The sequence below is a fragment of the uncultured Fibrobacter sp. genome (assembly GCF_900316465.1).
Taxonomy (GTDB): domain Bacteria; phylum Fibrobacterota; class Fibrobacteria; order Fibrobacterales; family Fibrobacteraceae; genus Fibrobacter.
Map to the genome: position 1 here is coordinate 1 of NZ_ONDD01000013.1, position 57,671 is coordinate 57,671.

The 57,671-nt window shown below is 50.8% G+C and carries 44 protein-coding genes and 2 pseudogenes (1 of these 46 running past the window's edge); 35 read left to right on the plus strand and 11 right to left on the minus strand.

The genetic code is table 11. The annotated features are described in order from the left end of the window. A pseudogene (locus tag QZN53_RS06450) lies at positions 1-343 on the minus strand (nodulation efficiency protein D (NfeD) family protein); the annotation flags it as partial. Positions 344-715: 372 nt separating this feature from the next. Between QZN53_RS06450 and QZN53_RS06455 the strand changes: the two are divergent. The 6 genes from QZN53_RS06455 to QZN53_RS06480 all read left to right on the plus strand — a co-directional run bounded on the left by QZN53_RS06455 (position 716) and on the right by QZN53_RS06480 (position 10,139). Next, on the plus strand, positions 716-2,824 hold the full coding sequence (locus QZN53_RS06455; RefSeq protein WP_294652112.1) for a T9SS type A sorting domain-containing protein: 2,109 nt from the start codon (positions 716-718) through the stop codon (positions 2,822-2,824). A 366-nt stretch (positions 2,825-3,190) separates the two neighbouring features. After that, a complete protein-coding gene (gene leuA2, locus QZN53_RS06460) occupies positions 3,191-4,762 on the plus strand; it encodes a 2-isopropylmalate synthase LeuA2 (RefSeq protein ID WP_163438086.1) in 1,572 nt (523 codons plus the stop codon). 66 nt (positions 4,763-4,828) lie between these two features. Beyond that, positions 4,829-6,904 carry a hypothetical protein gene (locus QZN53_RS06465; RefSeq protein ID WP_163438087.1) on the plus strand — a complete coding sequence of 692 codons (2,076 nt, stop codon included), beginning with the start codon at positions 4,829-4,831 and terminating at the stop codon, positions 6,902-6,904. 25 nt (positions 6,905-6,929) lie between these two features. Beyond that, a complete protein-coding gene (locus tag QZN53_RS06470) occupies positions 6,930-7,289 on the plus strand; it encodes a hypothetical protein (protein WP_163438089.1) in 360 nt (119 codons plus the stop codon). Between the two features lie 39 nt (positions 7,290-7,328). Beyond that, on the plus strand, positions 7,329-8,894 hold the full coding sequence (locus QZN53_RS06475) for a fibrobacter succinogenes major paralogous domain-containing protein (RefSeq protein ID WP_163438091.1): 1,566 nt from the start codon (positions 7,329-7,331) through the stop codon (positions 8,892-8,894). 3 nt (positions 8,895-8,897) lie between these two features. Next, positions 8,898-10,139 carry a pyridoxal phosphate-dependent aminotransferase gene (locus QZN53_RS06480; RefSeq protein WP_163438093.1) on the plus strand — a complete coding sequence of 414 codons (1,242 nt, stop codon included), beginning with the start codon at positions 8,898-8,900 and terminating at the stop codon, positions 10,137-10,139. A 12-nt stretch (positions 10,140-10,151) separates the two neighbouring features. On the opposite strand, the gene QZN53_RS06485 is transcribed toward QZN53_RS06480, so the two are convergent. Continuing rightward, a complete protein-coding gene (locus QZN53_RS06485; protein WP_163438095.1) occupies positions 10,152-11,291 on the minus strand; it encodes a DegT/DnrJ/EryC1/StrS aminotransferase family protein in 1,140 nt (379 codons plus the stop codon). A 102-nt stretch (positions 11,292-11,393) separates the two neighbouring features. Between QZN53_RS06485 and rpsT the strand changes: the two genes are divergently transcribed. From rpsT to QZN53_RS06520, 7 genes and pseudogenes are all read left to right on the plus strand, one after another. Beyond that, positions 11,394-11,654, plus strand: a complete 261-nt coding sequence (rpsT, locus tag QZN53_RS06490) for a 30S ribosomal protein S20 (protein WP_072797405.1) — start codon at positions 11,394-11,396, stop codon at positions 11,652-11,654. A gap of 95 nt (positions 11,655-11,749) precedes the next feature. Continuing rightward, positions 11,750-12,583 (plus strand): mechanosensitive ion channel family protein, encoded by an 834-nt coding sequence (locus QZN53_RS06495; protein ID WP_294652120.1) that lies wholly within the window; start codon positions 11,750-11,752, stop codon positions 12,581-12,583. A gap of 95 nt (positions 12,584-12,678) precedes the next feature. Continuing rightward, positions 12,679-13,266: pseudogene (locus tag QZN53_RS12965) on the plus strand (ATP/GTP-binding protein); the annotation flags it as partial. A 395-nt stretch (positions 13,267-13,661) separates the two neighbouring features. Beyond that, positions 13,662-14,081 carry a roadblock/LC7 domain-containing protein gene (locus tag QZN53_RS06505; protein ID WP_163438098.1) on the plus strand — a complete coding sequence of 140 codons (420 nt, stop codon included), beginning with the start codon at positions 13,662-13,664 and terminating at the stop codon, positions 14,079-14,081. 22 nt (positions 14,082-14,103) lie between these two features. Next, positions 14,104-14,565, plus strand: coding sequence for a hypothetical protein (locus QZN53_RS06510; RefSeq protein WP_294652123.1), 462 nt, complete (start codon positions 14,104-14,106; stop codon positions 14,563-14,565). Positions 14,566-14,570: 5 nt separating this feature from the next. Beyond that, positions 14,571-17,459, plus strand: a complete 2,889-nt coding sequence (locus QZN53_RS06515) for a hypothetical protein (RefSeq protein ID WP_163438100.1) — start codon at positions 14,571-14,573, stop codon at positions 17,457-17,459. A gap of 32 nt (positions 17,460-17,491) precedes the next feature. Further along, complete coding sequence (locus QZN53_RS06520; protein WP_163438102.1) at positions 17,492-18,841, plus strand: BamA/TamA family outer membrane protein; 1,350 nt, start codon at positions 17,492-17,494, stop codon at positions 18,839-18,841. Positions 18,842-18,969: 128 nt separating this feature from the next. Here QZN53_RS06520 and QZN53_RS06525 read toward each other — a convergent pair whose 3' ends face one another. Continuing rightward, positions 18,970-19,944 (minus strand): KamA family radical SAM protein, encoded by a 975-nt coding sequence (locus tag QZN53_RS06525; RefSeq protein WP_163438104.1) that lies wholly within the window; start codon positions 19,942-19,944, stop codon positions 18,970-18,972. A 41-nt stretch (positions 19,945-19,985) separates the two neighbouring features. On the opposite strand from QZN53_RS06525, the gene efp reads away from it, so the two are divergent. Further along, entirely contained in the window at positions 19,986-20,570 is a 585-nt protein-coding gene (efp, locus tag QZN53_RS06530) for an elongation factor P (RefSeq protein ID WP_072797414.1), read from the plus strand. Between the two features lie 348 nt (positions 20,571-20,918). After that, the gene (locus QZN53_RS06535; protein WP_163438106.1) at positions 20,919-22,502 is read left to right on the plus strand and encodes a sialate O-acetylesterase; all 1,584 of its coding nucleotides are present in this window, start codon (positions 20,919-20,921) and stop codon (positions 22,500-22,502) included. A gap of 12 nt (positions 22,503-22,514) precedes the next feature. Here the strand turns inward: QZN53_RS06535 and QZN53_RS06540 are convergent, their stop codons facing one another. Both QZN53_RS06540 and QZN53_RS06545 read right to left on the minus strand, forming a co-directional pair. Further along, positions 22,515-23,498, minus strand: coding sequence for a hypothetical protein (locus QZN53_RS06540; protein ID WP_163438108.1), 984 nt, complete (start codon positions 23,496-23,498; stop codon positions 22,515-22,517). Positions 23,499-23,569: 71 nt separating this feature from the next. Beyond that, positions 23,570-23,992, minus strand: a complete 423-nt coding sequence (locus tag QZN53_RS06545; RefSeq protein WP_163438109.1) for a hypothetical protein — start codon at positions 23,990-23,992, stop codon at positions 23,570-23,572. Positions 23,993-24,191: 199 nt separating this feature from the next. Between QZN53_RS06545 and thiL the strand changes: the two genes are divergently transcribed. The 15 genes from thiL (at position 24,192) to QZN53_RS06620 (ending at position 39,307) form a co-directional block, all read left to right on the plus strand. Beyond that, positions 24,192-25,187 (plus strand): thiamine-phosphate kinase, encoded by a 996-nt coding sequence (gene thiL, locus QZN53_RS06550; RefSeq protein ID WP_163438111.1) that lies wholly within the window; start codon positions 24,192-24,194, stop codon positions 25,185-25,187. Next, positions 25,184-27,124: a GspE/PulE family protein gene (locus QZN53_RS06555; RefSeq protein ID WP_294652129.1), complete on the plus strand. Its 1,941-nt coding sequence runs from the start codon at positions 25,184-25,186 to the stop codon at positions 27,122-27,124. Before thiL ends, QZN53_RS06555 begins: the two co-directional genes overlap by 4 nt. Positions 27,125-27,218: 94 nt before the next feature. Then, positions 27,219-29,717, plus strand: coding sequence for an ATP-dependent helicase (locus tag QZN53_RS06560; protein WP_163438113.1), 2,499 nt, complete (start codon positions 27,219-27,221; stop codon positions 29,715-29,717). Between the two features lie 75 nt (positions 29,718-29,792). Next, complete coding sequence (gene gatC, locus QZN53_RS06565) at positions 29,793-30,080, plus strand: Asp-tRNA(Asn)/Glu-tRNA(Gln) amidotransferase subunit GatC (protein ID WP_072797429.1); 288 nt, start codon at positions 29,793-29,795, stop codon at positions 30,078-30,080. Positions 30,081-30,090: 10 nt separating this feature from the next. Next, positions 30,091-30,789: a 3-deoxy-manno-octulosonate cytidylyltransferase gene (locus tag QZN53_RS06570; protein ID WP_163438115.1), complete on the plus strand. Its 699-nt coding sequence runs from the start codon at positions 30,091-30,093 to the stop codon at positions 30,787-30,789. Positions 30,790-30,818: 29 nt separating this feature from the next. Continuing rightward, complete coding sequence (locus tag QZN53_RS06575) at positions 30,819-31,277, plus strand: helix-hairpin-helix domain-containing protein (RefSeq protein WP_163438117.1); 459 nt, start codon at positions 30,819-30,821, stop codon at positions 31,275-31,277. Between the two features lie 37 nt (positions 31,278-31,314). Further along, entirely contained in the window at positions 31,315-32,229 is a 915-nt protein-coding gene (locus QZN53_RS06580; RefSeq protein ID WP_163438118.1) for a hypothetical protein, read from the plus strand. Next, positions 32,226-33,239 (plus strand): hypothetical protein, encoded by a 1,014-nt coding sequence (locus QZN53_RS06585; protein WP_163438120.1) that lies wholly within the window; start codon positions 32,226-32,228, stop codon positions 33,237-33,239. The genes QZN53_RS06580 and QZN53_RS06585 overlap by 4 nt, the downstream gene beginning before the upstream one ends. 6 nt (positions 33,240-33,245) lie before the next feature. Next, entirely contained in the window at positions 33,246-33,794 is a 549-nt protein-coding gene (gene rsmD, locus QZN53_RS06590; RefSeq protein ID WP_088627789.1) for a 16S rRNA (guanine(966)-N(2))-methyltransferase RsmD, read from the plus strand. A 16-nt stretch (positions 33,795-33,810) separates the two neighbouring features. Further along, positions 33,811-34,311: a pantetheine-phosphate adenylyltransferase gene (gene coaD / locus QZN53_RS06595; protein WP_163438122.1), complete on the plus strand. Its 501-nt coding sequence runs from the start codon at positions 33,811-33,813 to the stop codon at positions 34,309-34,311. A 23-nt stretch (positions 34,312-34,334) separates the two neighbouring features. Further along, on the plus strand, positions 34,335-35,225 hold the full coding sequence (locus QZN53_RS06600) for a rhomboid family intramembrane serine protease (RefSeq protein ID WP_163438124.1): 891 nt from the start codon (positions 34,335-34,337) through the stop codon (positions 35,223-35,225). Beyond that, positions 35,225-36,187, plus strand: coding sequence for an adenosine kinase (locus QZN53_RS06605; protein ID WP_163438126.1), 963 nt, complete (start codon positions 35,225-35,227; stop codon positions 36,185-36,187). Before QZN53_RS06600 ends, QZN53_RS06605 begins: the two co-directional genes overlap by 1 nt. Positions 36,188-36,220: 33 nt before the next feature. Then, on the plus strand, positions 36,221-37,243 hold the full coding sequence (locus tag QZN53_RS06610) for a hypothetical protein (protein ID WP_163438084.1): 1,023 nt from the start codon (positions 36,221-36,223) through the stop codon (positions 37,241-37,243). A 71-nt stretch (positions 37,244-37,314) separates the two neighbouring features. Continuing rightward, the gene (locus QZN53_RS06615) at positions 37,315-37,734 is read left to right on the plus strand and encodes a hypothetical protein (protein WP_163438128.1); all 420 of its coding nucleotides are present in this window, start codon (positions 37,315-37,317) and stop codon (positions 37,732-37,734) included. 22 nt (positions 37,735-37,756) lie between these two features. Continuing rightward, entirely contained in the window at positions 37,757-39,307 is a 1,551-nt protein-coding gene (locus QZN53_RS06620) for a choice-of-anchor I family protein (protein WP_163438130.1), read from the plus strand. On the opposite strand, the gene QZN53_RS06625 is transcribed toward QZN53_RS06620, so the two are convergent. Beyond that, positions 39,300-41,837: an ATP-dependent helicase C-terminal domain-containing protein gene (locus QZN53_RS06625; protein WP_163438132.1), complete on the minus strand. Its 2,538-nt coding sequence runs from the start codon at positions 41,835-41,837 to the stop codon at positions 39,300-39,302. The two genes, QZN53_RS06620 and QZN53_RS06625, sit on opposite strands and share 8 nt — an antisense overlap. A gap of 27 nt (positions 41,838-41,864) precedes the next feature. Beyond that, a complete protein-coding gene (locus QZN53_RS06630) occupies positions 41,865-42,329 on the minus strand; it encodes a hypothetical protein (protein ID WP_072978211.1) in 465 nt (154 codons plus the stop codon). 174 nt (positions 42,330-42,503) lie between these two features. Between QZN53_RS06630 and QZN53_RS06635 the strand changes: the two genes are divergently transcribed. Further along, positions 42,504-43,814 (plus strand): POTRA domain-containing protein, encoded by a 1,311-nt coding sequence (locus tag QZN53_RS06635; RefSeq protein ID WP_294652138.1) that lies wholly within the window; start codon positions 42,504-42,506, stop codon positions 43,812-43,814. 118 nt (positions 43,815-43,932) lie between these two features. Then, the gene (locus QZN53_RS06640; RefSeq protein ID WP_088627798.1) at positions 43,933-44,523 is read left to right on the plus strand and encodes an inorganic diphosphatase; all 591 of its coding nucleotides are present in this window, start codon (positions 43,933-43,935) and stop codon (positions 44,521-44,523) included. A 32-nt stretch (positions 44,524-44,555) separates the two neighbouring features. On the opposite strand, the gene QZN53_RS06645 is transcribed toward QZN53_RS06640, so the two are convergent. After that, positions 44,556-45,431 (minus strand): hypothetical protein, encoded by an 876-nt coding sequence (locus QZN53_RS06645; protein WP_163438136.1) that lies wholly within the window; start codon positions 45,429-45,431, stop codon positions 44,556-44,558. 162 nt (positions 45,432-45,593) lie between these two features. On the opposite strand from QZN53_RS06645, the gene QZN53_RS06650 reads away from it, so the two are divergent. Both QZN53_RS06650 and QZN53_RS06655 read left to right on the plus strand, forming a co-directional pair. Then, positions 45,594-46,820 carry a hypothetical protein gene (locus QZN53_RS06650; protein WP_163438138.1) on the plus strand — a complete coding sequence of 409 codons (1,227 nt, stop codon included), beginning with the start codon at positions 45,594-45,596 and terminating at the stop codon, positions 46,818-46,820. A gap of 11 nt (positions 46,821-46,831) precedes the next feature. Next, complete coding sequence (locus QZN53_RS06655; RefSeq protein ID WP_163438140.1) at positions 46,832-47,191, plus strand: hypothetical protein; 360 nt, start codon at positions 46,832-46,834, stop codon at positions 47,189-47,191. Positions 47,192-47,194: 3 nt separating this feature from the next. On the opposite strand, the gene QZN53_RS06660 is transcribed toward QZN53_RS06655, so the two are convergent. Together QZN53_RS06660 and QZN53_RS06665 are read right to left on the minus strand one after the other, a co-directional pair. Beyond that, complete coding sequence (locus tag QZN53_RS06660) at positions 47,195-48,655, minus strand: bifunctional diguanylate cyclase/phosphodiesterase (protein WP_163438142.1); 1,461 nt, start codon at positions 48,653-48,655, stop codon at positions 47,195-47,197. Between the two features lie 140 nt (positions 48,656-48,795). Next, positions 48,796-51,210, minus strand: coding sequence for a putative bifunctional diguanylate cyclase/phosphodiesterase (locus tag QZN53_RS06665; RefSeq protein WP_367269182.1), 2,415 nt, complete (start codon positions 51,208-51,210; stop codon positions 48,796-48,798). A 36-nt stretch (positions 51,211-51,246) separates the two neighbouring features. Here QZN53_RS06665 and smc point away from each other — a divergent pair, with 36 nt between their 5' ends. Then, positions 51,247-54,801, plus strand: coding sequence for a chromosome segregation protein SMC (gene smc, locus QZN53_RS06670; RefSeq protein ID WP_163438146.1), 3,555 nt, complete (start codon positions 51,247-51,249; stop codon positions 54,799-54,801). Between the two features lie 174 nt (positions 54,802-54,975). Here the strand turns inward: smc and QZN53_RS06675 are convergent, their stop codons facing one another. Continuing rightward, positions 54,976-57,671, minus strand: the 3' portion of a protein-coding gene (locus tag QZN53_RS06675) for a hypothetical protein (protein ID WP_294652145.1). Its footprint extends 970 nt past the window's final position; only the last 2,696 of its 3,666 coding nucleotides appear in the window; its start codon lies beyond the right edge, outside the window; the stop codon is at positions 54,976-54,978.

A 57,671-nucleotide genomic window follows, 5' to 3' on the forward strand; every position in this document is an offset into this window, starting at 1 on the left:
TCTTTTTCACGAGCGCGATAGTGGTTGGGCCCTTGACGGCCATAATGGTGTCCACTAGGTCGAAGGCTGCGTCGAGGCGACCGCCGAAGGTGTTGATTTCGAAGACGATGTAGTCCGGATTTTCCTGGAGTGCGTCATCGATGGCGCGGGCGCAGAAATCGTACATGGACGGCTCTACGTCACCTTCCAGCTTAATCCAGACTGCATGCTTTTTAGTTTCTTGTGTAATGACCGAATTGGTTGCCGTTTTTGCGGAATCGACGGGGGCGATCGATGTGGTGTCGGCAAGACAGAACGCCGCAAGCACCAAAAGGGTGGAAAAAATACGCTCAAACAACTTCATACCTTCAATATATGAAGATTTTGGCCTAAAAAGTGCAAAATTTCGCGAAAATAGACGGAAAGAATGGGATTGGGACGTGAAATGTCTTTTGTTGTCACACGGATTCGATTTTTCTAACGAAAAATCTTTTTTTTCTCGGAAATGCCGTTAGGCATTTCGAATCAGTGTGACGGTCAAGTTTTCTTTTTCAGATCGAAAATGTCTGTAGATCGCTTGTATTGTCAAAAATTAAGGATTTTTATATTTTTGAGAACATTTTGAAATGTAAAATCTTTAAAAATATCAAATAAATAATGATTTTTGTATTGCTTTTGTTTAATTTTGAGTTTATATTTTGAGAAGAAATTTGAGAACATTTTCAAAAAGGGATGGATGAATATGGTTTCAACAGGTTCCAAAATGGTTTCTAGGGTGGCGCTTGGTGTTGCGTTGCTCGGATTTGCCGGGGCTTATGCCCAGGTGACGCTCAGCTCTGCCGAAGGCTGGCTCGAATCGGCTTTTGCCGAATGGGCTTCCGATGGTTCGGACAGCTACAATGTTTACTATTCGGGCGCGGGCGCAAGCAACGTCAAAGTAGACGGCCAGCTCGTTCGCAAGTACGGCTCCAAGTACCGTGTTGACGTGGTCGGCCTCAAGGCCGGTAGCTATACGCTTAAGGTGGCCTCCGTCAAGGGCGGCAAAGAAGGCGCTTCGACGACTTCGAAGTCCCTTACCGTCAAGGCGCATGATCGCGCAGGCTTTGCCTTTAGCAACGGCCATGTTCCGGGCGCTTACAAGACCGATGGTACGCTCAAGAGCGGCGCCGTGGTTCTCTACATCACGGAATCGACTAAGAATACGGTCAAGCTCGATGTGGTGACGAGCAGCAAGGGTGCCGTAACAGAATGCGTGGGCCTCCAGAATATCTTGACGGCGTTCAAGAAGGGCTACGATACGCGTCCGCTCGCCATTCGCTTGATTGGCAACGTGACCGACCCCGAAGTGACCGACAAGGGTGACATTCTGATTGACATGGGTAAAAAGGAAGGCGGCGCCATGACGATCGAAGGTATCGGTAACGACGCTACGGCAAACGGCTGGGGCATCCGTGTCAAGAACGCTTTCGATGTTGAAATCCGCAACATCGGTGTTATGAATGTCGATTCCGACGAAGGCGACAACATTGGCCTGCAGCAGGATAACCAGTACATTTGGGTGCACAACTGCGACTTCTTCTACGGCCATGCGGGTAGCGATAAGGACCAGGTCAAGGGCGATGGTGCCTTGGACTGCAAAAAGTCCACCTACGTGACCTTCAGCTACAACCACTTCTGGGATAACGGTAAGTCGAACTTGCTCGGCCTTTCCGAAGGTACGACTGACGGTCTCTACATCACTTATCACCACAACTGGTACGACCATTCCGATAGCCGCCACCCGCGCGTGCGCTTCTACAGCGCCCATGTGTACAATAACTACTACGATGGCGTGGCCAAATACGGCGCTGGTTCTACGAAGGGCTCTTCCGTGTTCATGGAAGCGAACTACTTCCGTAATTGCAAGTACCCGATGATGACGTCTATGCAGGGAAGCGACGTGTATGCTGGCGGCACCACTCGCGATACCAAGAACAATCCGACATTCAGCAGCGAAGATGGCGGTACGATCAAGGCTTATAACAACCACATGGAAGGTTCTTACACGTTCATTCCGTATGGTGCAAGCAAGTATGTGCTCAAGGGCTCTGAAACGGCTGCTGGCTCCATCGATACCAAGGCCGACTTTGACGCCTACGTGGTTTCTAGCCGCAACGACAAGGTTCCGAATACGGTCAAGTCTTATGCCGGTGCGAATACCTACAACAACTTCGATACCGACAATTCCGTGATGTACAGCTACACGGCGGATTCTCCGGCGCAGGCCATGGCGAATGTGCGTGCCTATGCGGGCCGCGTGCAGGGAGGTGATTTCAAGTGGACCTTTGACAACTCGGTGGACGATGCCGCTTACGAAGTGAACCAGAAACTGAAAGATGCCTTGATGGCTTACAAGGGCAGCAACGGCGAAGTCATGGAATATGCAAGTTCTTCTTCAGTGAAGCCGGAATCCAGCTCGTCGGTGCAGTCTTCCAGCTCTGAGGCGAAGTCTTCAAGTTCCGAAGCCAAGTCCTCTAGCTCCGAAGAGGTTTCGTCTAGTTCCGAGGCAAAGTCCTCCAGCTCTCAGGAAGAAGTGGAAAGTTCTTCGAGCGAACAATCCCAGGCGATTGCCGTTAAGATGCAGGTTGCTTCTCCGATGCGCTACATTGCTAGCGAAAGCCGTCTTGAAATCAATGCGGATGTGCGCCGCCTGAACATTTTCGATGTGAATGGCCATGTCGTAAAGATGTCGACCGAGGCGGTATCGCAGTCGAGCGTAGACCTGAGTGGCCTTAAGCCGGGAATTTACCTGGTGCGCCTGGTGGCAGGCGGCAAGGCTTACCAGCAAAAAATTGTGAAACGATAGAGTGTCGCATAGTTCTTGCCGCGTTTTCTGAGGTGTTCGGGACGGCAAGAACTTTGTGTGGAGTAGCTCCCGGGCGTGCACGCTCGGGAGTTTTCTATTACTCTTGCCAAAAATCCCTACTTTTATTACTTTTCTGCACATGAACATGATTCTGGATCTACGACTTATTAACCTACTAGGACATTGCGCTGGAGCGCAAGCCGGTTTTTAAGCATAGGTTCAAGACGATTTTAGAGTTTTAACCCAAGGATTTAAACCATAAGGCCCGCTCCAATAAGGACGCGGGCTTTCGTTTTTGAGTCAAATTTCTATTTTTTAGACGAAAAATGAGCTTGCCGCCTTGTTGGACTGGCAAGGAGATAAAAAATGAGCGAAAATAAGAACACGATTGAAAGACAACCCTTCTTTTACGACGTCACTCTGCGTGACGGTAACCAGGCGCTCCCGAAGCCCTGGAACAATGCCCAGAAAAAGGACGTGTACCTGCAACTCTTGAAACTCGGCGTGCAGGGCGCTGAAGTCGGTTTTCCGGCTTCGTCCGAAATGGATTTCGAATCGTGTAAGGAGCTTGCCCAGCTGACCGCCAAGATGGCTGAGGAAGGCGACGAAGTCGCAAAGCGTATCGTGGTCTCTGGCTTGGCCCGCTGTGTGGAAAGCGATATCCAGCGCTGCTGGGAAGCAGTGCAGTATGCTCCGCATCCGCGTATCCACACCTTCCTTGCCACAAGCCCGCTCTCTATGGAACATGTGCTGCACATGACTCCGGAACAGGTGAAGGAAAAGGCCGTTCATTGCGTGAAGTTTGCAAAGTCGCTCGTGGGTGACAAGGGCGATGTGGAATTCAGCGCCGAACATTTTGGCGACTGCCTCGAAAACATGGATTTCGTGATTGATGTGCTGAAGGCCGTGGTCGAAGCCGGTGCGACGACCATCAACCTGCCGAATACGGTCGAACGTTATCGTCCGTTCCTGTACGTGAATCAAATCAAGCAGGTGTACGAAGCCCTGCCGAAGAATATCACGATTTCAGTCCACTGCCACAACGACTTGGGTATGGCAACGGCTGCGACCGTCGAAAGTTTCTTCGTGGGTGCGACCCAGCTGGAAGTTGCCCTGAATGGTCTCGGTGAACGTTGCGGCAACACGAACTTCTACGAAGTCGCAGTCGCGCTGCATAACTCCGGCGTGAATACGGGCCTGCACATGGAACGCATTTATGAAACGGCTATCTTGATTTCTCAGTGGTCGGGTATCAGCATCTATAGTCGCGCTCCGTTGATTGGTGCCGAAGCGATCGTGCACCGTAGCGGCATCCACCAGGATGGCGCCTCTAAGACGAAGGACATGAAGAAGGGCGCCTACCGCCCGATCGATTACTCGATTATCGGTCGTCACCAGAACGATTCGCTCAGCTTCACCAGCCAGAGTGGCCGTACCGCCGTTTATGAAATCATCACGAAGTTCGGCTACAAGATGTCTCTCGCCGAAGCCGCCGAACTGCAGCCGATTCTGAAGGCTTGCAGCGAAAAGGAAGGCGAACTGTCTGCCGAACGCGTGCTGGATGTGTTCCGCGAACATTTCGTGAATGTGAATGGTCGCCTGATTTTCAACAACATCGAAGTCGTGCCCGACGAAAACCGCTTTATCTTCCACTTCAAGAAGGATGGCGAAGCTTTGGTGAAGTCCGTGACGGCCGAAGGCCCGATCGAAGCTGCCCTCATGCTCATGCGTGAAATCGGCATGCCGGTGGAACTCGTGAAGTATCGCCAGCTCGTTGTGCCTGAAAAGGACAAGATGTGGGCTGGCCGAGGTCTCAGCCGCATTGTGCTGAAGGCGAACAACGTCGAAGTCGAAGGCCGCGGTGTGTCAAGCGATACGCTCAAGGCAAACATGCGCGCTCTCTTCGGTGGCGTGAACCTGCTGTATAAAAAGCAGTAGCAGTCTTTAAAAACTCTAGGGCAATGAAAAGAAGGAGGATTTGTGCTACGAGTAATACTATCTATTATGGCAGTAGCCGTGGGGGTCTTTGCTGCAGAGTGGACTGATTTTGCCGCTCAACCGGCAGAAGTTTCTTTAGGCGGGAAATCTTATTACGAGATTTCTTCGGCTAAGGAACTGGCCTGGTTCTCGAAACAGGTCGCTTCGGGCAAAACTGAAATTAATGTAGTCCTGAAAAACGATATCGTTCTTTGGGATTCGGTGTCGGGCGATACCAATTATTGGAACCCTATCGGTCCGTCTGATTCTCTTGCGTTCGAAGGTATCTTCGATGGCGCGGGCAAGACAATCTCGGGAGCGCGTTCCGAGTATTCGCAAGAAAATGTGGATTCCGTTTTTAACGGGTTCTTCAGGTTTGTCGGCGAAAAGGGTGTAGTCAAGAATTTTACGCTAGAAAAGAGTGTCCTTCAGGTGGAACACCTTGGCTCTGATACGCTTTACTCTTTTGATCAGATCGCGAATATGCCGATTTTTTATCCTGTTGTCGGTAACGTGGTGGGGGAAAACCGGGGCCTTGTTGATAGTGTCCGTGTGATTGATTGTGAGGCTGTTGCCATAGGAACCTTTTCTTCGAGAGTGGTGAACTCCGGTTCTACGGCAGCCTCGATAATGGTGAATGCGTATACGATGTATTTGTATGTGGGGGGAGTTGTTGGACACAATCGTGGCTCGGTGACTCATGCTTACGTGAATGGTCTGATTGTTCCCCCTCATAGTACGATGATTTCGATGTACATGGGGGGCGTCGTGGGTGCAAATGAAGGAACCGTTTCGGAATCTCGCGTTGAAGGTGATTTGAAGGATGATTATCCTTCGGTAATGGCAGGTATTTGTGGATTAAACAGGGGAACGCTTGACCATGTCAAGATGGTCGGTGACATGTCGACCGTTACTGGACTTGTTGCGGGCATCGTCGGTGAAAATCGTGGCCTTGTAGAGTGGGCGGAATATACGGGCTCTTTGGGACGTGCCGGTGATGGTGGCGTGACGATTGGCGGTATTGCAGCCTATAATTTGGAAAAGATTTCTAAATCCTACTATGGCGTTACCGAGGGGACCAAAACGCTTAAGCTGTCTGCAAGTCTTACGGACCCTTCGGATATGGGGATTAGCCCCGCAGCCTATGCAGGTGGCATTGTGGCGAAACAATCTAATGACGGTGTTGTAGAGGATTGTGGTGTTCGAGCTTCATGGATTATTCTTGGAACCAAAGTTTCTAACACTGTTGGCATGTATACGGGCGGCCTTGTCGGAGCCGATTCGGGTAGCGTCTATAATTCTTACGCAGCGTTTTCTAAAATCTCGGAAGTCGGGAATATGGCTCCGCTTTACAATGTAATCCTGGGTGGTGAGCATGTAGGCAATCATTATGATTCCGTTATGCTGGAAAAAGCTTTCCCTGGCGACACGACCGGGCTCGAACAGTCCCTGATGAAATCTCCGCGATTTGCGTGGATGTTGAATACGAAGTACCAGACGGTAGCGAACCGGAAAATTTGGTGCCACAACGGGAACCACCCTGTACTTGCCCTTGATGGCCGCAAATCTACATACGGCATTGTGCGCTATGTGAATGATCTTGTGCTCGATACGGTCTTTACCGATTGTAGTGGCCTTGCGGTTTGGGGCGATAGTATTTCTGACCCCAATACGGGAAAGAAGATTGGTAACTGGCTCCTCAAAAATGGTGACAAGACCCAGAATGTTGGACCGCAGTACGTGTTCTCTCGTGATACGAGCATATACACATCTGTAGAAAATGCCGATTGGCTCTTGAAAGAAAAGAGCTCCAGTTCCTCGCTGGTAGAAAGTTCGTCGAGTTCTGCGGAACTGGGGTCTTCGTCGGGAACGATTTCGATTCAGGTGCCTTTGGTAAGTGCGTCGTTGAAATATTCAGTGGAAAGAGGTCGAATCTATCTTAGTGGTTTGACTTTTGCAGAACCGGTTGCTCTGTTTGATGTGCAGGGTAATTTGGTAAAGCGAGAAATTTCCACGGGAAGCAACTTATCTATTGCGCTTGAACACCGAGGAATGTATATTTTGAAGTATATGGGAACAAGTTACAGGGTCTTTGTTCCTTAAATGAACAAATGCCTAGAGGTGACTGATGCTTGAACAACTGAAACGTCCTTTCAAGAAACGCTACGACAAGGTTCGCGAAAAAGCGAGCCAGTATGTCGGGCCTGTGAAGGAATCGGTGTCCAAGCTGATGGCCATGCTCCCGAAAATGGAAGCCTTTGCGGGTTCCGAGGATTTGGCGGGCGAGAATGCTGAAGGTGCCGTTATCGATGCCGCAGCAAAGCCGACGGGCATTAAAGGCTTTGTCGCGAAGTTCAAGGATTTCAAAAATTCGCTCAAGGATTTGACGGATTTCCAGAAACTGATTCTTTTGACGATTGCCGTGGTGCTCCCGGCGGGTATCTTTATCGCTGTTGTATTGGCTGGGCTCCTTCGCCGGAAAAAGTAGCGTTTTTTAGTGTTGGGGTGTAAAGTGCTGGGAGGAAACATGAATTCTTTTGCATGTTGCTTTAAAGGAATGATGCTTGTTTTGTTGTCGTTTCTTTTTGTTGCTTGTGGCGACAACGGCTCGAGCTCGGGAGCAGAAGATGAAATTCCCTTTTCGAACGAGATCGCTTCGAGCAGTTCGTACCAACTGCTCCTATCTTCTGCAGATGCAGAAGGGGAGTCGTCGTCGAGTGAAATGCAGACTGAACCGTCCAGCAGCAGCTTTGTGAAAACCTGGGATTACTTGAATCCCGAAATTTCTTACGAGGAGATTGTCGATAAGCGCGACAGCCAGGTCTACAAGATTGTGAAAATCGGCAATCAGTGGTGGATGGCAGAAAACTTGAATTACCGCTATCTGGAGCCCAACTATAAAGTCGATTCGAGCAGTTTCTGCTACAACGATTCCATCCAGTATTGCGAAAAGTATGGTCGTCTGTACCTGTGGAGCGCTGCGGTTGATGGTGCGGGGCTGTTTTCCGACAACGCTAAGGGATGTGGCTACGGGGAGCATTGTGAACCGATTTTACCAGTGCGGGGAGCCTGTCCCGAAGGCTGGCATTTGCCCGATTGGGACGATTGGAGTGAATTGTTCGATTTTGTGGGAGGACAGGGCGCTGCTTCTAAGGCTCTAAAATCGAAGATGGGCTGGAAGGATGGTGCTAATGGTCCTGACGCTTATGGCATGGCTCTGTTTCCGGCCGGTGTCCGGAGCATGGTGGATTTTGGCATGTATTCATGTTTGGACTGTTATGTTGAATTTTGGGTATCCTCGTATAAAGACGATTATATGTCACAAAGTTTGAGTTTTGGCAAGGAAGGACTAGGTTTTGGTCAGGGAACACAGGATTATGCCCATTCGGTCCGCTGCATCAAGGATTTTGATGCGACTGATATTGCCTCTTCCTCGTCGGTTTCGAGTAGCTCAAATGATGCACCGGAATCGTCCTCGTCCCATGAAGAATCGTCTTCTTCTCGCAATAATGAGAGGACTTATACGGATTCCCGCGATGGTCAGGTTTACAGGGCGGTGAAGATTGGTGAGATGGAATGGATGGCACAGAACTTGAACTACGAAACGGAAAACAGCTATTGTGCCTATACCTCTCCCGATAGCTGCGCCAAGTACGGTCGCTATTATAAATGGGCAGATGCCGTTGGCAAAACTGAAGAAGAATGCGGTGAAGGCCACGAGTGCGGACTCGTTAACTACGACTATGCTGAGGGAATTTGTCCTACCGGTTGGCATCTTCCGTCGCAAAAGGAATGGTACGCCCTTATGGATGCTATTGACGGTCAAAAACCAACGACGACGAAAATGCTGAAGGCGAAAGATGGTTGGTCTGATGGGGCCGAAGGTACCGACGATTACGGCTTTTCTGCTTACCCCGGTGGATTATGGTATGGTGATGACGACTTTTTCTATGAAAAAAGTGCCTATTTCTGGGTGTCTACGGAGTACTCCGCTGATTTGGCAATTTCTGCGAGAATTGAAGAAGACAACACCATTTGGGTTCCGCCCGAGTATAAGCATTTTGGGATGAATGTCCGCTGCATCAGGAATTAGTCTATGAAGCTTTCATCCCGACTCCCCAAAGATCTGTCTCCATCGCCGTTCTTTGCTGAACTGGAACGCGCGAAGGCGTGTGCGAAAAAGGATGCTGCCGAGGGCGGTCTTTCGTTCATCGACATGACGGTTTCTTCGCCTGTGAAGGCGGGGCTGCCGATTGATTTGGACGCGGTGGTGGAGTCGGCTCGAAATGGCTTCGGTTGCTGGAATCCGGACGCGGCTGGCTGGAAGTCGGCACGCGAAGCGGTGGTGGAATATTACCGTGAGCGCGGTGGTAACTTTACCGCAGGCCAGATTATTCTGACCGCAAGTACCAGCGAAGCTTACTCTGTTTTGTTCAAGACTTTCTGCGATCCGGGCGACGTGATTCTGACGCCGATGCCGGGATATCCGCTCTTGGACACTCTTGCGCAGTTGGAACATTTGGAATGTGCTCCGTATTTTCTGCAACTGAAGCGAGAGAAGTCTTCTTTTAGATTCGTTCTTGATTCCGACAGTTTGCTGGCTGCTCCGGAAAAGGCGAAGATTTTGCTGCTGGTTTCGCCGCATAACCCGACGGGTCATTGCGTTTCTCGCGAAGAATGGAATGTGGCGGTTCGCTTCTGCGAAGAAAACGACATGATTCTCGTGGTCGATGAAGTCTTCGGCGATTACGGCTTTTCGAACAAGGCCCAGCGCAGTTGGAAGTACGTTTTAGGCGAGGAACATCTCTGGGATGCTGGCGGTAACGACTTGATCAACCTTCCTGAAAACGGTCCCAAGTGCCCGATATTCTGGCTGAACGGCTTAAGCAAGGCCGTAGGCTCGCCGCAGCTCAAGCTCGGATGGATGGCCTTCTACGCCCCGCGTGAACGATTCGAAGAAATCCGCGCGGCTCTCGAATTTGTAGAAGACGCTTACTTGAGCGTGTCCGCTCCGGCGCAGGCTCTCGGCATGTCGCTGTTGCCCAAGGCCGCGGTCTACGAAGCTCAAGTCAAGGAACGCCTGCTTGCCAACTGGCAGACGCTCCGCGAAGCGTTCCCGGCCAAGTACTGCCCCGAGGTTTTGGGCGGCTGGTATGCGGTCGTGCGCCTCGGCGAAGACGACGAGGAACTCACGCTTCGCCTGCTCAAAGAAAAGCATGTGCTGGTGCAGCCCGGATTCTTCTTCGATTTCGACGAAGACGGTTGGGTGGTGATTAGCTTGCTGCAAGAACCCGCAACTTTCAAGGAAGCGGTGCAGCGAATGAAAGAACTGCAATAGCTGACTTTAGGGCTACAGGTGGGCCTTTAGCTTTTCGATAATTTCAGTAACATCGGTGAAGGCGCAGACCGGCAAACTGATGACCTTCCTTGAAACCTTAACCGAATTCGGATCAGGGTGGTCTTCTTCGAGCCAAATAATGCCACCTAGTGGTTCCTTGAGATATTGTCTAAAGCAATACTGATACCGCAGGGCGCTGGGGTAGTGGATGCAGTAGGGAATCTCTGCTGCTTTCAGTTTCTGAATAAAACCTTCGCGATTCTCGGCCAAAACCGTATACTGGGCGTAGGTGCACTTGCATCCATTTTCGATTTTTTGTGGAACAATCTTTTCGCCGGCGGCTGCAGTGCGGTTGTATTCGGCGAAAAAGGCGTCGTACTTGGCCGCGTTTTGGCGCCTGACCCCAAGTTCTTCATCCAAGTGCCTGAGCTTGACTCTGAGAACTGCCGCCTGCAGTGCGTCAAGCCTGCTGTTCATGCCGGCAATTTCGTGCTGGTAGCGCCCGGCGCTTCCGTGGTTTGCAATCATGCGGATCTTTTGGGCGTAATCTTCGTTCGCGGTAAAGAGTGCTCCGCCGTCCCCGTAGCAGCCGAGGGGCTTGCTCGGGTAAAAGCTGGTAATGGCGATGTCTCCGAAGGTGCATGCCATCTGGTTTGTCCTGGCCCCGAATGCCTGTGCGCTGTCCTCGATAATCCAGAGCTTGTGTTCCGTTGCGATTTCGCGCAATTCCTTAAAAGGGGCGCACTGGCCGAACAGGTTTACTGCGATGATGCCCTTGGTGCGCGGTCCAATCAGTTCTTTGACGCTTTTAGGGGCAATTTGCAGGGTTTCTCGGTCAATATCGGCAAATTTGGGAATGCCGCCGAGAAGGGCGACGCATTCTGCAGGGGCGATAAAGGTAAAGTCGGGGACAATCACCTCGTCACCAGGGTGTAAGTCCATGGTCATCAGGGCGATAGTGAGGGCGTCTGTGCCGCTTGCGCAGGTAATCGAGTGGGTGTTTCCGCCCAAATACTCCGAAAGTTCCTTTTCGAGAGCTGCTACCTGGGGGCCTCCTATGTAACAACCGCTGTCCAATACCTCTCGTTCGGCTTTTTCCAGTTCAAAACGGTATTTTTCGCGTTGTGCAGTTAAATTTACAAAGGAAATCATGCGCCCAAAGATATAAATTTTTGCCCACCCCTTGAAAAATTTCCAATATTTACTAACTTTGAACCAACATTTTTAAGTAGGTTTTCACCCGGAGATAATAAGGTGCCTCAACACAAATCTTGCAAAAAGCGTCTGCTTCAGGCCGAAAAGGCCAATGCCATGAACCGTTCTACCCGTTCCGCTATCCGCACCGCCCTCAAGGCTGTCCGTAGCGCAACTTCTAAGGAAGAAGCCCTCAAGGCCATGCCGGCTCTGTTCAGCATGCTCGACAAGGCTGCTGCCAAGGGTCGTGCCGGTTTCTGCGCTAACCGCGTCGCTAACTACAAGGCCAAGGCCGCTAAGGTCGTTAACGGTCTCGCCTAATTAATCGCTAAGTCGATTTAGTGCGAATTTGAATAAGCCGATACACTGTGTGTGTCGGCTGTTCGTGTATATTCAATTTTCTATATTTGTCCATAATGGATTCGATTAGGCTTTTTCTTGAAACCCGTTTTGGCGGAATCCTGGATCATTCCGTGATTCAACGCCTGTTTATCGCGATGCTGCTTTTGGTGGCGGCGCGTCTTCTTTTGATTTTCTTGAAGCATGTCATTAGCCATGCCGAAAACCGTGGGCTTGATTCCTCGGCTAAACCGCTGGTTTATTCGCTATTCTCGTACTGCATCTACATCGTTACTTTGTTGTTAGTGCTGCATGTGCTGGGCGTGAATACCGCAGGCATTGTGGCTCTGGTGGGCGCGGCGAGCTTGGCCGTGGGCCTCGCTTTGAAAGATGCCTTGGCGAACATTGCTTCGGGCTTGCTTTTGTTGTTCCTTCGCCCCTTTAAGGCCGGTGACTACATTGAATGCGGCAACATCAAGGGAAACATCATTGGAATTGGGCTTTTCAATACCACGCTCCGCACGCTGGACGGTTTATACGTTTCTTCGCCGAATACCTCGCTGTGGGGCCAACCGATTGTGAACTTTAGCAAGAATCCGCTCCGCAGGCTTGAAATTACGGTTGGGATTGACTACGGCGATTCCCCGGAAAAGGCACTCGACATCATGCGCGACGTGGTGGCGGGCGAGCCCCTGTTCATGCGCAAGCCGGAACCCCAGTTCTTTGTTTCGGGCCTCGAAGATAGCGCCGTGAACGTGACTTTTAGGGCCTGGACCCGTACTCAGGATTATTTTAACTTGCGCTGGAAATATACCGCCGAAATCAAGAAACGCTTTGTTGAAGAAAAAATTACAATTCCTTTCCCGCAGCGTGTTGTCCATTTCGTGGATCGCCCCCAAGGCCCAGTTTAACTGGTATTCTCGGTTAGAATGCTAAAAAAGCATAAATTATGGTCTACGAAATTATTTTTTTATTAGATTTGAGATAGAAATATCAAGGATGTGTAATGTCTTCGATAAATTTTGCTACACGAGAAATTAGTTGTAAAGTCGTTTACTACGGACCAGGCCTTAGTGGAAAGACCACCAATTTGCAGGTGATCCACCAGAAGATGCCTCAGGACAAGCGCACCGACATGGTGTCCCTTGCTACTGAAGGTGACCGTACGCTCTTTTTTGACTTTTTGCCGCTGAACTTGGGGGATATCAAGGGGTTCAAAACTAGATTCCAGCTTTATACGGTTCCCGGTCAGGTCTATTATAACAGTACCCGTAAGCTTGTGCTTCGTGGTGTAGATGGCATTGTCTTTGTGGCGGATTCCCAGAGATCCCGTCAGGCCGAAAACCTGGAAAGTTTGCAGAACCTGCGCCAGAACTTGCAAGACTACGGCATGGATCTGGACGATATGCCTTTTGTGCTCCAGTACAACAAGCGCGATATGGACAACGTGTTCACGCTTGATGAACTGAATGCGGAACTTAACCCGCGCAATGTGCCTTTCTTCCCGGCAACCGCCCATAACGGTAAGGGTGTGGTCACGACCCTTAAGACGATTGCCATGCTCGTGATTGAAAAGTTTAACGTCAAGCAGGGATTCCTCCGCCAGGCGGCAGCCAATGTCGGTAATACCGGCGTTCACGATGTGTCGCTCACCAAGGAAGGTGTCTCTGTCAAGGCTGCTCAGCCTGCAGCTCCGGCTCAGCCTGCTGCTGCTCCTGCTGCACCTGCTCAGCCGGCATCTCCGTTCCGCATGCCTTCGTTTGCGGCAAAACCGCCTTCAGCGGCTCCTGCCCAACCTTCGACTGCCGGCGCCGGTCTGTTCCAAAAGGGAGCGACATCCTCGCCGTTTGGTCGTCCGCGTGCAGCAACCACCGTACCCCGTATGCCGACTTTCGGTCGCGATGTGGCCAAACCCGCAGCCGATGCCGATGACGAAATTGAATTGCGTCCGTACGTACCTAAGAAGAAGTAATTTAACGAAGGTGCATAATGAGCGATTTTACCATTTATTCTGATGATGCCGCCAAGGTCCAGCGTTTAATGACTGCCTACCAGGCGAGTGTCAAGGCCGAATATATTGTTCTTTGCCATCGTGACGGATCGATTATTGCTGAAGTTGGCTCTTTGGGTATCGATGCTACTCCGCTTGCCGTGCTTAGCACCGCTTCGTTCGACTCTGCCCGCCAGGTGGGTATGATGCTCGGTGGCGAAAACTTCCAGGCTGTGTCTTTCTCGGGTGAAAACCGTTCCATCTACATTGCTCCTGTAGACCAGGCGCTCTTGTTGGTGCAGATTTTCCCGGGCTCCAAGCTTCCGAACCGTATCGAAGACTTTAACCGCCTGTTGGTCGAAAAACTGGTCGACGCTGTTCCTGCCTTTACGCAGAACACCAGCCGTCTGGTTCGTTAAACATTTGATCTAGGACTGCCTTGTGACAAAACTTCCTCCGCTTCGCAACTTGCGGAAAACGACGATTGTCGTGATGGTGGTCTTTCTTGGATTTTTGATTCACCGAATCGTGGTTGCCTTGCATGGCGCCGAAACCATTTGGAATTCTGCCGATACAGAACTTTCCATGGCGCAAAGCGTTGTCTGCAGCCATATTGTGAACGGATCCCCGTTCGGTGTGGATAGCGTATTCGAAGAGGGAATGCGCCTTTATTATTACTCCACGGTATCGTCGGCGTTGCAACTTGGTGATGACACCTTGATGCACATTTGGTTTAACGGAGCCGACACGGTACAAAAGCTTGCATGCGATATGACGCAAGATGTGTGCCTTACGACGATTGTGCCGAATCTTTTGAAACCGGGCGAGTGGAGTGTGGACTTGGTGGCTGGGCGCAAATTGCTTTCGACCCGCCAGTTTATCGTAGAACCTAGCGAAAGGTAAGCCCCATGTCCCGGCAGTTCTGGTTGGGACTTCTTTTGCTTTCTGTACTCGCATGGGGTATGGATACGGATTCCTTGCCGGTTTGGGATCCGGCAATGCTTGTGCGTGGTAATTCGTCTGCTCAAATTGCCGATGCATCAACTCGCAAAGATTCTTTGGAAACACACGGCTACAAGACCGTTCAAATTACGGTGGGCGATGGCGGAACCCAGGTAGACCAAGAGCTTCGCCTCTCGATACAGGGGCGGCTTACCGACAGCGTCTATATTGATGCGCTCCTTTCCGATGTGGGGCGCCGTGCGGGCGACCAGACGACAGCGACTTTGCGCGAGGTGGACCAGATTTATTTCCGCGTAGAATCACCGCATTACTTTTTGCACTTGGGCGATTTGACGTGGGTGGATTCGACCATGGGGTTCACTGGAATATCGCGAGCCTCGCTTGGTGCCATGGGTGGCGTTCGTGGTGATTTCGGTGGCGGTTATGCGCAGGTACGTGGCGTCATCGGTACCGACGAGGTGCAACATTTTGCGCGAACGTTTAATGGCGTGAGTGGTCAACAGTTGGGTTATTCGTTGGATGGCTACGGTAGCTTTATTGCCGTGGTGCCGCAGTCCGAAACGGTTTGGCTGAATGGAACAAAGCTTACTCGCGGTAAAGATTACTTGGTGAATTATGCGGGTGGCATGCTCGATTTTAAAGGTTCTGTGTTGCCGAGCTTTGATGACGAAATCCGCGTGGAATACGACGCCTATGAAAACGACAACATATACATGCTCAAGGGCGCTGCGGCAAGCTATAGGCATCCGAACTTGTATTTGGATGTTTCTGGCTTTAGGCTCGAAAACGATGTGGACCGCTTAAAACGCGGCGTGTGGACCGATGACGATTACGCCATGCTTAAGGCGGACCGCGGTGATGATTTTGTGCGCGACGATACGTTGCCTCCCTTGAACAGGCCCGACAGAACGGAGCGTATGAACGCTCGTATTCGTTTGCAACAGAATCGCCAGTTCTATGCAGACTTTGAAATGGCGATGAACCGCACCGATACAAACATTGTGTCAAAACATGTTGGCGGTAACGAGGGCAAGGCATTCCGTTGGTATGTGACGAGCGATTCCACCCGCGACCTGGTGCATTTCCCGATTGCAATGTCGGTGTACGGGAACCGAGTGCAGCAAGGCTTTGATATTCTGAAACATCCGGGTTCTGATCTGGATTGGAATCTTTACGGCCTCCGCGATAGCTGGGACTTGGCGTATAGCGATTCCGCTTTCTTGAACGATGACTTGTTGCACGATGAATTTACGATGCGTGCGCGGTTTGCAAAAGAATGGTTCGGGTCTGCGCAGTGGGGCTACCGCCGTAATGCCGACGAAGACTGGAATTCTTCGCGAGTGCAGCTGGGCGTGCAGCATCGCAATCGAAATGCCTTGGGCGAACTTGCGTTGATTCGCGTGGCAAGCTTGCAAGACCGAGAAATGGAACGCTATCAGGGAACGGCGAATGCCGAATTCTTGCAGGGGATGGTTCGCCCGTTTGGCGCCGGCGACTTGCGCTTTACGAAAATCAATCTGGATGAAGTTGAAGACGAGGTGGTTTACGGTAAGTCTTCGGGCGGATTAGGAATTTATTTTGACCGAGGCGAAATACGTGAAAGCGTAGGCGGGCGAATGGCCAAGCGCCGTGGCGATACCTATGGCGATGAATGGGCCGATTCCTTGTGGGCGGCCACCTGGGTGCAAGAGGCGAGTTATAACAGTCGCTACTTTACGCTGTCGCACTTGCTGCAATACGAACGCATGCGCACGGATTCTTTGGAAAGCGAAAACAGCTGGCTGGCCAATTTGAATTCTCGCTTTGGCGGCGAAGAACTTGGCTGGCAGGGCAATGTATCGTATAAATTGGGCCTTACCGAAGAACAGATTTATACTGCGGTCTACAAGGCGGTGGCGCCGGGTACAGGTGATGTGCGCTACGATAGCTTGACGGCGAGCTATATCGAGGGCGTAGATAACGGCGACTTTGTGTACGAAGGCATGGGCCGTAATGATTCCGTGGGCGCCGTTCTTTCGTCGGATGCGGCGTTCGATATTGAACTTCGCTTTAATCCGGGACTTGTTTTTGGCGTCCGCGACGGATTCTTGCGCGATGTGACCTTTGGCGGTTCCTACGAGGGCGAAGGGAGCGATACCACGGGCAAAAGGATCTACTTCCCGCCGGTTACGACTTCGCAACTGCACCGCATGACATCGGGCCGTATGGCTGTCGAGGGTTTGGTCGATTGGCAACACCCCTCGGGCGTGTCGCTTGCGTATAAGCCGGGCGCCTCGTTCGATAAAAAGCTTTCTTCAATCTCGTATTACGAAACCTCTTACTCGCATGAATTCGAAGCGGGCTACCGCATTAATTTGGACCACTTTGTGGGCGGCACGCTCTTGATTCAAGAAAATGAACTTTCGGCGATGCAGGAATGGAACTGGGATATTTACGACGGAACGCTGCGCTACCGCTTTGACTTTTTGCAGGGATTCTTTGTGCAACCGCTCGGGCGTTACCGCAAAGGCGAAGGATCCGACGGCACGGGCTACGAAAGCGGAGACTTTGAAGCCGACCTTTGGGAAGGCGCTTTGCGCGTCGGTTACAATCGCCAGAAAAAGGTGAATTCCTACGCAAACTTCTCGGTGGTGCAGGTTGAAAGCCATGGCGACATAATCCCGTACCAAGTGATGGATGGCTATAGCGATGGTCGTACGTATCGTTTTGAATTTTCGCTCTTGGTTGATTTGAATGACTTTTTGTCGATGGGTTGCAGTTACATTTTGCGGTTTGGCGACGCCGAAGAGAATATCTTCCAGAAGCTTAGCACCGAAGCGAGGGCGTACTTCTGATGTGTAATGTGCGATGTGTGATTTTAATAATGATGCTCTTTGCAACTTTCGTGATGGCGAAGGGCGAGGGCGCGTGTACTGTTGACAGCATCTCATGGGTTGGAGATCATTCTGAATTTGATGAGTTGCAGATGGATGGCGCGAAGGGCTTGCCTTGCGATGCCTGGAAACTGCAAGCGGATAAGCTTATCCGCTATTATGAAAATCGAGGATTCCTGTCGGCAAAGCTTTCGGGCGAACTGGATTCGGCCGGCGTGCTGACTGTTCAATTGGACCGCGGCATTCCTTGGGTGTGGGCAGACCCCGAGAACATGGATTCTTCGGGAAGCGATATCGAAGTGTTTCGCCGGCAAACGAAAATCGAACCGGGTAAACTTGTGTCACCGCTTGAACTGGAACGCTCTGACATGAAAATGGCGAGCTTGGGCTATTACAACCGTACGGCTCCTGTACAGATGTTCCGCGATCCGGTTCGCAACCGCATTATTCCGGTGTACCACATGCAGGCGGCCTCGGTGTCCGAGGCGTATGCGCTCCTGACTTATTCCAGCGAAACCGACGAGTGGGAAGGCAACGTGAATGTGGCTCTCTATAACATTCGCGGAACCGCCCGCGACTTGACTTTGGAAGGCTATACTGCAGACGATGCCCGCAGGCTAGAGGGCTCGTACAAGGAACCGTGGATTTTCGGTACCGAATGGAATGTGATTGCCCGCGGTTATTTTGACGAAGACTCTTCGGAACGCGATGCCTATGGCGAGCTTGGAATTTCGCGAGATATCGGTTTTGACTTTACCGTGGGCGTGTTCGTTGGCATCGGGAGCAATCGCAAGACATCTTCGCTTGAACTCTCTTACGTGTCGCTTGATCGATTTGTGCTGCCGCGCTCGGGCACGCGCTTCAACGGCTCGATTGTTTGGAATATGGCTCGTCCCGATTCCTTGGACAATTACCTGAAGGCCTCGGCCAAATTCTCGCGGTATATTCCTTTGTTCGGCAATTGGATTACGCGCTTTAGCGGGGCCGCCGGCGGAATCTTCCCGACGGATGCGGACTTGGACCGCTTCGACTATTTTGCGTTGGGCGGCATGGATAGCTTCAAGGGCATGGATGTGCGCTTTATGCGGACTCGCGCTTACGGGTATTCCGAATTCGCGCTCTTGTGGCAAGATGGTTACGACTTGAGCATTGAAGCTTTCTATCAGCCGGGGCTTTACCGCGCCTTCAGCCGCCCTGACCGTGGCTGGAAACGTGAGCATGATTACGGCGTCGCCTTTACGCAGTACCGCGGCAACTGGAGCGTGAACCTGTACTACGCCCTCCGCAACGGCGAGAATTACCTCGACGGCATCATCGGCTTCGGCCTAAAGACCTTGTTCTAAAAAAGGTTGACGATCAAGTTCTTAAAGATTGTCTCACTGATTCGATTTTACTAACGTAAAATCAGATTTGGTACAGGAACGAAGGGACTGTACAATTCGTGTGACACCAATAGAGTTTATTGCCCGAATTAAACGGGAGTTTTACTCTTCTCGCCGGCGATTTCTCGTACAAGTTTCGGCACCAGGTAGCCGGGCAACTTGGTGCGGATTTCTGCAATCAGCTTGCGGGCTTCGTCATCGCTCACTTCAAAGTGGGCAACTCCGTTCGCATGGTCTAGCTGGTGCAAGTAGTAGGGGAGTACGCCCTGTTCAAAAAGCTTGCGGCACAAGGCGTTGAGCTTGGCGGCGTCATCGCTGATTCCCCGCAGCAACACGCTCTGGTTCAAGAGCGTCCAGCCGCTAAAGCGCAACTGTGCAAAAACGGTCGCCGATTCTTCGTCGAGTTCGTCGGCGTGGTCCACATGCGACACCAGCACGCAGCTAAACCTTGCCGGAAGTTCGCGCAACAATTCAAAATGCTGCATCACCAAGTCCGGGCGCATCACGGGGAGGCGCGTATGGATTCTGAGTGTGGTGACCGAGGGGTGCATCGCAATCGCTTCAATCAGTTCGCGGAAGGCGCCGGGACCGAGAGTCAGCGGGTCGCCGCCCGAAAGAATCACTTCCCAAACGTCGGTGTGGGTGTCGAGCCAGTGGCTCACCTGGCGTGCAACATCGGGTGTGTTCTGGAAAGGGTAGTTCTTGCGAAAACAGAAACGGCAACGGGCACCGCAGGTGGCGGTCGAGACAATCAAGGCGCGCTGGTCGTATTTCTGGATGACGCAGTCGGATTTTCCGGCCGGTAAATCGCCCACGGGGTCGTCTACAAATCCATCGACCTTCTTGAGTTCGTCTTTGGTCGGCAAAATTTCGCGCAACAGGGCGGCGGGGTCGCTCGCCTTCTTGATTAGGTCGGCATAATGCCTAGAACAAAGGAACGGAAACTTCGGATTCAGGTCAAGATCGGCAAGTGCGGTGGTTTTGGCGATGATTGTCGCCAAATCGGATCCCAAATAGTCCAAAAAGTCAGGGATTTGCGTGAAAACTTTTGAGGAGTCGTCCATTATATTGCTAAATTTAGAATCAAAATCAACAAGAGGATAATATGGGTACTGTAAGCACCAACGAATTCCGCAAGAAACTTAAAATCATGGTTGATGGTCAGCCGTACGAAATCATTGAAAACCAGTTCGTGAAGCCGGGTAAGGGTCAGGCCTTTAACCGCGTTCGCATCAAGAACTTGGTGACTGGCCGCACCCTCGAACGCACCTGGAAGAGTGGCGATACGGTTGAAGAAGCCGACGTGACCTTCACCGAAATGACTTACCTCTACAACGACGGTTCTACCTGGTACTTCCTGAACAACGAAACTCAGGAAACCGAAGAAATCGCTAAGGAAGCCCTCAATGGCTGCGAAGTTTGGCTCCTCGATGGCGCTACTGTCGAAGTCACTTGGTGGAAGGACCCGAAGACTCAGGCAACGCTTCCGATCGAAGTGATTCCGCCTACCTTCGTTGACCTCATGATCATCGACGCTCCTCCGGCAGTCCAGGGCAACACCAGCGGTAACGTGATGCGTGAATGCACCGTCGAAACCGGCGCCAAGGTGATGATTCCGCTCTTCATCGAAAACAATACCAAGATCCGCGTGGATACCCGCGACGGTTCTTACCTCGAAAGAGCTAAGTAATCGTTTTTAAAAACGACTTTAAAAGCCTCGTCCAAGCGACGGGGCTTTTTTGTATGAGTGTCACACTGATTCGATTTTACTAACGTAAAATCAGATTTGATTTTTTTTCCCGACAAATGCGTAAGCTGAGTGTCGCGACAATACTTGTATTGTCATGACCGAAGCGAGCATTTGGTACAGGAACGAAGTGACTGTACAATTCGTGTGACGATAAACAGAATTTACTTCGTGGGATTAACTTTCTTTGTGTGCATTGACAATCTGTCTATAAAATAAGGGCGCCGGGGGCGCCTTTTGTGCTTTTTTCAGGATAATTTTAAGATGGATGTTTGAAAAAGAAGGGTTGTCATGAGATTTTTAAACAAATTCTCTGGTTTCGTGCCTGCAGTATGCGTTGCTGCTGGCTTGATGTCGTTCGGCGCAATGCAGGCGAATGCCGCTCCGGATCCGAATTTCCACATTTACATTGCGTACGGACAGTCCAATATGGGTGGCACGGCAGATGCGCAAAGTGCCGACAAGGCCGAAAATCCGCGTTTCAAGATTTTTGCGACGCAAAAGTGCTCGGGTAAGGGCCGCAACACGCTGGGCGAAGTTTACCCGGCGGTGCCATCGCTCTTTAACTGCGGTAACACGATTTCTATCGCTGACTGGTTCGGGCGCACGATGGTTGATAGTATGCCCGACGTAACGGTCGGAATTATCCCGGTTGCGGTGGGCGGAGCTAGCATCAAGCTCTTTGACCAAGACCAGTATGCCAGTTACCTTTCAAGTGCCGAAAGCTGGTTGCAGAATTATGCGAAGGAATACGCCAGCGATGGCAATGTGACGAAGACGATTATCGATATCGCGAAGAAGGCTCAGCAGGTGGGCGTCATCAAAGGGTTCATCTTCCATCAGGGTGAAACCGACGGCGGTTATCCGGATTGGCCGAAAATCGTGAAGAAAACCCGCGACGATATCCTCAAGGCGCTCGACATGAGTTCCGACACGGTGCCGTTCGTGGCGGGCGAGCTCCTGCGTTCAGGCTGCTGCTATTCCGACCGCGTGTCGAAACTCCCGAATTCCATGGATAACACTTACTATGCCTCTTCCGAAGGTCTCGGCGGTAATGGCGTGGACCGCTACCACTTCAATCACGATGCCTACGTAGAATTCGGCAAGCGTTATGCGGCGCAGATGCTCAAGGCCGTGAACCGCGCTCCGGTGGTACCTGAACCGCAGAAGCCGTTCAAGGGCAAATCGTTTGAAATTCCCGGCAAGATCGAGGCCGAAGACTTCGACATTCCGGGTGTCGGCTCGGGCAACGACTCCTACAAGGAAAACGATTCCGAAGACCATGGCGGTACCAATTACCGCGAAGGTACAGGCGTCGACATTTACAAGAAGGCGACGGGCTACATCGTGGGCTACAACCAGGAAGGCGAATGGCTCGAATACAGCGTGAACGTGAAGGAAGCGGGCGAATATTCCTTCTACGCGTCGGTCGCATCCGCAAACGAGACCTCGGGCTTCCAGATGTCGCTTGACGGCAAGAACATCACCGACGTGATCTCTGTCCCGAAAAACGAAGGCGAGGACAACTACGACGACTACAACAAGGTGCGGGCGACGGTGAACCTCCCTGCGGGCGAACACATATTGCGCTTTACGGTAACCGGTTCCTGGATGGACGTGGATTACTTCCTGTTCGGAGAGGATGAAGTCGTTTGCGTTGATGAATGCATAGCCTTTGTAAAGCCCGCGCTATCGCACGCGGCCGGAGCCGAAAACTACCGCATCTTCGACATGAACGGCAATTATCTGGGAAAGGTGCGAGCCTCTGGATTGCAGGAACTCCGTGCCAGCGCGAAAACCCTCGTGAAAACCGGCGGTTCGTATTACGTAAAGTCGAAGAACGGCTCCACAACGTTACGCGTGACGAAAAAATAACCTGTCTACTACCTACAGCCTACATCCTACTGCGGAGCGGAAGATTTCCGCGACGCGGTCCGGGTTGTCGCTTTTTAGCCAGCTGAGAGTCTCGGTGCCGCGGTAACTCCAGGCGAAGATGTTGTCGATGCCTGCCTTGCGGCTTTCGTCGACGGCGATTGCCAAATCATTTTCGCGGCCCGCTTCAATCTGATAAGCCTTAATCCACATCTGCACGGCCTTGCCGTACTTGGTGGCGACATCCACAAGCTTCTTGGCGGTTTCGGCGTATTTTTCGCGGACCCATTCTTCGGTCGCGCCCTTTTCCCAATACGGATCGCTTGCGACTTCGTCGACGCTTTCGAGGCTTGCCACGCGGCCCCAGTCATCGAGGCCTGCGGGGAACCAAGGCGGAAGCATGCACACGCAGTTGCGCTTGCCGCGGGCGTGAACGTCGACCGTTATTTCTTTCAGAAAATCAATCAGACTGTCTTCGCGGAATTTCAAAACATCTGCGGTGAGTTCTGCAGGCATGTTGTACCCGAATTGCTTGCGGAACTTGGCCTGGCATTTTTCGCAGCGGCAACTCCAATTGCTAAGACCGCCCTTCTCGAAATAGAAATGCGGCTCGTCCCAGAAAATTGTGCTCACCTTCGTGGCGCAAACAGATTCAATCCACTTGTGCATGTAGGCGCGGAATTCCGGATGGTTCGGGCAGGCGGCAACCTTGGGCTTGCCGTCAAGCGCAACCTGGCATAAGTCATGGTTTCTGGCAGTGAGTTCCGAATACGCCTCGCCGCCGAACACACGGCCCACACCCCACGGGTTCACGTAGACTGTCAGACCGAGCTCTGCAGACTGGTCCACGATATCTTTCATGGTGCCGTAGTAATATTGTTCGTCTTCTTCGCTCCAGGTGTGGAGCACCGCGTTAAAACCTGCCGCCTTGATGTCTTGCATATCGGCAAGAACATGCTTGGGCGAACGCACGCCAAAATAACTTACGCCTTTAATCATGCGTAGAATTTAGTATTTAAAAAAAGAAAAGTGGAATTGCTAATTGCACATTCCACATCACACATTTCACATTAATTGTTTGCCCATTGGGGCGATCCGCTCTTGAGCAACACCTGTTCGAGCGTGCTATACCATTCGTCTTCGCTCACGGGTTTGCGGACCCAGTAATAATTTTCGTCGCACTGGGGGAGCGGCATGTTGTCGGGCACCAGTTCCACAATCCAAGATTCCGGAATGCCGTCGTGCAAGAGCTTGCTGAACTTGAGGTTCTGTTCGTGCGGGCGGTCTGCGTGGTCGAGAATGATAAGTGCGGGGGACTGTCCGATAATCAGGGCCGATTCCAAAAGGTTCGTTGCGTCTTCGATAGAATTGCAAGAGTACATCGTGGAATCTTCAGCCATGTCTCCATGTTCCAAAAGCCAACGGAATGTCCATTGACTGAGGCGGTCTAAGCTGCCGGGGGAGGACGGAGCGATGAAGAAAATGTGTCCCATGGCCTAAAAGATAGGTAATTCTCCCAAATTGTGGATAGATTTTTTGCCCTTTTTCAAAAAATATTTTTTGTCAAATAGAAACGCTCTACTTATCAACAATTTACTACCAAACTGTTAATTTGAAAAAATTTGAATTGTGGACGCGGGCGCGAGGTGTTGATAATAAATGAGCTTTTTTGAAGATTTATAAATTTGGAATATGTTTCCAAACCTAGGCGAATTCAATTTTATTCAGGCCCTTTTGAAGGGCTCCGCCGACTTTAAAAAAGAACCTCCCGCAACAAGAGGCTGGCTCGGCGTGGGTGACGATTGCGCCCAATTCGACGGCTGGCTCGTGACCAAGGATTTGTCGGTCGAAAACACGCATTTCAGGCTGGATTGGTCGACGCCGGAACAGGCGGTCGAAAAGCATATCGTTTCGAACGTGTCTGACATTTCTGCCATGGGCGGTGTCCCGCGCTTTGCGGTTCTCGGGCTTTGCATCAACAAGAATTGGTCTCTGGAAACGCGCACCCGCGTACAAACCGCGATTTCACAGGGCTTTGCCAAGCGTGGCATCGCGCTGATTGGCGGCGATACCGTGGTGGGCGATGTGGGCGTGTTTTCGACAACGCTCCTGGGCGCGCTTGAAAACGAAAACTCGAAACCGCTTTTGCGTTCGGCAGTAAAACCGGGTGATAAGTTGTACGTGAACGGGACGCTTGGTAAATCGGATGCCGGGCTTTGGCTGTTGATGAACCATCCCGAAGCCAAGGACGAATTCCCGACGCTGGTGGAATACCACCTGTCGCCCAAGATTTGCGAACGGGCGGGGGCGGAACTTTTGCGCTTGGGGGCCTTTGGGGCATGCATGGACATTAGCGACGGTCTCTCGTCGGAGTTGAACCATTTGGCGCTTTCTTCGAATGTGAGTCTGCAAATTGACGAGCGAAAACTCCCGATTGACCCCGAAGTTTTGCGAATGTGCGCAAAATATGGCCAAAATCCCCTAAATTTTGCATTAAATGGGGGTGAGGAATATCACTTGCTATTTGCAAATTCGTGCCCAGAAAGTATATTTATTGAAAATACCCAATTGGGCGAGGTGTGTAAAATTGGAAAAGCGGCGGAAAAGTCCGTTGGTGATCCTGTAAGCATGCTTTGCAAAAATGGAGAAATTTTGCCCGTTCAACCGCGGGCATGGTCGCATTTATGATGAATAGCAATAAGATGAACTTGGGACAGTTGCTGCTTCGCCAAGGTGTATTGGACGAAGACCAGTTAGCCCATGCCACGGCCGAACACAAGCGTACCGGTCTTATGCTCAGTAAGATCTTGGTTCGCCTGGGAATGGTGAGTGAAGAAACTTTGACGAACATTCTTGGTTCGCAAATGCAGTCTTCGACCAAGATGCGTATTGGTGAAATGCTCCTTGCTCAGGGCTACATTACCCAAGAGCAGTTGGACAAGGCACTAGAGACGCAAAAGACTTCAGGCAAGCGTCTAGGTCGCACCTTGGTGGACTTGGGTTTCATGCCCGAGGAACGCCTTATTGAAATTCTTTCGAGACAGTTCGAAGTCCCGTACGTAAAGCTTGATAACTTCAATATCGACCCGGAAGCCTATACCTACTTGCCCGAAGATATGTGTAAGCAGTACAAGGTGGTTCCCTTGTTTGTGCAGAAGGGCGAAGACGAACGCCGTCAGGTGCGTTCCGTGATGACCATTGCCATGACCGACCCCACGAACATGCGCACGATCAGCATCGTGAAGTTCAAGGTCCGTATGGATGTGGACGTGGTCATGGCCTCCGAAGCCGACGTGATGAAGGCCATTGAACGTGTCTTTGCGGGTCACGGTGATGGCGCCAACGAAGAATCCTTGGCCGAACTTATCAGTGAATCTAAGGACGGCGAAGAACTAGAAACCGTGGAACGCGGTCAGGGCGGTAACGACGAACCGGAACTTTCTGACGAAGAAGGCCGCGCGGTTGTTAAGATCGTGACCACGCTGATTCACGAAGCCATTGCCCGTAAGGCATCTGATATTCACCTTGAACCGCAGGAAACGTTCCTGAAGCTGCGTTACCGTATTGACGGTGACCTGCAGGTGATGTCCCCGATTCCGGCACGTTTGATGCCGCAGATTCTTTCGCGTATTAAGCTCCTGTCTAAGATGGATATTGCCGAAAAACGTAAACCGTTGGACGGCCGCTTTACCGTGCGTTACAAGGGTTCCGAAGTGGACCTTCGTGTGAGCTCGTTCCCGATTTCTCTCCGTAAGCGCGGTGTTTGCGAAAAGATCGTTATGCGTATCTTGAACCCGAACTCCGGTCAGTTCCCGCTGAAGGATATGGGTTTCGACCCGCGCGTGCTCAAGCAGTTTATTGATGCGATTAATGCTCCTAACGGTATTGTGCTGGTGACCGGTCCTACCGGTTCCGGTAAGTCTACCACGCTTTATGCTTCTATTCGAGAAATTTTGGATTCCACGATCAACATCTCTACGATGGAAGACCCGGTGGAATTGAATATTGATGGTGTGAACCAAGGACAGATCAACAACGCCGCAGGCTTTACCTTTGCGGCGGGCATTCGCGCCCTGCTGCGTCAGGACCCGGATGTGATTATGATCGGTGAAATGCGTGACCAAGAAACTTCGTCCATGGCTATTGAAGCTGCTTTGACGGGTCACTTGGTCTTCAGTACGCTCCATACCAACGACGCCGCCGGTGCATTCCCGCGTTTGCTCGAAATGGGTCTGGAACCGTTCCTTGTGTCTACCGCAATCAAGGGTGTGCTTGCACAGCGCCTTGTGCGCCGTATCTGTAAGTACTGTAAGGAACCTGTCGAAATTTCACAGGAAATGCGCGACGAATTCCACTTGACCCCCGACATGCAGTTCTACCATGGTAAGGGTTGTGATAAGTGTGAAGGTTCGGGCTACAAGGGCCGTTGCGGTATTTACGAATTCCTGGTGCCGAACGAAACCGTGCGTAACCTTATCATCAAGCGTTCTTCGGGCGACGTGATCAAGCGCGCTGCCATGCAGGAATGCGGCATGATTACGCTGCGTATGGATGGTATCCAGAAGGCTCTCGACGGCCACACGACGCTTGAACAGGCCATCGGCGCTTCTACGTCGGATGACTAGTTGAAGTCCCCAATTCAAATTTAAAGAAGGACTCTCTTAGAGGGTCTTTCTTTTTTTTACTATATTGCACATCTGTGTATTAAAAGGGACCCCCATGGCAAATATTGTAGATAATGTTGTTTTAGATAAAGAACTGAATCCGGAACAGGCGGCTGCGGCTAAAAAGATTGATGGGCCGATGCTGATTTTGGCTGGTGCCGGTTCGGGAAAAACGCGTTGCATTACCTATAAGATTGCTCACCTTGTTTCGCAGTATAACGTGGAGCCGGACCGCATTCTGGCGGTGACCTTTACGAACAAGGCTGCACGCGAAATGAAGTCGCGTATCCAGAAGTTGCTTGACTGCAACATGAATTTTGCCTGGATGGGAACGTTCCATTCTGTGTGCTTGCGCCTTTTGAAGCTTTGCCTTTCCAAACAGTCTGTGATTGACGCTTTGGGCGGCAAGTGGTATGACGGCAACTTCTCGATTTACGATGACGATGACCAGAAAAGACTCCTGAAAGAAATTATGAAGGAGCAGTTGGGCGATAACTTTGAACCGTCCGAAGTCAAGAAATTGCACGGCGCCATTTCTAAGTATAAGAATACGATTTTGTATCGCGGTAAGGTTGCTCAGCTGCAGACTCCCGATGTGGCGCAGGAATTGGCAAACTTCCCGGACGAAGTCCTTCGTGCAAAGATGTATGCCGAATATCAGAAGCGCCTCAAGGAATCGAACGCGATGGACTTTGATGACCTGTTGTTCAACACGGTCTACATGTTGCAAAAGTTGCCGCCGCTCGTGGATCAACTGAAAGCACGTTTCCGCTATGTGGTGGTGGACGAATACCAGGACACGAACGATGTTCAGTACGAACTCTTGAAGTTGCTCATTAACGATAATAAGAACGTGACGGTGGTGGGTGATGACGACCAGAGTATTTACGGCTGGCGTGGCGCGAACATTAAGATTATCCGTAACTTCCATCGTGACTTTGCTCCGGTGACGATTGTCAAGCTCGAACGCAATTACCGCTCGACTGCAAATATTGTGAAGGGCGCAGGCTCCGTGATTGCGCACAACATCCGTCCGCAAGAAATGCAGAAGAATGTGTTCTCTAAAGAAGATGCGGGAGAACTCATTCACGTGCGCCACTTTATGGATGACCGCTCCGAAGCCTCGGCGATTGCCGATGTGATTGCAAAGGCGGGCGAAGTTTTTTATGCCAAGACGGCTGTGTTCTACCGCACCAACGCGCAGTCCCGCGCCTTGGAAAAGGCGCTAAATGACCGCCGTATACCGTCGGTCATTTTTGGCGGCATGCGATTCTGGGACCGCAAAGAAATCAAGGACGTTCTCGCATACTTGCGTCTGCTCGCTAACGAAAAAGACGATGCCGCCTACCTGCGCGTGATCAACACGCCGCCTCGCGCTATCGGCAAGACGACTGTCGAAAACATCCTTGAACGTGAACGCAACGGCGAAGGCTCCTTCTGGGATAACTTGCTCGCCGAAGTCAACAGCGGAAGCCGCTCGGCCATCAAACTCAAGGGCTTTACGGATATGGTGCAGAGCTGGAAGGCTTTGCTTGCTGCAGGCGAAACGCCGCTCCCGATCTTGGCAGAAAAGATTATTACCGATGTGGGCTACAAGGAATTCCTGCGCAAAGAAGACGAACTCTCTGCAGACGAACGCATTGGTAACTTGGATGAAATGGTGAATGCCATCCGCGAATTTGACGAAGAACATCCGGGCGCAACGCTTGATGCGTTCTTGCAGGATATTTCGCTCTTGACCGATGCCGACAAGAAGGTGGACAATTCCAAGGGCCAGGTGACGCTTATGACGATTCACATGGCGAAGGGCTTGGAATTCAACACTGTGCACATCGCGGGCTGCGACGAAGAAATCTTCCCGCTCATTCGTGCGTCGTCTACCATGTCTGGCGCCGAGATGAACGAGCAGATGGAAGAAGAACGCCGCTTGTTCTATGTGGGCTGTACGCGTGCCGAAAAGAAGTTGTACTTGTATCATGCGGAACGCCGCTTCTTCCAAGGAAACATTCGCCCGTTCGCGCCGTCCCGCTTCCTTAAGGAACTGGACCCGTCGGTAGTTGACTTTACGCCTTGCACCGATTTCGGCTTTGGCGGTAACGACTTCAATCAGGATTTCTCGGGCTCGCAGTTCTCGCGTCCGCCGCGTCCGAATATTCCGCCTTCGTACCCGCGCCGACCGTCCGGAAGCTATGGCGGCGGCTATGGTGGCGGTTCGTCTCGCCCGAGCAATTTTGGCTCTTATGGTTACAACCGCCCTTCGGCTGTTCCGAATTCCATCAAGAAAAACGACAAGCACATCGTTTACCGCAATCCGGTTAAGGTTGCCGCCCCAGTAAAGCCGGCGGAACCGTCTGGCCCGCGCGTCGTTTACGACGAATACAGCGAGAATCCGTACCATCCGGGCGTACGCGTGCGCCACATGAAATATGGTGTGGGCACGATTGTCAAGTGCTACGGTACTGGCGACAACGCTCGCGTAGACGTCCGTTTCGGTAACGATCCGACTGTCCGTACGATTATTTTGAAATATGCGGCGCTGCAAATAGTGGGCTAGGGTACATTTAGCAACTCAGAGTTGCTTTTTCGCCCAAATAATTTGCTATTTTGTGGACGTAAGAAAAGAGGTTTTATGCTCGAACGTGAAGAAGTTTTGAAACTCGCGAAGCTTTCTAGGCTCGAAGTTGCCGAAGAAGATATCGAATCTGTGAAGGGTCACTTGGACAAGATGCTCAACCATCTGGAAGCCCTCAAGGCTCTGAACCTTTCCGATGTGGAACCGATGACCGCTGTCGAAAACGGCGCCACGATTCTCCGCGAAGATGTACCCGTGCAGGGTTTCTCGCTCGAAAAGGCCTTCATGAATGCTCCGGCTGTGGAAAACGACCACTTTGCCATTCCGAAGGTGATCGGCGGCTAATTATTAGCCCATGGCTGTTCATTGTATAGTGCCTGCACGTATGGGATCGTCCCGCTTTCCGGGAAAGCCCTTGATCAAGATTGCAGGTAAAGAAATGATTGTGCGCACCCTAGAGCGTGCGCAGCTTGCTGAATGTTTTGAACGCATTGTATGTGCGACCGATTCCGAAGAAATTGCAGATGTGGTTTCTCGGGCGGGTTTTGAATTTATCTTGACTCCGGATGCGGCTACCGGTTCTGACCGCGTTGCTTTTGCGGCTCGGGCCCTCGATTTGGACCTAGTGGTGAACTTGCAAGGCGACGAGCCCTTGGTTGAGCCATCCGTGCTGTGCGATGTGGCAACGGCCCTCGAAAATCACCCTGACGAATGGGTGACTGTCGCATGCCCCTTGAATCCTGCGGAGGCGGAACTCAAGACGGTGGTCAAGGTATTGGTGAAAGACGATTATGCGGTGGACTTTACCCGGTCGGTAGCGAATGAGGACGCTGCCCGCTGGTTCCAGCACCAGGGAATTTACGCTTATTCCAGGGTGTGCCGCGACGAATTTTCGTCTTTGCCGCAAACCGAAGTTGAAAAGGAACGCTCCCTGGAGCAGATGCGCATTCTGGGCAAACGCCCGATTCGCATTGTTCAGAGCAAGTACCCTTCGATTTCGGTCGATGTCCCTTCAGACGTGAACGCGGTGGAGGCGGCGCTTAAAAAGCACTAAGGTCGAGGATAACCAACGGAGGTTGTCCTATGAATGCACCAGAAAAAAATGTGGTCCGATTGGCTTTGTGCCTTTTGGTAGTTGGAGTCGTTGTCCGGATTCTCCCTTGGGGGCTTCCGGCTATCGAACATTTCGAAGTGGGGGAATCGTTTATCGTGGCAAATGAGGCTCCTGTGTCGGGAGTCATGCCCGTGGTGCGAAACCCGCCTGCAGATTCTCTAGAAGTGTCAAAAATTGACTCTAATCTTGAAAATCGTCCCCCAAAAGAGCGAAAACGGGCAAAAAAAGTCGATCTCCCGGTACATATCAATACGGCCTCGATTGATGAACTTTGTGCCCTAAATGGGGTTGGTCCGAAGCTTGCCGAGAAGATTTTGGACACCAGAAATGCCCTTGGAGCCTTCAAAAATGCCGAAGATTTACAAAAAGTGCCCGGAATCGGCAAGAAAAAATTGGAAAAGTTACTTCCTGGGTTAATTTTTGATTAGTTTTAGAGTGTAGTTTTTTTCATAAGTCGTTGATAATATGAGTGATACGAAGATTTACATGGGTATAGAAGCGGGGGACGCTTCTCTGAAAGTTGCCCTTCTGGACGCGACCGAACGTCGTGTTTTGAAGACGGCTGTTCTCGATACGGAAACCGCTCCCCTTGACGATGTCTATGCTTTTGAAACCGTCCTCCAGGGATGGATGGAGTTCAACCAGATTGAATCCGTCGAAGCCGTTTCGGTGGCTATTCCTGCATTTAGGTCGATTATTCGTCAAATCTTTGTTCCGGCCGAAGCCGCAAAGAACATTGATGACTATGTAAAGTGGTATGTTTCGCTGATTACGAACGCAGAATCCAATGCGTATGTAATTGATTACAAAATCATGAGTGGTGACCCGGACCTCGGCTACACGATTATGCTGATTGCTGTGCGCGAACAGTGGGTCGATAATTTACGTAAAGGGTTCCGTAACAAGGCTTTAGCTCCTAAGGCCATGGATGTGGACGTGCTCTCGCTCATGAACCTGATGGACTATGCTGAAAATGTGTCCGAACTGACATGTATAGTCAAGGCTGACTATGCCGGTGTGACACTCCTTTGGCTCACCAAGGACAACCTGCATGCGCTCCGTTGCGTGTCCACGCTTTCTTTGGTGAACAACACCAAGGAAGAAGCTTACCAGATCTTGGCTAGGGAAATTACCGAACAAATCGCCATTGCCCAACAGGAAAATGCATCGGTAGTTACGAAGACTGTTCGCCTATGTGGCGAAATGGCTAGCGACATGCTCTTTGTGGAAGGCCTTCGCGCAAAGCTTGGTGAATGCCAGTTGCATTTGATGGATTCTTTCTCTAACTTGAGGCTCCCGATCGAAGAAGCTGATTCTGCCGCCGTGCTTTCTTGCGCTGGCGCAATCGGTGCTGCCTTGAATGTGATGGAGGGTGTATGATTCATTTGAACTTAATCGACGCTGCCGAACGTTTGGTCGAAGTCGAAACTGTGGCTCCGGTCAACGTTACTAGCGTTAAGGAACTGCAGAATAAGTCTCGAAAGAAGATTCTTACGGTTGTAGTTGCCGCTCTGCTTGTATTTGTTGCCTTCAGCTGCTTCTTGAGTGTTGCAGGCGTTCCCAAGCAGTTGCAGGGCTTGCTGCCGCTTCCGTACTTGGATTTGATTGGTGCCGAAGACCCGACTCGTTCGGCTCTTGCAATCGGTGTTGGACAAAAGACCTCCGCCGGTGGTTCGCTTGAAGCTGAAGCCGCCGCTGCAGCTGCAATGATTCGTCAGCGCGAAAACGTGACGGTCAAGCAGGTTGTGGGCGAAATCAATCCCCAGGCCTTGTTCAACAACAAGCGCACCGACTACAACAGCTACTTGCCGCTTGAAAAGCTTTCGTTCCAGAAGGCATCTGTCGGTCAGTTCTTTGCGTTCTTGAATACCGCAACTCCTGACGATGTGGGCTTCTCTGATTGTATTTACCAGGCTCCGAACTACTTCTATGTTCGCGGCGTGGCTGGCAATCCGAATTCCCAGAAGGCCTTCCTCGATCGTATTCGTGCAGTCAGCTCTGACTTCAGAACTCCGCCTCTGCCCGAAAACGCTCCGGCTACCGACATTACCGCATTCGGTATGTACAACGTGAGCAACGTGAACCTGACCTCTGTTTCTTCGTTCGTTCCGTCGTCCGAAGCAAGCAACGAAGTCAAGTCCATGAAGGCTTTGGCTGCAACCCAGAAGGTTCAGTTTGCCGGACTTGATAAGCCGGTGATCGAAGAATTCGGTGTGTACAAGCGCTATACACTCAAGGCTACCACGACTGCTGACTTTGCTGAGCTGAACGGCTTTATCACTGCGTTTGTGAACTCGCCGTCTCGTATCGGTATTCGCAATGTCGAAATGAAACTCGCCAAGAAGGATATGTTTACGACTGTCCTTTTTGAAATGTTTGTGATAAAGTAATACCAGATGCCAATTCGCATTACGGGTGGACTGATGCGGGGAAGGAATGTTCCGTCCCCGGATACCTCCAAGACAAGACCTACAGCTTCTCGTACAAGAGAAGCTCTCTTCAACATTCTGCAGGGTGTTGAAAATTTTCGTGTACTCGACTTGTTTGCGGGTACGGGCATTATGGGTATCGAAGCGATTAGCCGAGGTGCCGCAAGTGTCGTGGCTGTAGAAATGGCGCATGCCCAGGCGCGACTGGTGCTACAGGCGTACAAGGCCTTGTCGCTGGAATCGAAACTTACTTTGTTAGAAAAGAACGCCTTGACGCTCGATAAAGAAGCTCTTTGCGCAAGCGAAGGCTTTGACTTGATTTATGCAGACCCGCCGTTCAAGGACATGGATTACCCGGACCTGCGCCCGTATTGGGAGTGGCTGAATCCGGGGGGCGTTGCCGTATTCGAAGCGCCGAGTCGCAATCTGCCCGCATGGGTCAAGGAAGCCGACGAAGCGGGAATGGTGCAAGTCCGCCGCTACGGCGAATCCTCGCTGGTTATCTATAGAGCATAATTTCTATATTTACGGCATGAAAAAAGTTGCCGTTTTCGCTGGGTCGTTCGATCCGTTCACCCTTGGTCACCTCGATATCGTGAAGCGCGCCTCTGCGCTGTTCGACGAATTGTGGGTGGTCATCTTCGAGAATGCTTCCAAGAAGTATATGCTTGATGAAGGGACCCGAATGCAGCTGATTCAGAAAGCCGTTAAAGGTTTGAAGAATGTGAAGGTAGACTGTGCTGCCGGGCTTACGGTCGACTATATGAAAATGGTAAAGGCGAAGTACCTGGTGCGCGGAATCCGCGGCGCCGCCGATGTGGACTACGAACAGTCCATCGCTTGGAACAACAAGGTTCTTTACCCTGAATGCGAAACGGTTTTCTTGTCCAGCTCTCCGGAACATTTGAGTGTCTCGAGTACGGTGGTTCGCGAACTCTTGAAAGTGGGAATTGGCAAAACAAAGCAGGGCTGCGCAAAGCTTGCGAAGTTTGTTCCCGCCGAAGTAATTCCTTTGTTAACCACTAATCACTAACCACTGCTTGCTTTCTACAATTTATGAGACCGTTTAGATTTTTACCTAAAGTTTTGCGCGTGTTGCTGATTAGCAATGCCGTTGTTTTTGGACTTGCCTTTATTGGCGGAATGCTTGGCTTGCAGCTGAACTTGCCTGGTGTTGGTGCCGGTAGCATTCGCGAATACATTGCATACTTTGGCGCCTTTTGGCCGTTTGCGCCGGAACAGGCTTGGCGCTTTGTGTCTTACATGTTTGTGCACATTGACTTCTGGCATTTCTTGTTTAACATGCTGATGCTTTGGATGTTCGGTAGTGATGTGGCCGACATGATGGGCACCAAGCATTTTACCGGAATGTATTTCTTCTGCGGAATTTTTGCCGCGGTGTTTAGCTTGGCGATGTATTGGGTCGGCATGACGAATGCTCCGATTATCGGCGCGTCGGGAGCCCTCATGGGAATCTTTGTTGCCTATTACAAGTTCTTCCCGAATCGCATGCTTCTGATGTTCTTCTTTTTCCCCATGCGAATCAAGTATGCCATGTGGTTCATGGTCGCAGTCGATGTGTTTATGGCGCATTCGGGAGATGGCGTTGCGCACTTGGCCCACTTGGGCGGTGTCGTAGGCGGATTCCTTTACATGCATTTCTACGAACGTGGTTTCGGTAACCTCGGTAAGGCATTCAAAAAAATGCGTGGCCCGAAGTTTACGGTGCATCCGGGTGGCCGTTCCGAAAGTAATTCCCGCACGGAATCTGGCTCGGAACCGGACGACGCCATTGAAGGCGAAGTTTTTTATGTAGATGAAAACAAGCGGATGGATGAAATCCTTGCCAAGGTCAACCGCGAGGGAATCAATTCGCTGAACGAAACAGAACGTCAATTTTTACTTAAGGCGAGCGAAAAGTTGCGCCGCCGCAGAGGAGGCTTCTAATGAAGAAAGTTTTAGGTATGGGCGCAGCCCTCGTTGATATTTTGGCCAATGTGGATGACGCTTGGATCGAAGCTCAGGGTGTGCAGAAGGGTGGCATGAACATGGTGGATTGGCCCCAGATGGAAAAGTTCCTGGGCGCCCTCAAGAATCCGCTGCGCGTGCCGGGTGGCTCTACTTGCAATACAATGGTGGGTCTTTCTCGCCTGGGTGGCAAGGCCGCCTTTATCTCGAAGATCGGCAACGACGAACTCGGTAACATTTTCAAGAAGCACTTGCAAGACAATGGTGTGGAATCGAAGCTCGGCTTGAGCGATGCCGCTACCGGTTGCGTTTTCAGCGCCGTGACGCCCGATGCCCAGCGTTCCATGTGGACTTATCTGGGCGCCTCCGATTTCTTGGGCAGCGACGACTTTGTGCCGGCTCTTTACGACGGCGTTGGCTTGCTGTATGCCGAAGGCTACCGTGCCTTTAACGCAGATTGTTTCAAGAAGTCCTTTACCTTGGCCCGCAGCCTGGGTGTAGAAACCGCTCTCGATTTTAGCAGCTTTGGCGTGGTGGAAGCCTGCCGCAAGCTCTTTGACGAACTCTTTGCCGAAGGGATGATCGATATCATCATTGCCAACGAAGACGAAGCTTATGCCTATGCGGGCGTCAAGGAAGAAGCCGCTCTCGATGTGCTTGCCAAGAAGGCCAAGGTTGCCGTAGTGAAAATCGGCAAGCGCGGCGCCCTGATTGCCAAGGACGGCAAGGTGGTGCATGTGCAGGCTGGCCCTGCCAAGGCTATCGATACTACGGGTGCCGGCGACTTGTGGGCATCGGGATTCCTGTATGGCTACATGAACGGCTGGGATATGGAAAAATCGGGCAATTTGGGCAGTGTCGTGAGTAACGAAGTGGTCCAGGTGATGGGTGCCCAGATTCCGGAAGACGGCTGGAAGCGAATTTTAGCTACGCTTTCGTAAATTTTTGTATATATTTAAGGCTAGGAGAGTCGTATGTTTAAGAAAGTCTGCCTAGCCGGCCTTGTGGCCACCGTGTTCTCTTTTGCGCAAGAAGAGACCTATATTCGCAATATCTGCGATACGTTATCCGTTTCTGCTACTCCGAAGGTGGAACTCAAGCTTAAACGCGTTGAGGAAACCGTTTGGTATGGTTCCCGCGATTTAAAGAAGACTGATTCCGTTAAGGTGAATGTGCATGAGGATTATAGCACAATCACGCCTATCATGCAAAAGACCAGCCTTAGAATTCCCTATTCTATCGATGCAGGCTGCGTGTCTAGCAATTACAATCTTTTCAAGTATGGGGAATGGGACCAGAATGGCAAAAAATGGACTCTGAACGATGAAAATGACGATTACGGCTCATGGATTATAGATGTCAATCTCTATAATATTCCCGGCTTTGATTCAACCAATTCGAATAATGTCCTGGTGGTAAAAAAGGGTGGCGTCAATTCCGAGGAGCTTTCTTTCTCGGCTGATGACTTGATGGTTTCAAGAACTTTTGAATTCGCTTTTGATTCATGGCAGGCCATTGTTTTGGGTAGGGTGAAAAAGAGCGATGGCGGAGCTTTGCTCTATTCTGGTTCGGCATTCAGGCTTGATTCCGCGGATGCGGTTGCTGCTGCTTTGGCTGCTTTTAATAAGAGAGAGGATGTTCCCGACTCGCTTTCTAAAATCCAGGTTCAGGTTTTACGTCCGGTGTTGACCGACCCGAACAAAAAAGCGGTGAACAGTTCTTCTTCTGTGGCGGAGTCGTCTTCGTCCGAGGCGAAGTCGTCTAGCAGTGTGGTGTCGAGTTCCTCTGTTGAATCCAGTTCCTCTGTGGAGCCGGAATCGTCGGAATCTTCTACAGCCATTGGCCGCCTACAGGCGACTCCACGCGCATTCGGCGCGGCCCGAGCGATCCGCAGGCTCGACGGTTCCGTGGTTAAGGCGGGCGAACAGCTTGTGCCCGGCGTTTACTACGTGAAGGGCGTTGACGGCCGCTGGAAAAAGCAAGTCGAATTGCCGTAATGCAGTTCTGTAACGAATTCTTGAATGCTTGTCCCCGATAGTCCTGTCGGGGATTTTTGTATATTTGCGCTATGATGCGTTTGATTAAAATCCTTGCGATTACCTTTTTGTTCTGTGGTTCAATGGCACTAGCCGAAGAACCTGCCGTAGCTTCTCAGACATCGACTGCAGAAACCGAATTGAAACAGGAACTTGCAGTGCGCGACAGCGTGATGCAGGTGCAGGGAGATGCCTGTACGCTTGAAAAAGATTCCTTGCGTTCTGTCATCGAATCGGAAAAAGCCAAAAGCGAAAATTGGGAAAAGAGCTACAATACCGTCAAGAAAGATAATGAAACTTGTGCCCAAATGCTTGTCACCTCGATTGGCATAAATGAAAAGAAGCAAGAAAAGGAGCAGGAGAATCGTAGGTCCGCTGCCATGGCGGCTTCGTCTTCGTTCTTGGGCGGTGTCGGTATCGGCCTGCTGATCATGTGGCTGATCATGAAATAATTGGATTTGTGTTGAGGAGTGAATGAATAAGATTCTTTTGAGTGCAAGCCTGCTTTTGTGCGCAGGCTTTTGTTTTGCTAAAAATGCAGTGCCCGCCGGACCGTTCCAGTGGGGGCATACGCTTAAACCGCTTTCGACGACTAAAATGTCTACGGCAGAAATTTCGGCTTATATGCCTGCCAAGAAAAAACTGTTTGTCGTAGGTGATGCTAATGTCGTCGAAGTGGTGGACTTGAGCAATCCGAGCGAAGCCAAAAAGATTTCTGAAGTACAGATTCCGGGTAATGCCTCTAGCGTGACGGTTCATGGAGACTTGGTCGCGGTCAGTATGCTTGAAGTCGAAGAATGGCGCAATGGCCAGGTGCAGGTGATGCGTTACACGGACAATCTCGAAGTGCTTGGATTGTATACGGTCTGCAGCCAGCCGGACATGATCAAGTTTACGCCCGATGGCAAGAACTTGCTGGTGGCCTGCGAAGGCTCGCCGAGTACGGATTTTGCGGTAGACCCTGATGGCGGTATTGGATTCTTGACTGTTGCTAAGGCGGACGCCGAATCGTGGAAAACTGCGGAATTTGCTGTGGCCGGATTTGATCATCTCGACACGAATAGACTTAAGAATGCTGGCGTGCGTGCTCCCGGAAATCAGGGCTTTTTGAAATCGCTGGAACCGGAATACATTACGGTTTCTGACGATTCCAAGCTGGCGTGGGTGAGCCTGCAAGAAAATAACGCCATGGCGATTATCGATGTGCCGGCCAAGAAAATCAAGAAGGTTTTCCCGTTGGGTTTTGTAGACCATTCCAGAAATGGTTTTGCAATCGATGCCGTGAGCGACGGAAAGATTGATATCAAGAATTATTACCCGCTGCGTGGACTTCGCCAGCCTGATGGCATTGCCGCTTTTACGGCAGGCGACAGACACTTTGTGCTGACGGCAAACGAAGGTGCTCCTGTAAATGATTACAAGGCATGGACCGATGTAACGAGCGTGCAGGAACTTGTGGCACAGGGCCGTTTGGATGAAACCGTGTTTACGGAAAAGATAACGACAGACTTGAAGGATCTTTCGGTCAGCGCGCTGGAGCGTTGCGATGAGGGTAAGTACCGCACCCATAACGGCAAGTGTCCTTACGCCTATACGTTCGGTTCTCGCTCCGTGAGCATTTTTGACGGCGAAACGGGAAAACTGCTCTGGGATTCCGGAGAAATGTTTGAACGTGTCTTGGCAAAGATTGCGCCGGAATATTTCAATTGGAATTCCAAGAAGGGCAAGGCCAAAATGGATAAGCGCAGCAGCGATAAGGGCTGCGAACCCGAAAATGTGACTGTGGGCGAGGTCGGTAGACGTCGCTACGCCTTTGCTGGCTTGGAACGGTCGAGCGGTATTGCCGTTTTTGATGTCACTGACCCGGAGGCCCCGAAACTGGTGGATTACTACTTGGATCCGCTGGACCGTGGCCCCGAAGGCGTGTTGTTCATTTCTGCTGACGATAGCCCAATGCCTGGCCAAGCTTTGCTCGTTGTTGGCTACGAATACAGCAAGACGCTGACGATTTATACGATTAAATAACGGATTCGGGCCAAGGGTGCTTGGGGTAGCGGCCACGCAATTCCTTGCGCACCTCGGCGTAGGTGTTCTGCCAGAATCCAGTCAAGTCCCAAGTTTTTTGAATTGTGCGGAAGTTCGGTGCGAGAATGTCGTACCGGACTTTTAATTTGCCGTCGGCAATCTTGTGCTCGCCGCGGAGCTGCATCAAGTCTTCGATTCGGGCCGAGATTTCGACCAAAACGCCTTCGATGCTTTGCACGGATTTTCCGTCGTCGCTGACGGCGACTTCTTGGTAGCTGTAGCGGGCGCGCTTGCCGTTGGGGAGCGTGTAATGGTCGGGGAAAGTTTTCCCGAGCCACTGTAGCATGGATTTGCCAAAATAATCTTCGATGATGCTGCGGTAACGGTCTTCGTTAATGTCGCGGAGCAGGAACTTGCCGTTTGCGAATTCGTCGAAGATGAGTTCCATATCTTCTTCGTTGAATTCGGGGAGACCGTATTCGGGATAGAGCTTGGCGGCAAGGCGCATCTTGATGAGCTGCGTCTGAACGGCTTCGGTCAGGAACTTGCCGCTCCAATTTTCTTTCTCGATTTTTTCGCGCCAGGCGTCGACGGTAAGCTTCTTGAGTTCTTCAAGAACTTTAGGCGATGCCTCTTGCGTGAGAATTTCTTTGCGGGAAAGTTCGGTGGTGGAGCCGTCGGCGTTTTCGGATTCGCTGATTTCGACTCCGATGAATCTTTCTTGTCCGCTGCGCCACAAGAGCTCGTAGCGCGTCTTGGCGTTGCTGCCGCCGAGCATGTCTTGCGAAATGGGCGCGTAAAGGTTGACCTTGAGTTCGGACTTTGTGGTGCCGGTACGGAGCATGCTGAGTGCGAGAATCGCGTAAGGCGGTTCTGCAACTTGCAGGCGAATCACGTTCTGGTTGGCGAGCTTGTAGGCATTGCCGCTCGGAGTCGCGAGCCTGTCCGGGAAAGCTTTCAAGAGGCTGCGAATGACGGATTCTCTCTCGTCTTTCGTCTGTAGGACGGAGCCCGTTCTCTCGTCTATTTTATCGCGGTAGTCGCGCAGTTGTCGGAGTGTGAACGAAATTTCACGCGGAACATCCCTGTTCTTGGACAAAGTATCACTTGCAAGTGTGAGAATGTCGTAGGCGACTTTTGCTTTCTGCAGAAATTCGGTGCCGGAGTGAATCCAGGCGAGTGCGGCGAGGAGCAAGTCGGGTAGATCAGCCTTGCTTTGAGCCGATGCGAGGAGCAGCGCGAGTGGAATGCTTGAAACTGGCGTGCGGATGGCCTTGAGGCCGAGTGCGGTGATTGTGCCGTCTTGGAGCATCCCGAATTTTTCGAGGAGTGCGGTCGCGGTCTTTTCGCGTGCTTCCGGAATTGCTGTCGGAAGTACTATGCCATCTGTCATCCCGGACTCGTTCCGGGATCTCCTTTCCTCGCCGAGATCCTCTAGCGCGGCCTTTTGCAGTAGTAATTCCGAGGGCTCGATTTGCAGGACTTCGGGCACGATCCCTTGGGGCATACGCTTTTCGCTTTCCTCGCTCCAGAGGCGTATGGCACAACCATTCTGCGTACGGCCGCTACGGCCGCTGCGCTGAATGGCATTTTGCATAGAAATGGGGAGCGTGCGCAGGACATTCACCTTTTCGCTGTCGTCATACAAACTCACTCGTTCGATGCCGCTATCGACGACGCCTGTCACGTTAGGCACGGTGATAGATGTTTCGGCGATGTTTGTGGTGAAGATGACACGCGGGCGTTCAGTGACTTCAAAGATGCGGTCTTGCGTTTCGCGGTCTTGCCCGCCATAGAGTTCCAGAAATTCGGCGCAGTTTGGGCCGAGGGCTTCGGAGGCGGCGGTGTGGCAGCGGGCGATTTCGGCTTTGCCCGGTAAGAATACCAGCGTGGTCTGCCAGATGTTGTTGCGGTAGAGCGTGCGGAGCGCCCGCACCACTTCGGCGTCAAGTCCAACGCCCGAAACAAGCGATGTCCCCGTTGCCGGAGTCTGGTTGATAATCTGGACGGGGTAGAGCGGGTGGCCGAGGCTCAGGCACTTGACGCCGAGAACCGTTTCGAGTTCGGAACGGTTCAACGCCGCCGACATCACCGCAATCCTAGGCTTTTTGGCTCCCCTAAAAAACGCAAACAGCAAGTCCATGTCGGCTTTGCGTTCGTGGTATTCGTCAAAGACGATCCAGTCGGCATCCAGCTTGCCGTGTAGCAACTCTTGTAGAAAGTTACCGTAGGTTTGGAATAGTATGCGCGTGTCTGCGCTCTTGCAGCTGTCTTGCCTGAACTGGTAGCCGACAGTCTTGCCGCAGGTTTCCCCGTGGAGCTTTGCCGAGAACTGCGCCAGCGCGAGTGCCGCGATACGGCGTGGCTGCAAGACGACTACGCGGCCTTTGCAGTGCTTGCTTAAAAAGTAGGGGATGAATAGCGACTTGCCCGAGCCGGTCGGCGCTTCAATCAATAAATTGCGAGAAGCCGCTATCGCGGCTTCCAGTTTGCCTTCTTCTTCGGCGAGTGCTAAATCTTTGTAATTCACTAAAGTCTATTGATTAAAGATCAATAACTAGCGCGGGAACTTGAGCTTTTCGCCGGTGGCAACGTCGTTGTAAGGCTTCTTGCCTTCGTGGAACTTCTGGTTGATTACCAGGTTGTCGATACGGCGACGCAGGCCCTGTTCGGTCTTGCAGAAGAAATAGGCGACCTTGTTGGTGCCGGGCACCAGGAACATGGCGAGCTTGTACTTCTGAGACACGGCGCGGCGGAAGAACTTGAGGTCTTCTTTCTTGGGCACCACGAGGTGGGAACCTTCCTTGACTTCGCAAATCATGTCGGCATCGGCCAAAAGGGCGCGAGACTTCTGCTTGAGAGCGGCAAAGTTGGGTTCGGTGTTCTTCTTGATGGTTTCAAGGCTGAATGCACCACCGCCTTCCTTGAGGGCTTTGCGGACGCCGCGGAATGCAAACACGCCGAGCACGATAAGGACAAGGGCTACAATGAAGGGCCAATAGTTGGCGAGAAAATCTAACATAAAAACCTCTTTTCTTTACGAAAGAAAATATAGAAAAATAAATGATTTATGCGGGAGGGGACCCGGCTCGGAGTTGCGAAGGCCGCACGGTCCCCTCCCTGCACCCTCCCCTTCCTTGGCCGACGCTTTTTTAAGGAGGCAAGCTTTTCTATATTCGTATTTGTGTTAAGTTTTTTGAAACGATGTCTTTTTACATGTGCTGTAACTGCGTGTATTTCTGTTGCAGCCTTTGCTGGCGTGGATTCGTCTATCGGTTGTCCTGATGGTACGGTCATTTCGTCGATTTCGTACGAAGGCTTGGAGCATACCAAGGCTCGCGTGGTGAATCGCGAACTCTTGAACAAGGCGGGGGAGCCGTTTTCGGCCGAAAAGTTCAATCTTGAAAAACGCCGCCTGCAAGACTTGGACTTGTTTACGGATATCTCGGTGGGGTGTGAAGGCGGAAATCTGAAATACACTTTCGTTGAAATCTTCCGCTGGATTCCAGCCCCTGCAGGCAAGACGACCGAGCGTGACGGGCTCATGATTGGTCTTGCTCTTGCGAACTTGAATGTGCTTGGCGAAGATATCCGGGCCGAGGTCCAGTACCGCACCTCTTCTGAACGGTTCCTGGATAACAACGAGTATGCCTTTTATGCAAGTTCTCCTTACTTGTTCGGACTCCCGCTTGGCTGGAATTTTGAATTCTTGCGCACCGACAGTTACGACGACATTCGCGATTACCAAGATGACAGTTGGCTGGTCGATTTGGACTTGGATTATCAATTGCTGCCGAACCTTTCTATTCTAGGCACGATTGCATATCGTGAATTGGAAAAAGCGGTATTCACGTTTGATGAGGCCTCTGCACAATTATGGGAATATGGCTTTGGCTTTGCCTTTGATTTCCGCGATACCAAGATCGATACTCGCAAAGGTATCTATTATGAATACATGCTTACGCATGTGAAACAATTAGACCGGATCGCTATCTGTGGCGGCAGTTGTTACACCGAAGGCGAAGACTATTGGGAACTTTTGAACGATGCCCGCGCTTACTATCCAGTTGGTCGTTTTGTGATGGGGGCGACGGCGCTCGTGCGTTACCGTCCGGGTGAAGTGTACCGCTTCGACTATTTTTCGCATGGCGGCGTGAATTCTTATCGTGGCCGTTATGGCGATTCAAAGCGCCTAGGCGTACACGAAACCTTGCTCAACCTCGAAGAACGCTTTATTCTGTTGGACCGTCAGCCGGCGAGTATCGCGGGCGTGAATTTCTTCTATGGCGTGCAATTGGTGGCGGGTCTCGACGGAAGCCTTATTTGGAATTCGGGGCGCCCCGGTTGGGATGATTACGAAGGTGCCGTCTATGGCGGTATTCATCTGGTGGTTCCCGCTGTTGACCGCCTGCGTTTTGAAGTGGGATACAGCCCAGACAGGGGAGAACCTAAATACTTCTTTGGCATGATAGAAAAGGTGTCTACGTCTCGCTGGCGTGGCAGATAAGCAATTCCGACGTAAATAAAGTAAACAACCCTTTACAAATTTTGGATAAATACTAAATTAGGACTCATATTTATAACAAAAAGATAATATGGCTCAAAGTGGGCCTTTTGGAGTATAAATGGCAATTAACTATCTGGATCTCCCGATTGGTCGCAAGTATCCCTACGAAGTGGACTGCGTCGTGGAAATCGGTAAAGACACCAACCTCAAGTACGAATATGATGAACGCCTGCACGTGTTCCGCCTGGACCGCTGCTTGCTGAGCTCCATGAGCTACCCCTGTACTTACGGCTTTATCCCGAGCACCAAGGCTGATGACGGCGACGCTATCGATATGCTGATTTACAGCCCGGCCTCCATGATGACGGGAACGGTTTGCACCTGCCGCGTGATCGGTGCGCTAGACATGACCGATGGCGGTCGTAAGGACTATAAGGTCCTGGGTGTTCCGGTATTCAACCCGCGCCCCATCAAGGACATTACCGATGTGGACCAGATGTTCCTGCGCATTACGCGTAACTTCTTCCAGAACTACAAGGAACTGGAAGGCAAGGACGTTCAGATTGGTGAATGGCAGAATGCCGCCTTTGCCCGCGAAAAGGTGATTGCCGCTCACAAGGCTTACTTCCAGATGCAGGTTCAAGTTCCTGAAACTTGCTACCAGGAACCGGAAAGTGTTGACCACTTGCCGCCTGACGAATTGATTTAAAAAAAACGCCGCTTTTTAGCGGCGGTTTTTAATTAGAAGCATCTTACTTTCACCGGCAGAACGCTGGTGATTTTTGTTTTGACGCTTTCCAGGAATTCCTTGGGTAAGGGTTCCACGCCCTCGAGCAAGGTATCACGAATGACCGTGTACAACTGGACTTCGACCAAGTTTGCCGGATTTGCGGAATGAATGGCGGTCAGGTTCTCGATGTAACGCTCGATTTCCTGCTCGCTCGGGATTTCGCCCTGCAGGTTGCAGAGCATGGTCTGAATGCAAAGCGGATAGAGTTTGATCGTCTTCGTTAGGTTGTCCAGAATCTTGTCAAAACGCAGGGGAGAACGGTTCATTTTCTTGAACCATTCTTCGGTGCCGGCATCGAGCTTTGCCCAGATTTCGCCGTCACTTGCCAACAGCTGAGAAAGACCTTGCTCGACGGCTGGGCTTTCGAGATGGCTTGCGTTTGTGATGAGTCGCAACTTAAAGTCACCGAGTCTAGGCGTGTATTCCTTTTGAATTTCGCGCATGCGGCGGCAGACTTCCGGGAATTCCTTGACGATAGTAGATTCTCCGTCGCCCGAAAGGCATACGTCTTTCAAAAGCTTGTTCTGTTCGGGAACATGGCCGAAAAATTCACATTTTGCAAATTCGCCCGATTCATAGAAATCGAGAAATGCGCGCAATTCACGTTCGACGGCATCGACGTCCACGGGAATACGCTTGTGGCCCTCTTGCGGGCCGCTCTGACAATAGGCGCACGAAAATGAACAGTGGTGGTCGGGGTTCAGGTTTATGCCAATCGAAAGGCCGCCTGCACGCCGGCTAATCACCGGGTACACCCATGTGTTGTCTTTCCACATGCGCGAATGATCGCTCCACGCTGCAATTAATGCTTTTTCCTGTTCGTTCATGCCGCCAAATATAGTAATCTGTGCTATAGTCTGTACCTATATGCTGTTAGAGTGAAAAATTAGAACAACCCCTCCGCTTGACTTGATTCATGTTGTCTTAAATCTTCATTCTTCATCCCATATTACACACCTCACATTGCTCATTTTTACTACTTTTCCAACATGCAGTTTGTATTGAAGTCCGCTTTGATTGCGCTTACGCTTGTCGGGGTTGCTTTGGCCGACGGCATTAAGCCATACGCTCTCGCAAACGACGGAGCGGTGACTCGCGACCGTCACCTGTCCGAAATCAGCGATATTATGCGCGGTGGGCGAGGCGGCTATATCGACCTGGGATTTTATTACACGCCGAGCCGTGAACAGTTACCCCTGGAAAGTCAGTACGGCGAACATGAAGGCTTTGCTTTCAATCATCATTTTGCTGCCTTTGGCGCCGGCGAAGTGGCTAAAGACCGCCACATGGGTGCGCTCCTCTGGTTTGACCGTTCCGGCTGGGATGGCGAAGACTTTTTCTTGTTCCCGCAGTATAACGATTTCGGCCTGCAGCGCTCGGTCGTTACTTGGGGCTTGACCTTTACAGATGCCCGCATGAATTGGACACTTGCCGCCGGTATGCAACACCAGAATCTGGAACACCGCGGTAAGCTTTATCCGTACGAAAGCGACTCTCTGGCCTACAGCTGGGCGCATTTGCGCTTTAGTAAGCTGAGTGCTCAGGCGAATTTCTACCGCACCGACTGGCGCCTGTTCCGCTTTGCGCTCGACCTGGAAAGCCGCGCTATTTACGGCGGCAGAAAGTCCGGCCCGCTTACGTACTTGCCGAACGTGTCGCTTTCCATGTACAATACTGATGAAGAAAATGACATCGATTCCATGCGCATTAATTGGGAACAGAATCTTTATGACCAGCGCCTTTATGCCGAAGTCGCGATTGACTTGAACGACTCCTGGTTCCATAGCGCAGCTCTCAAGTTTTACCCGGATCCGTCCCGCATGATCGGCTTTGAAGCGACCTGCTTGAACCGTGTCAGAAAGAAACAGCTTTCCGACGACTTGGTTGAAGTAGAAAACGACTTGTTGTGGGGTGGTGCTATCGACTTGCTGTTTGCCCGCTTTGCCTACAACGCCGCTTACGATTACGAAAACTTCTTTGGCGCGAAGGGCACGTTCCTTGTTGAATTCAAGTTCAACCTCGCCACGATTGACGGCTGGCTGTTCAACCGCGGTGCTGCACGTAGCGCTCCGATGCAAACGGATGTCGTTAAGCAATTCGATAAGAAGGCCGGCTCCAACGAAATCACCCCGATTGGCTCTGCTAAGGGGGCTCCCAAGACTATCGAAGCCAAGGGAATCCGCTACGAAAAGGTCGGCTCTGAAGGAGGCAATTAATGAAGGGTGCTATGAAAAAGATTTCGGTACTTGCGGTATTGATTGCCTGCTGCCTTACGCTTTCGGGCTGTCTCACGCATTGGTTCCTGGATTCAACCACTCGACTCCAGATAGAAAACAAGTCGTCTAAGACTATTGTCGAAGTCGATATTCTTGCCGAAGACGGTACTTACAAAGCATGGATTCAAGACACTATTCGCACGGGCGAAAAGAGCCGCGTATACGAAGAAGATTGGGTCGGAACCTTCTGCTTGCGTATCAGGACTTTGGGCGCCGATTTCGACATTCAGAATTTGACGTTTGACGGCGGAAGTGAATATATGGTTCTTTCGGATGACGAAGACGGTTCTCTACACTACGAATTCAAGTAGATCTTAAGCGACTTTGCTGTCGCAGACTTTTTCGAATTCATCTACAGTCATGGGCTTAGCAAAGAAGTAACCTTGGAAAAGGTTGCAGCCCATTTTGTTCAGCATGTTGTATTGGGCTTCGGTCTCGATACCTTCGGTAAGCGATGAAAGGCCGAGGTCGCCCGAGAGCTTGAGCACGTTGCGCAGAATGATTTCTGCCTTCTGGCTATTCTTGGAACTGCTTAAGAACTTCATGTCAATTTTTAGAACATCGAGCGGCATATCCTTGAGCTGGTTCAGCGAAGAATAACCGCTGCCAAAGTCGTCCATCTCGACAATAAATCCGGATTCGCGGAACCGGTTTAGAATGGCCATGCGGTTTTCGACTTCGGTCATCATGACGGTTTCGGTAATTTCGATGCGCAAGCGCGAAGGCTCAATCTTGAATTCTTCAATCAGGGCGTTGACTTCGGCGAAGACATCCATGAACAAGAAGTCCTTCGGCGAAATATTGATTGAAATGAACAGGTGCGATTTTTCTCCGGTCCAAGTAGAAAGAATTTCGCAGGCGCTACGCCAAATGTACTTGTCCAGGTCGGCAATCATGCCGTTTCTTTCAAATGTCGGAATGAATGTTTCGGGCTGCAGGAAGCCTTCTTTGGGGTGGTCCCAGCGGATAAGCGCTTCGGCTCCGATAATCTGCCCGTTGTTGTCGACAATGGGCTGCAGGTAAGGACGCACTTGCTTTTCTTCGATGGCTTTTTCGATTTGGGCAGAAATCATCTGGTCCCACATCACCTGGTTGCGCATCTTGTCGTCGTAGAAGGCGATGTGCTTGTTGTATTCGTTCTTGACGGAGGTGAGGGCGAGTTGTGCACGGTCGAACATGATCGATACGTCGATATCGGGCTCGGTAATCTTGTAGATGCCCATGTGCATTAAAATACGGTGTTCTATGGAACCGTTAGAAATGACGTATCGAGAAAAGCGACGTTCCAAATGTTGCAGGTTTGCATCTCCGGCAGGTAGGCAGATGCCGAAATCGTCGCCGCCAAGGCGCCCGAAAACCCATTCCTTGGTAGAATTTTCGCGAAGCCAGGAGGCTACCTTTAGCAATACGCTGTCGCCCATGTCGCTACCGAAAATGTCGTTTACGATCTTGAAATCCTTGATGTCAAAGTAGGCGACCCAGTAATTGACGTCGGCATGTTTGGCAATCGTGTCCTTGATCTTTTCGAAAAGGGCTTCCTTGGTGTATAAACCGGTCAATTTGTCATGGGTGACGTTGTAGATTTCACGCTGGCGCTTGATAACCTTTTCTTTGGCAATAGAAGCCTCTTGCTGAAGCTTTTCAATACGCAAAATGGCTATAATGATTAAAGCCGTCGCTGTAAGGTCCAATAAGAGGTAATTTCCAACGAAAAGTTGCAAAACCAGGAGCCCAACAGCCAAGAAAAGAAACGCAAACGATATAATCTTATTCATAGATAATTACTTTGTTCTATGAATTGAATATAGCCTAATAAGCTAGTAGCGTTTGTTACAAATTTCTGTTCTAAAAATTACTTTGTCCGTTTTTGACGCTAAAAAGGCGTTTTTAAGTCCATAGGGAGCTTTTGGGTGACTCATTTTTTTGCGTCGCAAAGTTTTTCGTAGTCGCTTACCGACATGGGCTTTGCAAAGTAGTAACCTTGGAATAAATTACAGCCCATTTGGTTCAACATATTGTATTGATCTTTGGTTTCGACACCTTCGGTGAGCGAGAATAGACCAAGATCGCTCGAAAGTCTGAGGATGTTCCTGAGGATTGTTTCGGCTTTCTGGTTGTCTTCGGCTTTGCTCAGGAACTTCATGTCAATTTTCAAGACGTCAAGAGGCATGTCCTTGAGCTGGTTCAACGAAGAATAACCGCTACCGAAGTCGTCCATTTCGACAATGTATCCGTTGTCGCGGAATCGCTTCAATATGGCCATGCGGCTTTCGGCGTCGGTCATCATGACCGTTTCCGTGATTTCAATACGCAGACGGTTCGGGTTAATCTTGAATTCTTTGACGAGCTTGTCGATTTCGGCGAAGACATCCATGAAGTAGAAGTCTTTGGGCGAAATGTTGACCGAAATGAAGAGCTTTTCTTTTTCGCCGGTCCAGGAGGCAAGAATTTCACAGGCGCAGCGCCAAATGTATTTGTCCACGTCGGCAATCATGCCGTTCTTTTCGAATAAGGGTATGAACGTGAAGGGCGGGAGGAATCCTTCAGTGGGGTGAAGCCAGCGCACCAGGGCTTCGGCTCCGATAATGGTTCCCTTGTTGTCTACGATAGGCTGCAGGTAGGGGACAATCTGACGCTTCTTAATAGCATCTTCGAGTTCGGTCGATATCTTTTGGCCCCACAGCACTTGGTCTCGCATTTTGTCATCGTATAGGGCAATATGCGTGTTATATTCGTTCTTGATGCTTGTCTGGGCGAGGTGGGCGCGGTCGAACATAATTGATATGTCAATGCTCGGATCCGTTATATGGTAAATGCCCACATGCATCAAAATGTGTTGGTCAATCGTACCATTCGAAATGACAAATTTTGCAAGTTTGTCTTCGACTAAGGGCAGTCGGACAAGGTTTGTCGGGAAACAAACACCGAAGGCGTCACCGCCAATTCGTCCGTAAATCCAATTGTCCCTGGCGTTTTCCCTAATCCAGTTTGCAACTCTTACAAGCACTTTGTCGCCCACATCTTTACCAAAGATGTCGTTGACCATTTTGAAATCCTTGATGTCGAAGTAGGCGATAGAGTAGTCGACATCTTTTCTGTTGTCGAGGTTGCTCCTGATAACATTGAACAGATGTTCCTTGGTGAACATGCCTGTGAGCTTGTCATGGGTGGCCTCGTACATGTCTCTTTGTTGCTTGAGGACATCGGGGGTGTTGTCCTGAATCGTCAAGAACGATCCAATTTTTCGGTACTTTTCGTCTGAGACAAGGTGCTTTTTAAGCGAGAAATATCGAGTGTCCCTTCCGGAGCCCACAACTTGCTTAGAGGCCCAATGATCCATGCCTTCGCCCAGGTCGTCGAACATGGCGGCAAGCCTGTGTTGAACACTTTCGTAGTTGTCGCTATGGATAACGAGCAGCTTGCAGCCGTTACTGTTTGCCCAAATGCAACGTTCGTTGGCGTCAAAGAAGTAGATGGCTTCGGGCATCTGAGAGGCTATCTTGGCAAGCATTCGGTCCAAGAGCCTGTAAGGTCTGAAGAAAAGCGAAAAATAGAAGATGAACATCCCGCAAACGGCCATGGCAATCATGGAACGGTCAATCGGGGTTCTCGAGAATATATAGTACGACTGCCATATCCCGGCCACGACCATGGTGAAGAATATGACGTTGTATTTTTCGGCATAAATGCGGGGGACGCGTATGGCTTTGGCAAGGAATATGGAAAGCGATACGAAGAATGCTATATAGACTGCAATACGGTGGAAGAATTGCCCTACGTGTGGAATGAGCCTGTAGTAGGGGTAACCGTCTACAGTGATGGCTTCCATGCCGAAAGCTTGCCCCAGGAAGGGATTAAAGAAATATTGAAGAATGTCTAGGGTTAAAAGCGTATAGATGATATAGCATTTTTTTTTGTTTTTTCTCCACGATATGTTGCAGTAGACCAGCGTGAAGTCAAACAGGCTGAATGCCATCAAGTCCATGCCGATGAAGTAGATATAACTACCGATGGTCGAAAGAAGCTGGTTGCTGGAAAGGACGATGAAGAGGTTTCCCATAATGGGAACAATGAATGAAAATAGAAGAAGGGATACGGCGTATCCAATGGATTTTTTTGATTTCCGCGCAATCGCTCCAAAAACCCCTAAAAGGATTATTAATAAGATATAGATGATTGCAAACGTAAGTCTCATGGATTTTTCGCCCTTCTCCCATATAATATATCTATTAGTTGGGTAATTTTTCTTTTTTTTACGAAAAACATACTCCAAATTGGAATATGATGGGAGAGAAAGCTGTTTTTGGGCTTTTTTGCGTGTTTTCCCCATTTATAGGGGAAAATCATTTTTATCTTTCGCCTTGAAGTGCAGATTACAAAACTAAAGATTTTTGGCTTTAAGTCCTTTGCCCAAAGGACCGAAATCAACTTCCCCACGAAGGGTCTTACGGCCGTGGTGGGGCCGAATGGTTGCGGTAAGTCGAACATTACCGACGCTATCCGCTGGGTTTTGGGTGAACAGAAGGCAGCATCGCTCCGTATGAGCAAGATGCAGGACGTGATTTTTAGCGGTACCGAAGAACGTGCCGCCATGAGCCTCGCTGAAGTCTCCATTGTGATCGATAACAGCGATGGTACCCTGAATTCTGAATATTCCGAAGTGATTGTGACCCGTCGTGTACACCGTGACGGGTCGGGCGAATACCTGATTAACAACCAGGAATGCCGCCTGCGTGACGTTCATGCCCTGCTTTTTGACTCGGGCCTTGGTTCCAGTACCTATTCGCAGATGAACGCCGACATGATCAAGGCGGTTTTGAGCGATAAGGCCGACGACCGCCGCGTGCTGTTCGAAGAAGCCGCCGGCGTGAGCAAGTACAAACAGCAGCGCAAGGAAACCCGTCGCCAGCTGGAACGCGTGCAGATGGACATGGAACGCGTGGAAGACAACTTGCGCAGTGTGCGCCGTTCCGTAAAGCTGTACGAAACCCAGGCTGAAAAGGTGAACGAGTACAAGCGCCTTTCTAAGCGCCTGCGCGAATTGGACCTGTCGGTCAGTATTGACAAGTTTGAAGACATGAAAGAGGGCTTGACGACCCTCGATACCGCAACCCGCCGTCTGAACCACGATGTGGAAAATTCGAAGACGAATGCGACGGTGTTGCAGGCAAAGATTGACGAAAAGAAGCTGTTGATTGCCGAAGACGAAAACGCCTACCGCGACTTGGAACGCGAGGTGCAGAAGGCAACTATCGAACTCAACGACTTGAACAACAGCATGGGCCGCATTCGCGACGTGATTTCCAACTTGGAAGCCGCGAATGAAAAGTCCCAGGAAGAAATTGACCGCAACACGGGCAAGGTCCAGGAACTCCTGGATGAACGCGCCCGTCTTGAAGAAGAAAATGCGGTGCTCAGTTCCGACAGCGACGTGGACGAAATGAACGCCCTGCTGGAGCGTGAACGTGAAATTTTGCAGGTCATGCGCGACAAGGTGGACGACCTGCGTACCCAGTCAAGGGAACTTTCGAACGAACGCCTGCAGAAGACGAACCAGGTGAACTCCCTCAAGAGCCGTTTCGAGCGTATGGATGCCGAATCGGGTCTGTTGCAGGCGAACCTCACCAAGTGGCGTGGCGAAATGGAACAGGTGCAGTCGCAGAAGGCGAATGCCGAATCTGCCCTGGCCGACATCAATGCGGGCCTCGAAGCCGCCGATGCCGACCTGGAACGCCTTACCGAGCAGCGCTCAACGCGCGAAGAAAGGCTCGATGCCGAACGCGCCGACTTGCTCGAAGCCCAGAAGAAACTGCAGGAACTGAAGAACGAGGTGGCAAGGCTCACCTCTCGAATCGACGTTTTACAGAGCGTTGCCAACGAGGGCACCGACGCTAGCCGCTGGCTTATGGAGCATAAGGCGGACCTGGTGGGCGGGCTCCTGTCGGAACGTATCGAAGCCGCGCCCGAATATGCCGCTCAAGTGGAGGCCGCCCTCGGTGACTTGATGGATGCCGTGGTGGTTGCCTCGGACGATGCGGCAATTGCCGCAGTGGATGCCATGAAGGGCGAAAATGTGGGCAAGGCGGTGCTTGCGCTGGTGGGTGCCGGTGCCGAACCCTATTCCGGCACGCTCCAGGGCGATGGCGTTGTAGGTTGCCTCAAGGATTACGTGACTGCCGACGAACAGATTGCAGGCTGGCTCAAGGCGCTGCTTTCTCGTTACTTTGTCGTAGATTCTTTGCAGACTGCGGTGCGCCTTGCGCGAGCCATGCGCGGAGATGACCTCTGCTTTGTGGCTCCCGAAGGCATTGTGCGTACGAGCGGCCTCATGAGCAGCGGTACGGCGACTTCTGGAACGCTCAGCCGCAAGAACGAAATTGCCGAGGCGAACAGCCTGTTGGAAGGCGTGAACCTCGAAGTGGCTCAGGCCGAAGAAGAAATTGGCCGCTTGCAGGATTTGGTCGACGAAGACACGCAGATGCTTGCCTCGTTGGTCGACGAAATCCGCGAAAAAGAAGATATGAAGCGCGGCGGAAACGCCGGCATTTCGATCCAGAATAACATTATCGCCGGTTGCGACCGCAGACTTGCGCAGTTGCAGGGCGAAATGCAGAACGCCGAATCCAAGATTCAGGCGGCAGAAGCCTCCAAGAACAGCGACCAGGAACTCATGGACGCCCAGGCTTCTCTCGAAAAGATCGAAGAAGAATATTCTCGCGTGAACGACGAACTTTCGGAACAGGATACGATGTTCCGCGAAAAGGAAGAAAACGTTCGCGAACTGGAGCGCAGCGCCCAGGACAAGACGGCAAAGCTCACGCAGAATACGAACCGCCTGAACTACATCGCCGAACAGGTGGAATTCCTGGAAAATGCAATTCAGGACCGTAAGGCAGAAATTGAAAAGAACCAGGCCGCCATCCAGAAGAACGAGGAAGACGGTAGGGGAGTCGCCGACCAGGTGCAGAGCAAGGATTCCGCTCTCCGCGAACTGGAAAATCAGCGCGACTTGGCCCGTGAAAAGTACGAACTTGTTTCGGGCGACCTCGAAGAATGGCGTAGCGAAGTTAACCGCCTCCGCGACGACATGATCGAGAAAATGAAGGAATTGAACGATGTGGGCCGCAGGCAGGAAGCCTTGCAGGCAAACCTCGACCGCCTGACCGAACGTATTACAAACGAATACAGTGTAGACCTTGCGAACCCCGACGACATCGAGCGTGTGGAATATAGCCAGCCCGAAGCCGACCGTGAAATCCGCGAACTCCGCGGAAAGATCAAGGAACTGGGCCCCATCAACGTGAATGTGATGGAAGACTACGAAGACGAAAAGAAGCGCCTTCTGGAAGTGGAAGCGCAGTTCGACGACCTGGACCGTGCCCGCGCCTCGCTCGACCGCACCATCACCAAGCTCGACGACATCGCCCGCAGCCGCTACCTCGATACGTTTGCGCGTATTCAGAAGAACTTCCAGTTCGTGTTCAGCAAGCTGTTCCTGAACGGCGAAACCAAGATGAGCCTAGTCGAAAAGGTGGACGAAATGGGCAAGCCCATGGATATCCTCGACGCCGACATCGAAATCAACGTGCGCCCCACGGGTAAGAAAATGCGCGGTATCAAGGCGCTTTCCGGCGGTGAACACGCCCTGACCGCAACGGCCTTGCTGTTCGCTATCTACATGGAAAAGCCGTCGCCGTACTGCGTGCTGGACGAAGTCGACGGCCCGCTCGATGACGCTAACGTGGGCCGCTTCATGGCGCTGCTCCGCGAATTCAGCAAGCAGACCTTGTTCATCGTGGTGACGCATAACAAGCGTACCATGGCCGAAGCCGACATGCTCTACGGTGTGACGCAGGAAATCAAGGGTATTTCCCGCATCGCCAGCGTGCAGTTGGCTGATGCAACGAAGTTTGCGATATAAGACCGTTCGGCTCTACATCATTCGCAAGAATGTGATATCGCCTCACTCTCGCAACCGCCCTCGGTTAACACCCGAGGGCTTTGTTGCTCACGAAAGACCGCTCGGCTCGGCTGTTTTTCTCTTAAAAAAACATCCCCGCATTTGCGGGGATGTTTTCATATTCTAGTACAAATTCTATCCGCGGGTCAGGCAGCCTACATTGTTAAGGATCCAGGAACCTTCGCAATAATAATAAACGTCAAATCCAAATACGCAGACCCCTTCATGATTCGGATCAAACGCTTTGCAATATTCTTCTGCAGTTTCTGCTTTCTTATAACCTTGTTCTGTATTTACGTAGTATTCCGTTTGTTCGTAATACTTAACAGTAGACTCGTATATATTACCATCATGATTGACAAATTCACAGGCGGAACCTGTAGAATGTTTATCGCAATATTCTGCCACAGATTGCCACGCGCTATCCAATTTGACGAAAGACTCGGTACCGACATGGCAGATTTTCTTGTCGGTTTCCGTTTGACATTCATGACTTTCGCCACAGTGAGACATACTAGAAGAACTAAGCGGATTATCAAAATACCCACCGTAAGTCAAATTTTTACCATGAGTTTCGCAGTACTCATCAAAAGTAATCCACTGATACATGAATGATTCATCCTTGTACGCACAGACATAGATTACGTTTTCTTTGGTAACAGTTGCATCTTCGTTATCTCTGTTGCAAATCTGGTCGAGAGCAATGTCTGTGGAGGCGTCAACCCACTTACCATAGTCATTTACGACTTCTTTAGCTATAGAGCACTTGAAACTGTGGCTTTCACCATCCTTGAGGGTTTCGCTCTTAATGTCTGCAATGTTTTTAGTATTACCTCTATCGGTATCGCAATAACCAAACTTGGCGTTAAGGTACTCATTTTCTTCAATTTCTAGCCAATCTGTGGAGGAAGAACTTTCGGGGATTCCTTCTACGTTATTATTAGAAAGACATCCATAGTATGCGTCACCGACTATAGCGACATCTTTTTCTTTTGATCGATTTCTCGTGCAAATTCCAAGCGTTGCGTTTTCATCCAAATCGCTTGCTTTAACCCAAGAGTATCCGCTGGAAGAACCTCCAGAAATGTAGTTACACTTGTATTTTTCCCCTCTGTAAACTGCTACTTTGGTTTGATTTTTCATCTTATCTTCATCGCACTTGCCATAGATATCCTCAAAGGTAGGTTCGTGCCATTCATGGATATGGTTACCCCAGTTGTCTAAATCCTCTACTGTTTCACAAACATATTCATAACCGGATTCAGTAACCACTTTTTCACTGACATAGCCATAATGGCAAGCTACACCTAAAACATTGTCACGCACTTCAGCAGCGATCCATTCGTATTTTTCCTGTTTATCAAGGTAATCGCACTTATAATATGCGGAACCATTTTCTTCCTTGACGACTCCCTTTTCCATCACGGTTTTTGTACATATTCCATATTCCTCGTCATAATCATCTTTCTCTCTCCATTTGGAGCCATCGCATACAAAGGTCTTTTTGCTCGTTGTCGTGGCAAGTTCCGCATTCCTGATGTCGAACAGCTTTTCTTTGCCTACGTTTACAGTAGCGCTGCATTCACCGAGGTAAAGCTTGGATTCCGGATTGTTGGCCTGTTCTTCCGGAGTCATGCCGTCCTGTTCAGAATATTCACCGGAAGAACTCGAAGAACTAGGAACACCAGGCACAAGTCCAAGATTATTGCAAGCAGTAGAATCAGGCAGATTACATTCCTCTTTGACACACTCATACTCTTGAATTTCCCCGTCAAAGAACGCCGATCCCTTATCTCCTTTATTACGGCCCAAGCATACATTTTCAGTATCTTGCCAGTAGCATTTTCCATTGTCGCATACACAAACGGCATTTTCATCAAGACCTTCAAAGCTATAGAAGAAGGTCGAATTAACTGCGTCAGCATCGCAAACTTGTTCCACCGTTGCAACACCTACAGCCCAAAGTGTTATAGGATACCAAACTTGTTCGTTTTCGATATATTCAAAGTAACGGAAATATCCCCCTTTGACATCAGACTTATACACCTTGCTGCTATAGCCAGACGGATCATTGAAAACCTTTGCGTCTTCGACTTTAAGCTTATAGGCTTCCACAAATCCATTCTGCAAAATCTTGTAATAGACGGCATCCGTACCACTCCAGACATTCGTTTCAGCAGTAGAGTCGCCATGCTGCATTTGGTTCCACTTGAAGAAGTTCGCGTCAATAAGCAAAGCGAGGTAGTCTACAAAGAACATGCTGTGTTCCTTGCCTGCGTAAGTCGTATTGACGGCGGTGTTAAAGTTGCCGTTTTCGGCAAAGACATTGCGGAAAGCGTTATAGACCGAGTTAAAACCCGGAGTCTTGTCCTTTTGGTCAATGAGGGCCATTACCCACACGATGCTGTTGAAGTTTTCGGCCAGGCCAATCTGATCGGGGGCATAATGTTCGAAAGACGGATATTCTTCGCTATTTTCCAAATAAAGGGCACCGGCAAGTTCCTTGTTCGCCTGCTCGTTTGCAACACCAAAACCGTTACCATCGTCAACCAATTTCTTTACGCGGGCGGCCTTGTAGTCGGTCAAGAAGTCGATGACAACCGTATCGGACGCATCGGACAAGTCTGCATAGGCGTTGTAAATGACATCCGTTGCGTTCGAGCCAAATCCGCCAAAGGCGCCGAAAGCGTTGTTGTTCAAGTTCAGCTTGACGTGGAGCTTCACAACCGGGGTCGTAAGGTTCGTGATGTCGATATCCCCTTCGAGGCGTGCAACCTTGTATTCCACCGTCTTTTCGTTAGTTTCTTCGATTGTCACAAAGGATTTATTGG

Bases quoted from the DNA above. Each gene is read 5' to 3' on its own strand.
- QZN53_RS06615 (WP_163438128.1), top strand. From the start codon at position 37,315: ATGATGCGTTTGATTAAAATCCTTGCGATTACCTTTTTGTTCTGTGGT.
- QZN53_RS06555 (WP_294652129.1), top strand. From the start codon at position 25,184: ATGATGAATAGCAATAAGATGAACTTGGGACAGTTGCTGCTTCGCCAA.
- QZN53_RS06630 (WP_072978211.1), bottom strand. From the start codon at position 42,329: ATGTTAGATTTTCTCGCCAACTATTGGCCCTTCATTGTAGCCCTTGTC.
- QZN53_RS06600 (WP_163438124.1), top strand. From the start codon at position 34,335: ATGAGACCGTTTAGATTTTTACCTAAAGTTTTGCGCGTGTTGCTGATT.
- QZN53_RS06585 (WP_163438120.1), top strand. From the start codon at position 32,226: ATGATTCATTTGAACTTAATCGACGCTGCCGAACGTTTGGTCGAAGTC.
- rsmD (WP_088627789.1), top strand. From the start codon at position 33,246: ATGCCAATTCGCATTACGGGTGGACTGATGCGGGGAAGGAATGTTCCG.
- QZN53_RS06535 (WP_163438106.1), top strand. From the start codon at position 20,919: ATGAGATTTTTAAACAAATTCTCTGGTTTCGTGCCTGCAGTATGCGTT.
- QZN53_RS06610 (WP_163438084.1), top strand. From the start codon at position 36,221: ATGTTTAAGAAAGTCTGCCTAGCCGGCCTTGTGGCCACCGTGTTCTCT.
- QZN53_RS06465 (WP_163438087.1), top strand. From the start codon at position 4,829: ATGGCAGTAGCCGTGGGGGTCTTTGCTGCAGAGTGGACTGATTTTGCC.
- QZN53_RS06650 (WP_163438138.1), top strand. From the start codon at position 45,594: ATGCAGTTTGTATTGAAGTCCGCTTTGATTGCGCTTACGCTTGTCGGG.
- QZN53_RS06470 (WP_163438089.1), top strand. From the start codon at position 6,930: ATGCTTGAACAACTGAAACGTCCTTTCAAGAAACGCTACGACAAGGTT.
- thiL (WP_163438111.1), top strand. From the start codon at position 24,192: ATGTTTCCAAACCTAGGCGAATTCAATTTTATTCAGGCCCTTTTGAAG.
- QZN53_RS06525 (WP_163438104.1), bottom strand. From the start codon at position 19,944: ATGGACGACTCCTCAAAAGTTTTCACGCAAATCCCTGACTTTTTGGAC.
- QZN53_RS06515 (WP_163438100.1), top strand. From the start codon at position 14,571: ATGTCCCGGCAGTTCTGGTTGGGACTTCTTTTGCTTTCTGTACTCGCA.
- QZN53_RS06545 (WP_163438109.1), bottom strand. From the start codon at position 23,992: ATGGGACACATTTTCTTCATCGCTCCGTCCTCCCCCGGCAGCTTAGAC.
- QZN53_RS06455 (WP_294652112.1), top strand. From the start codon at position 716: ATGAATATGGTTTCAACAGGTTCCAAAATGGTTTCTAGGGTGGCGCTT.
- QZN53_RS06540 (WP_163438108.1), bottom strand. From the start codon at position 23,498: ATGATTAAAGGCGTAAGTTATTTTGGCGTGCGTTCGCCCAAGCATGTT.
- QZN53_RS06570 (WP_163438115.1), top strand. From the start codon at position 30,091: ATGGCTGTTCATTGTATAGTGCCTGCACGTATGGGATCGTCCCGCTTT.
- leuA2 (WP_163438086.1), top strand. From the start codon at position 3,191: ATGAGCGAAAATAAGAACACGATTGAAAGACAACCCTTCTTTTACGAC.
- efp (WP_072797414.1), top strand. From the start codon at position 19,986: ATGGGTACTGTAAGCACCAACGAATTCCGCAAGAAACTTAAAATCATG.
- QZN53_RS06660 (WP_163438142.1), bottom strand. From the start codon at position 48,655: ATGAATAAGATTATATCGTTTGCGTTTCTTTTCTTGGCTGTTGGGCTC.
- QZN53_RS06480 (WP_163438093.1), top strand. From the start codon at position 8,898: ATGAAGCTTTCATCCCGACTCCCCAAAGATCTGTCTCCATCGCCGTTC.
- QZN53_RS06645 (WP_163438136.1), bottom strand. From the start codon at position 45,431: ATGAACGAACAGGAAAAAGCATTAATTGCAGCGTGGAGCGATCATTCG.
- QZN53_RS06575 (WP_163438117.1), top strand. From the start codon at position 30,819: ATGAATGCACCAGAAAAAAATGTGGTCCGATTGGCTTTGTGCCTTTTG.
- QZN53_RS06485 (WP_163438095.1), bottom strand. From the start codon at position 11,291: ATGATTTCCTTTGTAAATTTAACTGCACAACGCGAAAAATACCGTTTT.
- QZN53_RS06665 (WP_367269182.1), bottom strand. From the start codon at position 51,210: ATGGGGAAAACACGCAAAAAAGCCCAAAAACAGCTTTCTCTCCCATCA.
- QZN53_RS06475 (WP_163438091.1), top strand. From the start codon at position 7,329: ATGAATTCTTTTGCATGTTGCTTTAAAGGAATGATGCTTGTTTTGTTG.
- QZN53_RS06580 (WP_163438118.1), top strand. From the start codon at position 31,315: ATGAGTGATACGAAGATTTACATGGGTATAGAAGCGGGGGACGCTTCT.
- QZN53_RS06655 (WP_163438140.1), top strand. From the start codon at position 46,832: ATGAAAAAGATTTCGGTACTTGCGGTATTGATTGCCTGCTGCCTTACG.
- QZN53_RS06520 (WP_163438102.1), top strand. From the start codon at position 17,492: ATGCTCTTTGCAACTTTCGTGATGGCGAAGGGCGAGGGCGCGTGTACT.
- QZN53_RS06495 (WP_294652120.1), top strand. From the start codon at position 11,750: ATGGATTCGATTAGGCTTTTTCTTGAAACCCGTTTTGGCGGAATCCTG.
- QZN53_RS06620 (WP_163438130.1), top strand. From the start codon at position 37,757: ATGAATAAGATTCTTTTGAGTGCAAGCCTGCTTTTGTGCGCAGGCTTT.
- QZN53_RS06605 (WP_163438126.1), top strand. From the start codon at position 35,225: ATGAAGAAAGTTTTAGGTATGGGCGCAGCCCTCGTTGATATTTTGGCC.
- coaD (WP_163438122.1), top strand. From the start codon at position 33,811: ATGAAAAAAGTTGCCGTTTTCGCTGGGTCGTTCGATCCGTTCACCCTT.
- QZN53_RS06640 (WP_088627798.1), top strand. From the start codon at position 43,933: ATGGCAATTAACTATCTGGATCTCCCGATTGGTCGCAAGTATCCCTAC.
- QZN53_RS06505 (WP_163438098.1), top strand. From the start codon at position 13,662: ATGAGCGATTTTACCATTTATTCTGATGATGCCGCCAAGGTCCAGCGT.
- gatC (WP_072797429.1), top strand. From the start codon at position 29,793: ATGCTCGAACGTGAAGAAGTTTTGAAACTCGCGAAGCTTTCTAGGCTC.
- QZN53_RS06560 (WP_163438113.1), top strand. From the start codon at position 27,219: ATGGCAAATATTGTAGATAATGTTGTTTTAGATAAAGAACTGAATCCG.